The sequence below is a fragment of the Psychrobacter communis genome, assembly GCF_014836505.1.
Classification (GTDB): domain Bacteria; phylum Pseudomonadota; class Gammaproteobacteria; order Pseudomonadales; family Moraxellaceae; genus Psychrobacter; species Psychrobacter faecalis.
In genome coordinates, this window is record NZ_JACSQR010000018.1 from 1 (window position 1) to 55,037 (window position 55,037).

43 protein-coding genes and 1 tRNA gene are annotated in these 55,037 nt (G+C 43.9%); 25 read left to right on the forward strand and 19 right to left on the reverse strand.

The window, feature by feature from the left end; all coding sequences use genetic code 11:
- The 4 genes from H9653_RS07580 to rimI form a co-directional block, all read left to right on the forward strand.
- A partial coding sequence (locus H9653_RS07580; protein ID WP_450088453.1) for an EF-Tu C-terminal domain-related protein occupies positions 1 to 147 on the forward strand: 147 nt, incomplete at its 5' end.
- Between the two features lie 280 nt (positions 148 to 427).
- Complete coding sequence (locus H9653_RS07585; protein ID WP_068404024.1) at positions 428 to 955, forward strand: peroxiredoxin; 528 nt, start codon at positions 428 to 430, stop codon at positions 953 to 955.
- A 425-nt stretch (positions 956 to 1,380) separates the two neighbouring features.
- Positions 1,381 to 2,262 (forward strand): IS982 family transposase, encoded by an 882-nt coding sequence (locus H9653_RS07590; RefSeq protein ID WP_191691631.1) that lies wholly within the window; start codon positions 1,381 to 1,383, stop codon positions 2,260 to 2,262.
- Between the two features lie 189 nt (positions 2,263 to 2,451).
- On the forward strand, positions 2,452 to 2,940 hold the full coding sequence (rimI, locus tag H9653_RS07595; RefSeq protein WP_191691633.1) for a ribosomal protein S18-alanine N-acetyltransferase: 489 nt from the start codon (positions 2,452 to 2,454) through the stop codon (positions 2,938 to 2,940).
- A gap of 46 nt (positions 2,941 to 2,986) precedes the next feature.
- Here the strand turns inward: rimI and H9653_RS07600 are convergent, their stop codons facing one another.
- From H9653_RS07600 to trxB, 3 genes are all read right to left on the reverse strand, one after another.
- Complete coding sequence (locus H9653_RS07600) at positions 2,987 to 3,424, reverse strand: MerR family transcriptional regulator (RefSeq protein ID WP_191691635.1); 438 nt, start codon at positions 3,422 to 3,424, stop codon at positions 2,987 to 2,989.
- A 105-nt stretch (positions 3,425 to 3,529) separates the two neighbouring features.
- Positions 3,530 to 4,366: a leucyl/phenylalanyl-tRNA--protein transferase gene (gene aat, locus H9653_RS07605; protein WP_191691637.1), complete on the reverse strand. Its 837-nt coding sequence runs from the start codon at positions 4,364 to 4,366 to the stop codon at positions 3,530 to 3,532.
- Complete coding sequence (gene trxB, locus H9653_RS07610) at positions 4,367 to 5,389, reverse strand: thioredoxin-disulfide reductase (protein WP_191691639.1); 1,023 nt, start codon at positions 5,387 to 5,389, stop codon at positions 4,367 to 4,369.
- A gap of 571 nt (positions 5,390 to 5,960) precedes the next feature.
- On the opposite strand from trxB, the gene H9653_RS07615 reads away from it, so the two are divergent.
- Both H9653_RS07615 and H9653_RS07620 read left to right on the forward strand, forming a co-directional pair.
- Positions 5,961 to 9,269, forward strand: coding sequence for a DNA translocase FtsK (locus H9653_RS07615; RefSeq protein ID WP_191691641.1), 3,309 nt, complete (start codon positions 5,961 to 5,963; stop codon positions 9,267 to 9,269).
- Between the two features lie 211 nt (positions 9,270 to 9,480).
- Complete coding sequence (locus H9653_RS07620) at positions 9,481 to 10,974, forward strand: amidase (protein ID WP_144296398.1); 1,494 nt, start codon at positions 9,481 to 9,483, stop codon at positions 10,972 to 10,974.
- 92 nt (positions 10,975 to 11,066) lie between these two features.
- Here H9653_RS07620 and H9653_RS07625 read toward each other — a convergent pair whose 3' ends face one another.
- Positions 11,067 to 11,987 (reverse strand): DODA-type extradiol aromatic ring-opening family dioxygenase, encoded by a 921-nt coding sequence (locus tag H9653_RS07625; protein WP_191691643.1) that lies wholly within the window; start codon positions 11,985 to 11,987, stop codon positions 11,067 to 11,069.
- Positions 11,988 to 12,103: 116 nt separating this feature from the next.
- Positions 12,104 to 12,592 carry a 23S rRNA (pseudouridine(1915)-N(3))-methyltransferase RlmH gene (gene rlmH / locus H9653_RS07630; RefSeq protein ID WP_068406749.1) on the reverse strand — a complete coding sequence of 163 codons (489 nt, stop codon included), beginning with the start codon at positions 12,590 to 12,592 and terminating at the stop codon, positions 12,104 to 12,106.
- Positions 12,593 to 12,867: 275 nt separating this feature from the next.
- Between rlmH and H9653_RS07635 the strand changes: the two genes are divergently transcribed.
- Positions 12,868 to 13,314 carry a DUF2147 domain-containing protein gene (locus H9653_RS07635; protein WP_144296396.1) on the forward strand — a complete coding sequence of 149 codons (447 nt, stop codon included), beginning with the start codon at positions 12,868 to 12,870 and terminating at the stop codon, positions 13,312 to 13,314.
- 166 nt (positions 13,315 to 13,480) lie between these two features.
- On the opposite strand, the gene H9653_RS07640 is transcribed toward H9653_RS07635, so the two are convergent.
- The 6 genes from H9653_RS07640 to dapC all read right to left on the reverse strand — a co-directional run bounded on the left by H9653_RS07640 (position 13,481) and on the right by dapC (position 21,308).
- Positions 13,481 to 14,041 (reverse strand): DUF421 domain-containing protein, encoded by a 561-nt coding sequence (locus H9653_RS07640; protein WP_191691645.1) that lies wholly within the window; start codon positions 14,039 to 14,041, stop codon positions 13,481 to 13,483.
- A 181-nt stretch (positions 14,042 to 14,222) separates the two neighbouring features.
- A complete protein-coding gene (locus H9653_RS07645) occupies positions 14,223 to 14,747 on the reverse strand; it encodes an ABZJ_00895 family protein (protein WP_191691646.1) in 525 nt (174 codons plus the stop codon).
- 99 nt (positions 14,748 to 14,846) lie between these two features.
- The gene (locus H9653_RS07650) at positions 14,847 to 16,904 is read right to left on the reverse strand and encodes a D-alanyl-D-alanine carboxypeptidase/D-alanyl-D-alanine-endopeptidase (RefSeq protein ID WP_191691648.1); all 2,058 of its coding nucleotides are present in this window, start codon (positions 16,902 to 16,904) and stop codon (positions 14,847 to 14,849) included.
- A gap of 65 nt (positions 16,905 to 16,969) precedes the next feature.
- A complete protein-coding gene (locus H9653_RS07655) occupies positions 16,970 to 17,581 on the reverse strand; it encodes a 3'-5' exonuclease (RefSeq protein ID WP_191691650.1) in 612 nt (203 codons plus the stop codon).
- A gap of 59 nt (positions 17,582 to 17,640) precedes the next feature.
- Positions 17,641 to 19,737, reverse strand: a complete 2,097-nt coding sequence (locus H9653_RS07660) for a DUF294 nucleotidyltransferase-like domain-containing protein (RefSeq protein WP_191691652.1) — start codon at positions 19,735 to 19,737, stop codon at positions 17,641 to 17,643.
- A 296-nt stretch (positions 19,738 to 20,033) separates the two neighbouring features.
- Positions 20,034 to 21,308 (reverse strand): succinyldiaminopimelate transaminase, encoded by a 1,275-nt coding sequence (gene dapC / locus H9653_RS07665; protein WP_191691654.1) that lies wholly within the window; start codon positions 21,306 to 21,308, stop codon positions 20,034 to 20,036.
- 313 nt (positions 21,309 to 21,621) lie between these two features.
- On the opposite strand from dapC, the gene H9653_RS07670 reads away from it, so the two are divergent.
- Positions 21,622 to 22,290 carry a hypothetical protein gene (locus H9653_RS07670; protein WP_068406706.1) on the forward strand — a complete coding sequence of 223 codons (669 nt, stop codon included), beginning with the start codon at positions 21,622 to 21,624 and terminating at the stop codon, positions 22,288 to 22,290.
- Between the two features lie 165 nt (positions 22,291 to 22,455).
- On the opposite strand, the gene glnD is transcribed toward H9653_RS07670, so the two are convergent.
- Both glnD and map read right to left on the reverse strand, forming a co-directional pair.
- On the reverse strand, positions 22,456 to 25,212 hold the full coding sequence (glnD, locus tag H9653_RS07675) for a [protein-PII] uridylyltransferase (RefSeq protein ID WP_191691656.1): 2,757 nt from the start codon (positions 25,210 to 25,212) through the stop codon (positions 22,456 to 22,458).
- 146 nt (positions 25,213 to 25,358) lie between these two features.
- Positions 25,359 to 26,150: a type I methionyl aminopeptidase gene (gene map / locus H9653_RS07680; protein WP_369811258.1), complete on the reverse strand. Its 792-nt coding sequence runs from the start codon at positions 26,148 to 26,150 to the stop codon at positions 25,359 to 25,361.
- 372 nt (positions 26,151 to 26,522) lie between these two features.
- On the opposite strand from map, the gene H9653_RS07685 reads away from it, so the two are divergent.
- From H9653_RS07685 to H9653_RS07705, 5 genes are all read left to right on the forward strand, one after another.
- Complete coding sequence (locus H9653_RS07685) at positions 26,523 to 27,593, forward strand: lipase family alpha/beta hydrolase (RefSeq protein WP_068406697.1); 1,071 nt, start codon at positions 26,523 to 26,525, stop codon at positions 27,591 to 27,593.
- Positions 27,594 to 27,765: 172 nt separating this feature from the next.
- Positions 27,766 to 28,872 carry a lipase secretion chaperone gene (locus tag H9653_RS07690; RefSeq protein WP_068406695.1) on the forward strand — a complete coding sequence of 369 codons (1,107 nt, stop codon included), beginning with the start codon at positions 27,766 to 27,768 and terminating at the stop codon, positions 28,870 to 28,872.
- A gap of 346 nt (positions 28,873 to 29,218) precedes the next feature.
- Positions 29,219 to 29,710 carry an META domain-containing protein gene (locus H9653_RS07695; RefSeq protein WP_068408557.1) on the forward strand — a complete coding sequence of 164 codons (492 nt, stop codon included), beginning with the start codon at positions 29,219 to 29,221 and terminating at the stop codon, positions 29,708 to 29,710.
- Between the two features lie 223 nt (positions 29,711 to 29,933).
- Positions 29,934 to 30,944, forward strand: a complete 1,011-nt coding sequence (locus H9653_RS07700; protein WP_191691658.1) for a PD40 domain-containing protein — start codon at positions 29,934 to 29,936, stop codon at positions 30,942 to 30,944.
- 27 nt (positions 30,945 to 30,971) lie between these two features.
- Positions 30,972 to 31,121, forward strand: coding sequence for a DUF2256 domain-containing protein (locus tag H9653_RS07705; RefSeq protein ID WP_082894404.1), 150 nt, complete (start codon positions 30,972 to 30,974; stop codon positions 31,119 to 31,121).
- 71 nt (positions 31,122 to 31,192) lie between these two features.
- Here the strand turns inward: H9653_RS07705 and H9653_RS07710 are convergent, their stop codons facing one another.
- Positions 31,193 to 32,725: a hypothetical protein gene (locus tag H9653_RS07710; RefSeq protein ID WP_191691660.1), complete on the reverse strand. Its 1,533-nt coding sequence runs from the start codon at positions 32,723 to 32,725 to the stop codon at positions 31,193 to 31,195.
- 322 nt (positions 32,726 to 33,047) lie between these two features.
- Complete coding sequence (gene metH / locus H9653_RS07715; RefSeq protein WP_404814808.1) at positions 33,048 to 36,689, reverse strand: methionine synthase; 3,642 nt, start codon at positions 36,687 to 36,689, stop codon at positions 33,048 to 33,050.
- 952 nt (positions 36,690 to 37,641) lie between these two features.
- Here metH and H9653_RS07720 point away from each other — a divergent pair.
- Positions 37,642 to 38,196 (forward strand): fasciclin domain-containing protein, encoded by a 555-nt coding sequence (locus tag H9653_RS07720; RefSeq protein WP_191691662.1) that lies wholly within the window; start codon positions 37,642 to 37,644, stop codon positions 38,194 to 38,196.
- A 396-nt stretch (positions 38,197 to 38,592) separates the two neighbouring features.
- The gene (locus H9653_RS07725; RefSeq protein ID WP_191691664.1) at positions 38,593 to 39,213 is read left to right on the forward strand and encodes a fasciclin domain-containing protein; all 621 of its coding nucleotides are present in this window, start codon (positions 38,593 to 38,595) and stop codon (positions 39,211 to 39,213) included.
- A gap of 364 nt (positions 39,214 to 39,577) precedes the next feature.
- Here H9653_RS07725 and H9653_RS07730 read toward each other — a convergent pair whose 3' ends face one another.
- Positions 39,578 to 41,128 (reverse strand): alanine/glycine:cation symporter family protein, encoded by a 1,551-nt coding sequence (locus tag H9653_RS07730; RefSeq protein WP_191691665.1) that lies wholly within the window; start codon positions 41,126 to 41,128, stop codon positions 39,578 to 39,580.
- A 974-nt stretch (positions 41,129 to 42,102) separates the two neighbouring features.
- On the opposite strand from H9653_RS07730, the gene H9653_RS07735 reads away from it, so the two are divergent.
- The 4 genes from H9653_RS07735 (at position 42,103) to H9653_RS07750 (ending at position 45,860) form a co-directional block, all read left to right on the forward strand.
- A complete protein-coding gene (locus tag H9653_RS07735) occupies positions 42,103 to 42,735 on the forward strand; it encodes a LemA family protein (protein ID WP_144296370.1) in 633 nt (210 codons plus the stop codon).
- 209 nt (positions 42,736 to 42,944) lie between these two features.
- The gene (locus H9653_RS07740) at positions 42,945 to 44,123 is read left to right on the forward strand and encodes a TPM domain-containing protein (protein ID WP_191691666.1); all 1,179 of its coding nucleotides are present in this window, start codon (positions 42,945 to 42,947) and stop codon (positions 44,121 to 44,123) included.
- 86 nt (positions 44,124 to 44,209) lie between these two features.
- The gene (locus H9653_RS07745) at positions 44,210 to 44,734 is read left to right on the forward strand and encodes a TPM domain-containing protein (RefSeq protein WP_068408537.1); all 525 of its coding nucleotides are present in this window, start codon (positions 44,210 to 44,212) and stop codon (positions 44,732 to 44,734) included.
- Between the two features lie 127 nt (positions 44,735 to 44,861).
- Positions 44,862 to 45,860 (forward strand): adenosine deaminase, encoded by a 999-nt coding sequence (locus tag H9653_RS07750; protein ID WP_191691667.1) that lies wholly within the window; start codon positions 44,862 to 44,864, stop codon positions 45,858 to 45,860.
- Between the two features lie 94 nt (positions 45,861 to 45,954).
- Here the strand turns inward: H9653_RS07750 and H9653_RS07755 are convergent, their stop codons facing one another.
- Positions 45,955 to 46,755 carry an SIR2 family NAD-dependent protein deacylase gene (locus H9653_RS07755; protein ID WP_191691668.1) on the reverse strand — a complete coding sequence of 267 codons (801 nt, stop codon included), beginning with the start codon at positions 46,753 to 46,755 and terminating at the stop codon, positions 45,955 to 45,957.
- Between the two features lie 35 nt (positions 46,756 to 46,790).
- On the opposite strand from H9653_RS07755, the gene H9653_RS07760 reads away from it, so the two are divergent.
- Positions 46,791 to 47,156, forward strand: a complete 366-nt coding sequence (locus H9653_RS07760; protein ID WP_191691669.1) for a hypothetical protein — start codon at positions 46,791 to 46,793, stop codon at positions 47,154 to 47,156.
- A gap of 162 nt (positions 47,157 to 47,318) precedes the next feature.
- On the opposite strand, the gene H9653_RS07765 is transcribed toward H9653_RS07760, so the two are convergent.
- Positions 47,319 to 47,395: transfer RNA gene (locus tag H9653_RS07765), tRNA-Arg, on the reverse strand.
- Between the two features lie 386 nt (positions 47,396 to 47,781).
- On the opposite strand from H9653_RS07765, the gene H9653_RS07770 reads away from it, so the two are divergent.
- The 4 genes from H9653_RS07770 to queF all read left to right on the forward strand — a co-directional run bounded on the left by H9653_RS07770 (position 47,782) and on the right by queF (position 51,649).
- Positions 47,782 to 48,447, forward strand: a complete 666-nt coding sequence (locus tag H9653_RS07770) for a c-type cytochrome (RefSeq protein WP_225211659.1) — start codon at positions 47,782 to 47,784, stop codon at positions 48,445 to 48,447.
- Positions 48,448 to 48,834: 387 nt separating this feature from the next.
- Positions 48,835 to 49,782 (forward strand): ABC transporter ATP-binding protein, encoded by a 948-nt coding sequence (locus H9653_RS07775; protein ID WP_068408527.1) that lies wholly within the window; start codon positions 48,835 to 48,837, stop codon positions 49,780 to 49,782.
- A 136-nt stretch (positions 49,783 to 49,918) separates the two neighbouring features.
- Positions 49,919 to 50,692 (forward strand): ABC transporter permease, encoded by a 774-nt coding sequence (locus H9653_RS07780; protein ID WP_191691672.1) that lies wholly within the window; start codon positions 49,919 to 49,921, stop codon positions 50,690 to 50,692.
- Between the two features lie 69 nt (positions 50,693 to 50,761).
- Positions 50,762 to 51,649 (forward strand): NADPH-dependent 7-cyano-7-deazaguanine reductase QueF, encoded by an 888-nt coding sequence (queF, locus tag H9653_RS07785; protein WP_191691673.1) that lies wholly within the window; start codon positions 50,762 to 50,764, stop codon positions 51,647 to 51,649.
- Positions 51,650 to 51,750: 101 nt separating this feature from the next.
- Here queF and H9653_RS07790 read toward each other — a convergent pair whose 3' ends face one another.
- On the reverse strand, positions 51,751 to 53,469 hold the full coding sequence (locus tag H9653_RS07790; RefSeq protein ID WP_191691674.1) for a proline--tRNA ligase: 1,719 nt from the start codon (positions 53,467 to 53,469) through the stop codon (positions 51,751 to 51,753).
- A 661-nt stretch (positions 53,470 to 54,130) separates the two neighbouring features.
- On the opposite strand from H9653_RS07790, the gene H9653_RS07795 reads away from it, so the two are divergent.
- Complete coding sequence (locus tag H9653_RS07795; protein ID WP_191691676.1) at positions 54,131 to 54,871, forward strand: DUF4230 domain-containing protein; 741 nt, start codon at positions 54,131 to 54,133, stop codon at positions 54,869 to 54,871.
- Positions 54,872 to 55,037 lie beyond the last annotated feature (166 nt).

Here is a 55,037-nt window from a genome sequence, read left to right on the forward strand (position 1 = left end):
GGTACTGAAATGGTTATGCCTGGTGACAACGTTGAGATGGGCGTAGAGCTTATCCACCCAATCGCTATGGACAAAGGTCTTCGCTTCGCAATTCGTGAAGGCGGCCGTACCGTAGGTGCTGGTGTTGTTGCTAACGTCCTTAGCTAAGCATCAAAACCCTAACGCTATAGAGTTATCTAAGCGTTATGTAGTAAGAAAAAAGCCATCCTGATAAAGGGTGGCTTTTTTTGTGGGATATGAATGAGGATAAGGGGTTAAATACTAGGATTTTTCTCTAATTTGAAAAAAATAAATTCCAAAGCTATAAATTATAAAGACTGATTTATATATAGTAGATTAAAGATTTGCTTATAGATAACTATAACCTTTATTATATAGCGGTAGCATTTTAAAAATAAAAACACAATAACCTAAATTGGAGTAAATAATGATTACCCATGTACCTGATGTGACTTTCAAAACTCGTGTTCGTGATGAATCTATCGGCGGAGACAACCCATTTAAATGGTATGACCTAACCACAGATGAGTTATTTGCCAATAAAAAAGTGGTGGTTTTCTCTCTACCAGGTGCTTTTACGCCAACGTGTTCGACTAGCCATCTACCTCGTTATGAAGCGCTTTACGATGAATTTAAGGCGTTAGGCGTAGATGAAATCGTTTGCATTTCTGTTAATGATGCCTTTGTCATGTACCAATGGGGCCTAAAGCAAAACCGTGAAAACGTTTTCTTGCTTCCTGACGGCAATGGTGAGTTCACTCGTAAAATGGGCATGCTGGTTGATAAGAGCAATCTTGGCTTTGGTATGCGCTCATGGCGGTATTCGATGTATGTCGATAACAAAGAAATCAAAAAAGTGTTTAAAGAAGCGGGTTTTGATGACAATTGTCCAACAGATCCATTTGAAGTATCAGATGCAGATACCATGTTAGAATATTTGAAAAGTAATGCTTAATCACAATTCTTAAGTGCATTGACGTTTGACTGGTATCATCGGGCGTCGATAGATACTAGGGCGTGTCCTCATTTTAAAAATGGTGATAAAAATGAGATAAATTGCCGTCAAACGAGGAAAATAGCGCAAATAATATCGAGATATTAATCAGCTATTTGACGATGTTTGACAAAATTTAGCCATTTTTAGCCCATTTAGATACAAGCGCTTGAATTGAGGAGACGCCCTAGAATGCTGAAGCTCAAATACTGTCGAACTGCTTAATCCTTAAGTATAAGGGCTAAGCAGTTTTTTTATGTTTTCTACAAAATTTTGGTAATATTAACCCCAGTTCGGGATAAGCGCTCAAAAAAAAGATAAAAAAAGAAGTCCGAAGTTGCTAAAGTGAGTTTACCAAGACAAACTTCACAACAAGGACTTCTTACATGGACAACCTAACCGAACTATACTGCCATATTGACGACTTTTATCAGCAATTCAAACCTGAGTTTGACGCTCATTTAATCGCAACGGGACACCAAAGGTTAAGAGCATGCCAGATAAGTGTAGCAGAGATTATGACCATCTTGGTACTGTTTCATCAACTGCGGTATCGACAGTTTAAGGCGTTTTACTACCACCATATGCATGGCATGATGAAACGGGAGTTTCCAAACCTGCCGAGCTACTCGCGATTTATAGAGCTTATGCCGCGCAGTATCATGCCACTGTGTGCCTACTTGCAAAGCATGATGGGCGACTGTACGGGTATCAGCTATATTGATTCAACCAAGATAGCAGTTTGTCATAACAAACGTATCTACCGTCATAAAGTCTTTAAGGGACTTGCAACCCGAGGCAAAAGCAGCATGGGCTGGTTCTATGGCTTTAAGCTGCACGCCATTATCAATCATAAGGGCGAGCTTGTATCTGTTAAAGTCACTGCGGGTAATACGGATGATAGAGCGCCTGTTAAGGATATGGCAACACCTGTGTTTGGCAAGGTGTTTGGGGATAGAGGCTACATCAGTAAAGCCCTAAACGAGTGGCTCACAAAACACAGTGATACTAGGCTGATAACGAAACTTCGGCGTAATATGAAGCCGCAAGTACTCAAGCCGATGGATGAGGCACTACTCAATCATCGCTCTTTGGTTGAAACGGTATTTGGAGAGCTTAAAAACTTGTGCCAAATCGAACACTCACGCCATCGTAGTGTCACGGGGTTTATCACAAACTTGCTGTCAGGGTTGATTGCTTATTGCTGGTTTCCCTATAAACCCACCATCAAAAATATGCCTCAGCAGGGACAGGTAGCAACATTGTAAATAGTATCAATGAGTTACAATGTGGCTTATCCCGAACTGGGGTTAATATTAAAATAAACGTCTAAGATATCTTTGAGTATAGGCAGCTTAGGTATGTATTTATGACATATATAGAATGTCATTTATGAATAAGTTTAAAAATCCAGCTAACATAGCCGTTAAGGCATAAGAAAAATAAAAGGAAAAGCGGTGTTTATTATAAAGAAATTAGCAACCAATACCTCAGAGCGACAACAAGCGCTTCAAGCAGTCGCAAATATTGAAACGCTCGTACAGCCGCACGACGCATGGACTGAGCAGACATTGGCTGAGATGCTCGCGCAAGATAGTACGCATATAATGATAGTGTATAAACCAGAAGGTAAAGCCGATAATAATAAAGTCATTGGCTACTGCCTCTATCAAATAATTTTTGAGCAAGCAGAGATACTGCGTATTGGCACCCATCCTGACTATCAGCGTCAAGGTATTGCCTCGCAGCTTTTTGCTACATTAAATAATGAGTTAATAAATAATAAGGTAGAGAGCTTATTGTTAGAAGTGCGCGCAGATAATGCACCAGCGCTTGCTTTATATGAGCAGCAAGCGTTTGCTGTGATTCATACACGTAAAAATTATTATCAACTGCCACATCAACCTTCTGTCGATGCATTAATCCTGCAACGAGTTTGTGATTAGCAATTGGTTGTTTAGAAGAGTAAATAGTTATTAAAAAAGAGTGAAATCATGCTTGCGGCGGTATTTTCTTTTTGCAGATTTCGATATTAGAGAGATAGTTTTTATCGGTTTTCATGCGTTCAAGCACCTCGATGCGTTCAGCCAACATTTCTATCATCAGATTAATTGTCGTTTGCTGTTTTCTAACTTGCGCCAATTTCTGCTGCGTAAGGCTTAGCTGCAAATCAATATCAAGTTGACCATCGTAATAATCATTTAAGCTGTCTTTGATTTCAGTTAATGTAAAACCAATGGCTTGAGCACTTTTGATGAGCTCGATACGCTCGACGCATTCGGGATGAAACTCGGTATAAAGTCGGGAGCCCGCTTGGCGTTTGCGAGATTTCAGTAGCCCCAGTTGGTCGTAATGACGAATGGTATCTTTGGTGGTATTGGCCTGCGCCGCTAGTGTGCCAATCAATAAAAACGCTGTGTCGGGTGCCATGCTGACCTCGTAAGTAAAATACCTAAATTACTAATTGTGTAAAAAATGATAGCAAGCATTATTCGTTACTATGTTTAACTATAAATAGATTTATTTAAGTTTACTTTATACTTTCAATTGCCAAGGCTGAGGTTTATCGAGAAGTGAGACCGCTAAAGATTGATGAGAGTCCTTTTGCCATTTGACTGAACGGCTGCCAATTAAAGTATCTAGCTCTAGCAAAAATTTAGCGCGTGGCAAGATTTCAGCTCCCAAACTTAATAAATGGTCGTTTGGTAGCTGACAGTCTACCAATTCGACATGGCTTTGCTCACATAAACGCGTTAAGCCCCAAAAAGCGAGTTTTGAAGCATTTGAAGCAACATGAAACATCGATTCGCCAAAATAAATACCGCCTATTTTTAAGCCATATAAACCGCCAATTAGATGCTGTTTATCATCCCAAACCTCAATGCTATGCGCAAAGCCTTGCGCGTGTAGCTCAGTATAGGCGTCAATCATTTCACTATGAATCCAAGTATGTTCACCCTCGGGTAGCGCGGCATTGAAACCATCGCTACGCGGTAAGCTACAAGCATGGATAACATCATCGAACGCTTGATTGAGGGTCAACTGCCAACGTTCGCGACCCGCTTGTTTACGTAGTGATTTACTCGGCTTATAATCCGTTGGCACCATGACGCAGCGCGGCTCAGGGCACCACCAAGCGATAGGGTCATCTTCATTAAACCATGGAAATAATCCTTGCGCATAAGCTGAAATTAGCGTTTCCGGTGATAAATCTCCACCGACAGCAACGATACCGATGCCATCAGGGTCCACCATCGCAGGATCGGGAAAATTATAACGCCCAAGACTTTTTATGTATTGACGAAAGTTTTCAGGCGCTATAGCAGCCGCATTAATATCAATGCGGTCGTTATCTTTAGCAAAATCGCTCATTTATGCTTCTTTATCTTCAGTCAATGTGGAAGCATAAGTGTGGTCACGAGCGACTGTCTCACCCATAGCGTCCAAATATTTTTCGGCATCAAGCGCTGCCATACAGCCAGTACCCGCCGAAGTAATGGCTTGACGATAAACGTGGTCGGCGACGTCACCCGCGGCAAATACGCCCTCGATACTGGTTTGGGTGGCATTGCCATTTAGACCGCTATTAACGATTAAGTAGCCATCTTTCATTTCTAACTGGCCTTTGAACAAGTCTGTATTTGGCTTATGACCAATGGCGACAAACATGCCAAATACGTCTAATTGCTTGGTGCTGCCATCAAGCATCGATTCGATGACCAACCCATTGACACCCATATCATCGCCGACGACTTCGCGAACTTTATGGTTCCATTCGATTTTGATGTTACCGTTTTTAACCTTTTCAAACAGCTTATCTTGTAGGATTTTCTCAGAGCGCAAGCTGTCGCGGCGATGGACTAGCGTCACTTCAGAGGCGATGTTTGATAAGTATAAAGCCTCTTCAACGGCGGTATTACCACCACCAATAACTGCTACTTTTTGGTTTTTATAAAAGAAACCATCGCAGGTGGCACAAGCTGATACGCCAAGGCCACGGAATTTGTTTTCTGACTCTAAGCCTAAATACTGCGCAGAAGCACCCGTTGAGATAATCAAGGCATCACAAGTATAGCTACCGTTATTACCGATTAGCGTAAAAGGACGCTCATTCAAATTGACTTCATTGATATGGTCGTAGACCAGTTCGGTACCAAAGCGCTCGGCATGGGCTTTCATACGATCCATAAGCGCAGGACCGGTCAAATCATGGGCATCGCCTGGCCAGTTATCGACTTCAGTAGTCGTGGTTAGCTGCCCGCCAACCTCTAAGCCCGTGACCATAACAGGTTTTAGGTTGGCGCGTGCTGCATAAACGGCAGCGGCGTAACCGGCAGGGCCTGAGCCTAAAATAATGAGTTTTTCGTGGCGCGGAGCCGTGTTATCAGTTGCCATAAAATTTCCTTGCTTGCTATCTAAATAAGAAATATAAAAATTAAAATACGTGGTACAAATGATAAATGTTATAAAAAATAGTCGCTAAAATCGCGATGAATATGGTTTTTCTTATTGCTGTGTGATAATAACATAAGGGCTGAGGGCAAAAAGTGCAAGTTTGCTAAAATGAATATGGGTATCATTAGAATCAAAGCACGGAGCGCTTAAAAACTGCTCTTAAAATGAAAGCATACTTTTTCATTGCATACTGGTTTATTACTGAAAGGTGTGGCGAATGTTCGGTTAATGACTGCATTTTTTGCTCAACCGCTTAATAATTGATTTTCTTCTGCGCTTTCTTGATAACACTGTCGCCACTACGCCTATGTATTTGTTATTATAAGAAGTTATGCAAGCGTAGTGGTCAGTGAATAACGCATCAAATTATAATGGTATTTATATAGTGCCACTTAATAGTAGAAAATCACTTCAGCATGAAAAATTTCAATCATAAGCTAGCAACCATTTATATTAATAACCAGCACTAACGAGCATTAGCAACGAGTATTGACAACAAGGCAGATCTTACGTGATATCAGCACCACTTATTGAGTATTTAAAAAAGGGCATATTTACCCTGCTTGGGTTAATACTGGCTGTTTATTTGTTCGTCATTTTGATGACGTATACGGGTAACGATCCGAGCTGGTCGCATATCAGCAGTGACATGACGACCGTGAATAACATGGGCGGCGAGATGGGCGCTTGGCTGTCAGATTTGCTCTATAGCTTCTTTGGGTTTGGTGCTTGGTGGTTGCTGGCGTTTTTGGTTTATGAGTCGGTGCTGATTTGGTGGGATAATAAACCAACGTTTTGGTTATTACGTGTCGTGGCTTATGTATTTTTGCTGTTAAGTGCCAGCGCATTATTTGCGCAATTGGTGGCGCTGGTACAGCAAGTGGCAGACCCGATGACATCAGGCCTTAAAGGCGTTGCTGGCGGTATTATTGGGCTTGAGCTGCAAGCACGTTTGGCACAGCTGTTGTCGCAGTGGGGTAGTGTAATATTTTTGACGGTATTTGTGGTGATTACTGCCACTTTTGCTTTTAATATTCATTGGTTAGCGATTTATCAAAAAATCAAAACATGGTCATGGCGTGATACTGCGGTTCAAGACAATGCGGCTCAAGCGCGTGATAGTAAACGCGATAATATACAAGCCGCGCCAGCAGCATCTGAGCAACAGCAAAATGATGAAAGTGTGAGCGATGCAAAAGCGGCGCAGGGCTTTGAGCAGTTACCACTCGATTTGCCAGCTACTGACCATGCTAATCATGCTCAAACCGCCGATAAAAGTGGTCGCTTTAACAACGTATTGAAAGAGTTTTTAGCGACGTCAGGTCTTGGTGCTAGCGTTAAAGCGTCTATGTCAGCGGCAGCAGCAGTGGCACAAACGGCAACGAATAGCGCATCGCAAGATGAGCAATTACAAACAGCTTCAGCTAATGTAAGCAATTTTAGTCATGTTAACCAACAGCAACCCTCAGCGCCTGTCGCAAATCCTGTGATGGCGCCTGCACGCAAAGTTGAACCAAGTTTTGCTTGGAACGATGCCGATACGGTTGATGATTTGTTGGCGCGTGAAGCAATGGCTGAGCAAGAGACGTTTGGTTATGATACTGCTGCTACAAACACCTCAACCCTCGCTAAATCTGCTGCTACGTCTAATGCTTTTGATGATATTAATGATGAAGATGAAATAACAGAAAGCGTTGATTTAGCAGTTGATAGCTTAGAAGTTAATAACTTAGCAGATGCGTGGTTAGCAGAACATGCCGCAGTGCCAGTAGCGTCTAAGATAGAACAGAAACAAACCGTCATTGAAGCGCCAGTAATGCAGACCTCTTTCGCCAAGGAGCAAAAAGTAGCAGAGGATTTAATCGGTAATGACATTGATGATTCAATGGATGACTTCTCTGAAGCTTGGTCTATCGAAGGCTCTGAGTTTACCGATAACTCTGAGCCTTTAACTCAACATGAAGTGCTGTCAACTCAATACGAATTGACGAAAGACTGGCAAACAGATAACGCTGCGCTAAGTGATGAAATCGATAAAGTAGATGAAGTCAGCGAAATGACTGACATGACGCCGACCAATACCCCGCCTGCCAATCCAAAATTAGCACCAACGGTGGACACTGGTACTTCGGTGACCAATATTGCTCCGGCGGCCGCTAAATCGACCGTAAGCTTTGCAGTGCCAGAGGGTGATAGCAGCAATCATATTACCGACATGGTGCCAGAAGATGACAGCCGAGCTGACGACACTGATCTGCCAGTGATGCCGCATATCAGTGATGATGCCGCTTTTAGTCAAAAATCACGCTCGATGCAAACCGCCGCTTATCGTAGCAGCCTGACACCGATTCCAGAGCTGTCGATTTTAGATAAGCCAGACCCTGACCGTAAGCCAAGCTATACCATCGCTGAGCTCGAGCAATTGTCAGAGTTGTTAGAGATTAAGCTGCAAGAATTTAACGTCAAAGCAAACGTGGTCAACGCCATTCCAGGCCCTGTCGTAACGCGCTTTGAAGTAGAGCTTGCGCCTGGTGTTAAAGCCAGCAAGGTGACGGGTATTTCGCGCGATTTGGCACGTTCGCTATCGATGGCGTCTTTGCGGGTGGTCGAGGTCATTCCGGGTAAGCCGTATATCGGTATCGAGGTGCCCAATAAAAAGCGCGAAATGGTGCGTTTGATTGAGCTACTAAATACGGAAAAATTTAAAGACCCCAAGGCGCAAATCAGCATGGCGATGGGTAAAGATATTGGCGGTAATCCGATTATCACCGATCTTGCGCGCGCGCCGCATATGCTCGTTGCGGGTACCACAGGCTCTGGTAAATCGGTCTTGGTCAACTCGATGCTACTCTCTATGCTACTCAAATATACGCCAAATGAGCTGCGTATGATTTTGATTGATCCAAAGCAGCTCGAGCTTGCCAACTATAATGATATTCCGCATCTTCTCACACCTGTGGTCACTGATATGACCGAAGCGGCCAGCGCCTTGTCATGGTGCGTGGCAGAGATGGAGCGCCGTTATCAGCTGATGAGTTTATTAAAAGTGCGTAAACTTAACGAGTTTAATAAAAAAGTCATCGCCGCTGAAAAATCTGGGAATCCAATGCTTGATCCCTTATGGCGCCCCAATGACAGCGTCAGTATTAGCCAAGCGCCTAAGCTTAAAACCTTACCGATGATTGTTATTGTCGCCGATGAGTTTGCCGATATGATTATGCAGGTCGGTAAGCAAGCCGAAGAACTTATTACGCGATTGGCACAAAAATCACGCGCGGCTGGCATTCATTTAATGCTTGCCACTCAGCGTCCGTCAGTTGACGTTATCACGGGTTTGATTAAAGCCAATATCCCAGTGCGTGCTGCGCTCCGAGTAAACTCAAAAGTGGATTCGCGGACGATTTTGGATAGCGGGGGCGCAGAAGACATGCTTGGTAACGGCGATATGCTGTTCTTAGGCCCTGGGCAAATTGAGCCTGACCGTGTCCATGGGGCTTATGTCAGTGACGAAGAGGTCAACCGTGTCTGTGATGCATGGCGTGAACGCGGCGCACCCGATTATATTGATAATATGGCTGGTAACTTTGAGCTATCGAGTCCCAGTGGTGGCGCCAGTAATGCCAATGCGTCTGGCGAAGATGACGATTTGTATAATGACGCCGTGGCTTTTATTATGGAAACACGTAAAGTATCAGCATCTAGTATCCAGCGGAAATTTAGCATCGGCTATAACCGCGCGGCGCGTATCGTTGACTCGATGGAAGAGGCTGGCTTGGTCAGCTCTATGGGCAAAAGTGGTAAGCGCGAGCTGTTGATGTAAAAATTAATAGATTTCCCATAAAAAAAGACGAGTAACGAACGTGGCTCGTCTTTTTTTATGGGAGAGCGACAGCATTAGGAACTGAATGACCAATGAGTTTGTTTATCGATTATAAATCGTCATTTTTTATACTAAACTGGTGAGTGTTTATAAAAAAATAAGCATCAATTTAAAAAAGTATAAATCTGTCACTCTCCAAGGACGGTCAGTTATGTTTAAAGAATATACCCAGTACGATGCATTAGCGTTGGCAGCGCTGGTGAATGCAGGGGAAGTCAGTGCCAAAGAATTGTTAGATGCCGCCGTGAATCAAGCCAATGCGCTCAATCCTAAATTAAACGCCATTATCCACCGCTTTGATGAGCGTGCTTATGCTGCTGCAGAAAAAGGCTTGCCAACAGGCGTCTTTAACGGCGTCCCTTATCTGCTCAAAGACCTGTCGTTTCATTTTGCCGATGAGCCAATTACCATGGGCAGTCGCAGCGTCAATATCGTATCAGAAAGCGACAGCGAAATCGTTAAGCGTATGAGAGCCACTGGCGTCAATACCTTTGGCAAAACCAATACGCCAGAATTTGGTTTGATTATCACTACTGAGCCCAAAGCTCATGGCGTCACACACAATCCCTTTAAAAAAGGCTATAGCTCTGGTGGTTCATCGGGCGGTAGTGCCGCAGCGGTATCAAGTGGTATCGTGCCAATGGCAGGCGCAGGTGACGGCGGTGGTTCGATACGCTTTCCGGCGGCATGGTGCGGCGCGTTTGGCTTTAAACCTAGTCGAGGCCGTAACCCTATGGGCCCAAAAATTGGCGAGGGCTGGGAAGGGGCGGTCGCTGACCATGTAATTACGCGAAGTGTGCGTGATAGCGCGGCGATGCTTGATGCGACTAGCGGCGCAGAAATCGGCGCGCCTTACGTCATTGCACCGCCCGACGGCACGTTTTTGCAAGCCGCCATGCGCGCGCCAAGGCAATTAACCATTGCCCTGCATCAACAGCCATTGGTTGCCAATACTGAGGTCGATAAAGAAGTACTTGCTGTATTAGAAAAAACCGCGAAGCAACTAGAAGCCATGGGTCATCGTGTGGTCCCAGCTGAGCCAAATATTAATATTGAGCAATTTTGGCATGATTTTTTAGTGGTGGTCTGTGCCCATACCGCTTTTACCATTGATAATATCGAGCGTTGTTACGGCGCGCAGCATATCCAAAACCTTGAGCCGCAGACTTATAATATGGCGATGCTTGGGCGCTCATTATCCGCCGTTGATTTAGCCCACGCTAAGCATGGCTGGCACGATAGCCAATACCAAACAGGTTTGCTGCTTGAGACCTACGATATGATTTTATGCCCGACCGTTCCAACGCCTGCGGTCAAGCATGGCGTACTACCGCCAAGCCGTATGGATGAAACACTGATGCGCAGCGCAGGCCTGCTCAATAAAGGCATTAACATGGGCAGATTTGCTTTTAGCTCAGGTATGATTGAAAAGCTCAGCGCCCCAGTACTTGGTAAAATGGGCTTTACTATCTTGGGTAATGTCACCGGCTTACCAGCAATGTCGTTACCTGTTGGTATGAGTAAAAAAGGTCTGCCGATTGGGATGCAGCTGATCGGGCGCATGAATGATGAAACGACGCTATTTAGTATCGCAGGCGAGATGGAGCGTGCTGGCATGTTTACCAAACCAGCTTTTGAAACGTAGTTTTATATGATGAAAGAGTTTTGATAACTTCTATATTAAAAAGTAGAGATTAGCAAAAACGCTTTGATTAAAAGTTTAATGTAAACGAAGCACTAATCAAAGCGATAAATATCCATACCCAAACTGTGATGCGCCATGCTTTGATGCACCACAGAGACGCGTTGACCGGCACCTAAAGCAAAAAATAATGGCAACAGGTGCTCATCGCTTGGATGTACATTTTGATAATTAGGATATTGCTGCCAATCTAAAGCGCTTGGAATATCCGTTTTTAGTTGCTGCAGCAGCCAAACTTTAAAGTCTTTGGCGGTCTCATCGATACTCTCTGCTTGCCAACGTAATGCCTCTAAATTGTGGGTGATATTGCCCGAGCCAATCAAAAGGATTTGCTCGGCGCGCAGTTGCGCCAACTGCGCGCCTAACTGAAAGCAAGCGATGCTGTCATAATGGCGTGGCAAGGATATTTGCACGATGGGTATATCAGCCTCAGGATACAGGTGTAAAAGCGGCGCCCAAACCCCGTGGTCACTGACGCGTAAAGGGTTTACACGGCAGGTAATACCGCGCGCCGTTAGCTGCTGCGCCAATGTCTCCGCAAGCGCTGGCTGGCCGGCTGCTGGATACTGCAACTCATAGAGCTCGGGCGCAAAGCCAGAAAAATCATGCCACGTCTTTGGTCGCGGATTGCTGCTGATTTCAAGTTTAGCCGACTGCCAATGCGCCGACATAATGATGATGGCACGCGGTTTGGGCAAGTTTTGACCGATACGTGCCAGCGCACTGGTGGTTGCCGATTGTTCGATGGCGAGCGTCGGAGCGCCATGCGAGATAAATAGCGCGGGCAGTTTAGCCTGTTTTGAGGGCGTTATAGCACTTGCTAGCGCAGGCGTGTCTGTCCAAGCAGCCGCTGAGGTAATGGGTGCTGGCTTGGATGTTGTTGTATTTTGACGTTCGCTCTCAGGTTGCAAAGCAGCGGTCATGGCTTTAGGTGTCGCAGGTTTAGGATGTTTCATGGTGCATTTATTAGGGCGCGCGCCTATATTTCAATCCGTTTTACCATGACGCGTCGCCATTATTTTTGATAGGGCATGGTTGATTTTTATAGCAAATGACTGTTTTTATAAAGGTTTTAATTACCGCGATGATAAGGATGGTTGTGATTGATACTCATGGCGCGATACAGCTGTTCCATTAATACCACGCGCACTAAAGGATGCGGCAGCGTCAGTGCAGATAACGACCATTTCACATCTGCTTTTGCCAATACCTCTGGCGATACGCCGTCAGCGCCGCCAATGACCAACGCAATATCATCGCCTTGCTGCATGCCATCCGCCAATTTTTCAGCCAGCTGTTCGGTTGAGAGCATTTTACCTTTTACGTCGAGCACCCATAATTGCTCGCGTCCAGCCGCAGCATGAGCGGCCAATATCGCTTGACCTTCTTGCTCACGGTACTGCGCCAAATTGGCGTCTGAGGGGTTTTTGGCGCGTTTAGCGGCGGCAATTTCTACGATTTCAGTATTAAGCATGGGCTGGATACGCTTAAAATATTCATCAAAACCAGTTTGTACCCATTTGGGCATTTTATTTCCAACACTCAATATTCTTACTTTCATAATATAGACCACTTTTATAATGGGTTAAATGTAACAAAAAGATTCTGCGCTTAAGGTATTGTAACAAACAGACCTTTTACAAAGTATTTTTTTATGCTTTACTAGCATTTGACCAACAGTTGTTCTTTTCTACACTCATTGCTTTTATCGTTACATGGTCTTATCTTTACATAGTCTTATCGTTGAATGGTAAAGAAAGCGTCAGCAACCCTGTACCGTCTTTTTGATAGAGCATAAGATAGTTTGCAATATTATTTAAACGAAAGGAGTCGTTCATGAACCGTACTATATCAAGCCTATTAGCACTTAGCGCAGGTGCGCTACTCTCAACCTCTGTGTTTGCTGCTTCTTTAAACGGCACGCAGTGGCAAACCATTGATGATAAAACCGGCGAGAAAAAAGCCGTTATTCAATTGACCGAAAGCGGTGGTAAAGTTTCAGGAAAAATCATCAAAGTATTGAATAAAGAAAAGGCAGACGCGCTTTGTACCAAATGTCCTGGCAGCCTAAAAAACAAACCGGTTGAAGGCCTACAGATCCTGTCAGGTCTAAAAGCCGATGGTAATAACCAGTGGAGTGACGGTAAGCTGGTCGACCCTGAGTCGGGAAAAACTTACTCTGGTAAGCTAACCTTGAGTGATAATGGCCAAAGCTTAAAACTGCGCGGTTATGTCGGTACACCTGTCTTTGGTCGCTCGCAAACCTGGCAACGCATTAAGTAGTTTTTACCAGTGCTCTTATAAAAGCAAATTTATAAAGCAAGCTTATAAAACAAAAAGGATAGCAGATTGAGATGTGCTGTCCTTTTTTCATGTTTTAAATTTTAGATTTTAACTCAATGTTTTTATTTTAAAACGCTATCACCTTAAAGCGCTTAGAGCATCTTTCCTAGTCATCATTTGACATTAGCGGCTTGATGGTTTCTGATACGCCGTCATCACTCTGTTGCTCGTCGTTTTTACTATTCGAGGGCGTAGGTTTTGGAATAATCGTCAATGTCGCATCTGACTCAAAAACAATCGCTTCGATATCATCAAAACTATTAATACCTTCAGAACGCATCGCGCTTTCTAGCTCTTGACGCGTTAGGCGCTCATTACGCATGGCATCTGGTAAGAATTGCCCTTGATAAAAAACAATCCGCGGCTCCGATAAAATAAGATGACTAAAACTGACCGAGACAGAAGCATATTTAGTCACTAAAAACTGTAAACAATACAAGGTCACAATAGCGGCGCTGCCTTCGATAAACGGGATTTCTTCGAGTAAAATCGTACTGGCGCTCAAAGAGCCAATCATCACCGTCACAATCCAGTCGAAGTTATTAAGCTGCGAGGTTGAGCGTTTGCCAGATACTTTGGTAATTAACACAATTAACGCATAAACCATGACCGCTGTTAAGATAATGCGCCCAAGTTTTTCTATATTGTCAAAAAGCAGCATGTCCATTATCTGGGCTCCTATTAATCATAAAATACTGTCCGCTATTTTGTCGCTAGCAAATATGGTTTGGCTACAAACAGCGTAACGGAATTTCATCATTAATAGGGCAAAAAGTTTGTATGAGGTTGTATTTTTGAGCATTTAGTAGCGAGTTAAGGGCAGCGATGGTCGTTCAATAAATTTATGCTTAACGGCTTTGCTTAGGATTAAGGAGGCGGTTGATTAATAAGATACTAAGACGCGCGCTGACTAAGCTCAACACCAATATCATCACCAATGCCGAAAGCAGCGGTAGCGGTCGCTGTATAGCCATCTCGGTTAATACCTCACGGCTTACGGCATCAAATAAGAAAAACCAGATACCTAAGAAATAAACTATGGTAAGTAGCCAAACCACCGCAACGCCGCCAAACATCAAGCGATTGATTTCCTTTTTATCTAGCGCGCGCTGTTGATGCTTAATAAATTTATGCACCGCGATATAAGCGCCGACGATGATGGATACGACAGTGACCAGCTGTGAGTTTAGGGCAAATTTGGTTTGCACCATCATAAATATGGCGCTGGCCAAAACATAACCCACCGCAAAGAATCCGATATATGGCGCCATTTTAGGCGGCATTACGTTTAGGTTGCTAGAAGTATTGCCCGCTGTTTGACCATCTTTTGCTGGACTAAGACGCTTGCTAAGCTGCATTGGTTTGCGTGACATAAAAATAACCTTTATAAAGGGTAAAGCATAGAGTGTTAAAACATATTAAGCATGAACGCTGATTTTTATTAATGCTTTCTATCAGTGTGGTCGATATTGTCAATGCTGTGCTGTCCAATCTAACATGCTATCTAATACGGTACGGGCAGTATAGGTATTAAGCGCATGATCGGTATTAATCAGTCCGACTACCACATAGTCTTGCCCAGACAAACCTTTGACATAGCCTGCCATCGAGGTGACATTATTTAAGGTACCCGTTTTTATCCAAGCGCGACCGATGGCTTGCGACTTGGGTAAACGGTCACTATGGGCGCTGATGGTGCCACTGACGCCAGCAATGCCTAGCGAGCTCACATAAGCATCAAAGCTTGGTTGGTTGTATGCGTAGGTCAACAGCTCGCTTAAGTTGGCGGCACTGATGCTGCAATCGCGGCAGAGTCCTGAGCCATTGGTCAAATGCGGCGGAGTAGTAGTTAAGTTGGTTTGCCACCACTGATTGATTGATTGCAGCGCTTGCGGATAGTCGGTCGCTGTTGGCTGACCAAATTGATATAAGCTGATTGCTTGATTGTTAATTGTTTTATCGGTATCAGTGCCTTGCTTATTAACGCTTTCTTGATGCGTGTCGTTTTTATTCACATCTGTTTTATAAGCGCCGATAGAAAGCGCTACTTGTTCGGTCATCACGTTATTAGAGAAGTGATTGATATCATAAATCTGCTGCTTAAGGTTTAAAGAAGGATAGCTGACGACGGGCAAGGGTGACATGGCAATCGCTGCCAAACCATGTGGCGATTTTTTCTGTTTATTGGCAGTTTCATTGGCATGATAAGGCGTTTCTTGAGCGATGACTTTGCCACTTAAGGTATTGCCAAGTGTTTGCCATTTAGAGGCAATGACGCGGGCGGCGAAATCTTTGGCATCAGGGTAGGCGACATAAAAAGCATGTTCGCCGCAGCTGTCTGGCAAATTGCTATTAAGCGTTAATTGTGCCGCTTGCCACTGCGGCGCAATACTATAGCGCGCTTGCCCGCAAGCAGCCGAGCGCATATTTATCATGCTTGGCAATTGATAATTTGCCAATTGCGGTGTGTAGGTTAGCTGCGCGCGCGTATTGTCTAGCGGATAGCTCTGAATACCGACACTGCTAAAATTGACCAAAAAACCATCGGGGCTGGCGTTGTAAGGACGTAGTGGCGAGTTGTCAAAGGCTGCAGGGTCTTTGGTGACGTTTTTAAACACACTACTATCGACGATGATATCGCCGTTGATATGGCGGATGCCAGCCGTTTGCACTTTATAAAGCAGTTGCTGTAAGCGTTCGTGGGTCATTTTTGGATCGCCACTGCCTTGAATAATCAAGTCGCCATAGAGCGTATCGCCAATAATAATACCCGTATGATAAACGCGGGTATGCCAAACGAAGTCAGCACCCAATGTATCTAAGGCGATAAAACTTGGCACCAGTTTCATGGTGCTGGCAGGCGTGCGCGCAATATCGGCTTGATGGCTTAATAGCGGTGAAAACGAAATTTTGATAGCGGGATTATGAGCAGTCGATTTGTCGTTATTGTTTTTGCTGCTTTCATTCTTAGTAGGATTTTTGGTGAGTTTTAAAGCGTCATCTGGCAGTAGCGGTGGCACGCTTTCTATACTTTGATAGGTATAAGGGTCATCGGTATAAGCGTGCAGCTGTCTTGCATGTTGCTTAATCGTCTGTTTTTCAATCGTCACTAAGGCGCTTTGATGTACCGTTATTTCTTTAGCATTAATATTATTATTTTGAGTCGTTTGTTTTTGGATGCTTTCAGGTTCAGCAGTGTCATTGCCAGTAGTTAACGATTCTGGCAGATTAGCGGCTTTAGGGCTATCAATTACCTGAATGGGCGCAGGCAAGCGGCTCGCAGTTTTATCACCGACTGGGGTGATGATAATACTAATATCGGTCGCGCTTAAGTTTGCGCGCGTAAGCGCTGTCTGAATCGCTTCTGGCAAAGCCGCTTGCGCACATAGCGGCGTCAGTATAACACTCGCCAATAAGGTCAGTGATGCTAGGTAGTGAGCAGGCTTATGTAGCGTATATGGTTGCTTAGAAAAAGGCGCTAATTTAGCAAAAGCGGTAGGGCGGTTATGAGTCTTAGAAGTGGGTAGCATGAGCGGTCTATTATCAGGTGACAAAAACAGCCTATGGTAACATGAGTTGCTATTTTCACGTAGTATCAGCGTTGGCGTAGGTGCAAAAATGCCATGGCTGTCATGATAGCATCGTTATAAGCATCGTGCGTGCCAAGCTCTGGGATCTCATAATGCGCTAAAATATTGGTCAAGTGCTGTGATTGATTGGGAATACCCTGCGTACGATCGCCCATACGCCGACTGTATAATTGCCGTATATCAATGACCTGGTTCGGTAGCGTGGTGCCCATATAGCGCTTGACCAAAGGATTCAAAAACCCTGTATCTATCTGCGGGCAAAAACCAACTAGCGGTCGATTGTCTATAAAAGGCAGTACTAACGCCAGCATTTCATCGTAGCTCATACCATGCTCAACATCGGCAGTGCGCAGCCCATGAATCACAATGGTATCACGATCAGGCATTACTGGCGGCCGACAAACCAGATGCAGACCGTTACCTGTATCAATGCTATCGCCATTGATATGAATGGCAGCGATAGATAGCAGGTGATGCTTTTTTGGATTGAGTCCTGTCATCTCACAATCAATCGCGACCCATTTATCAGCTAAAGGTTTATTAAACATCGATGCCAGCTCAGGGCGCTGCAAATGGGTCTTTTGCCAATGAGACGATAACTGTTTTAGCCAACGCATCTTATTTTTGCTCCCCTTTATTTTTTCTCGCAGCGTTCTTATCAGCTGACGTATGTATTTTAATTAAACTCTAGCTGATAATGGCGACTTAATTGACCCTTAAAGCTTTTGACCACGGCCAAGCACTCATTTAATAAGTCTCGCTCGAGTGCCGATAAAGTGGTCGGATCAACTTGCCGCGCATGCTTATCATCTGTTGATAGCGCCACTGACAAACGCTGCGCCATAAAAAACTCTAATGCTTCAAGCAAAGTGTCAGCGCGCTGTTGGTTTAAGGCGCGCACTTGTACCAAGGCTTTAAGGCGTCCTTTACTACTCGGCGCATCAAAAATATCGTTTTCTAAGGCTAAAGTACGAATGCCATGCACCAGCGGAAAAATACCAGCTTTTTTAAGATCGATATCGTAGGCGCTTTTTTTACCGCCAAGGAGCGGCACAAACTTTTGCCACCATTGACCGACATCACCAAACTGTAAAGCGGCACGAGCGAACTGACGGACAAACATCAAATCTGACTGGCGATGGGCAATTTTTAAATGCTCGCGCACACTCGTCAGTAGCGATTCATCGCCGCAGACATATTCGCCATCAAATATGGCCGACAAATAAATACTGTGTATCGGGTCGGTATTTCTAAACCATAAGCTAATCTGCGCTTTGAACTGTTTGAGCGGCTGCCGCCACAGCGGATTGGTCATCATGATATTGCCATCGCAAAGCGGATAACCCAAGGTTGCTAAATGATGGTTAAAGGTTTCAGCGAACTGAGCTAAGTCAGAATGGCTATAACCATCACGAATAATCAGCGCATTGTCTTGGTCGGTACGCATGATTTGCTCGCCGCGACCCTCTGAGCCCATGACGATAACGCAAGTGTTTTTCATCACTTCATCAGGTACGATAAGTTGCCACAGTTTGGTAAAAACTTGCGCGTTAAGGGTTTGTACCATACGGCTGACATTACCAATTTTGATACCATTTTGGTGCTGCGCGCGAATATAGCGCCCAATGAGCTCAACCGCAGTAGCCAAGCTCGGCAAATCTTTTGCTTGCTCAATCTGCAGACTAATCAGCTGCGAATGATGACCAATATGAGCGAGCATATCACTTTGCCCAAGCACGCCTGCAACCTCGCCGTTGGCATCAATCACTGGCAGTCTATGGATACGGTAGCGCGTCATGGTCAATAGCGCATCGCCAATCTCGTCGTCCGCATCAATGGTGCGCAGATTGAAACTTGCATAGCGCTGGCAAGGCGTCGTCGCAGGGTTTTGCTGGTCGCTTACCGCGCGGCAGATATCGGTATCGGTTAAAATACCTAACGTACGACCAGAATAGTTATTGGAAGTTTGCGTATTGGCGCTATCAGTAACTAAGCTGCTATCTAGGTTGTTGTCTAAATTTCGGTCTAAGTTTCGGTCTAAATCTGTTTTTAAATCATTATCTAATGTTTGCTTTTCAGCAGGGTGTGATTGGTCGAGCGGCCGCACCAACACATGCTTAAGCCCAGCTTTGGTCATGATATGTGCCGCCTCATAGAGGCTGCTGGTGGCATCAATGATATGCACGGGTAATAAGCTGACATCAATTACAGGCTGCATCATGATTTGCTGCACTTCTTGCTGTTCATTATAGCCATGATAGCTAGCATCTAAGCTTTGCCCGCTGCGCCGCTGCTGTAATGCCTTTAATCGTTCAGGTAAATCTTCTGAGAGTAATTGGCGCACCAAATGATTCTGCGCACTGATTTTATCAACGGTTGCGCCATTGATTTGCAGCAGCAGGGTGTCTTCAATCGCACGAAACTCGTAGGGCGTTACAGTATTCTCGTTCGTAGGGACGCTACTTTTTATAGGTATGAAAGTGGCTGCTTCGTTATCCTCTTCTATAAACGTTTTTGGCAACCGCCGACTGTCAAACCAATCATTACTATTTAGATGGTCGGTATGATTGCTACCCAAATACGTCGCCACGAACTCGCCAGCAAGCAGCTGCTCGATTTGTCCTTTAATGACCACATAAAAATAGCTTAAATCAGCGGCAGATAAACGCTCATCTTTAGCAAGATAACGGATTTGGGTATTTTTTCTGACGCTTTGGCGTTCAGCCGCGCTTAATACGTCAAAAGGTGGCTGGGTAAAATCAAGATGGGGCATGGCATCATCCTTGATGGCATATTTAACAAAATTTTTGGAAGAGGGATTTTATGAGTGATAAGGATATATAAAAAAGTGTCGCGTTATTTCTACTATAGCATTGTTTAATCGGCAAGATAGCAAGAAACCACACATAACCATGATAATATTGTGGTTATGTGTGGTTCTCTGATACTATGTTGAATATTGAGGTGTTATTTATTGTTTAATACTTAGGTTTTCTGGCCAATGTTTGAGACAGGTTTTTAAACTAAGCATTTAAACTCAGTCTTTAAAAATGTTGTTTCAGCGGCAAGTTAAGCGCCAAGTAATTGACGGATACGATTGATGGCTTCACGGCTTTCCTCAACGCTGGCAACCAAGGCAATGCGCACATAACCTTGCCCAGGATTTTTACCATTGACCTCGCGTGACAGATAACGCCCAGCCAGCGCGTGAATATTTGCTTGCTCATATAAAGCTTTGACAAAGATTTCGTCGTCGCCATTAAATTGCTCAGGCACTTTTACCCAAAAGTAAAAACCCGCCTCTGGCATGCGTAAATCAAGCAATTCGCCAAGCTCGGACATCCATAAGGCGAATTTTTCTTGATAAAGCGCTCGATTACGCGCCACGTGCTTTTCATCTTCCCAAGCAGCGATGGAAGCCAGCTGATGCGGTATCGGCATTGCACAGCCCTGATAAGTGCGATATTGCAAATAAGGCTGCAAAATATTGGCGTCACCGGCCACAAAGCCTGAGCGCAGGCCGGGCAAGTTTGAACGCTTGGATAAAGAGTGAAATACCACGCAATTTTTAAAGTTATGACGACCGAGCGCCGCGCAAGCTTGCAGCAGGCCAATCGGCGCGCGATCAAAATACAGCTCGCTATAGCACTCGTCGCTGGCAATGATAAAGCCGTACTGGTCGGATAAACGCAGTAAGTGTTCCCAATCATCCATGGTCATGACGGAACCGGTTGGATTATTTGGGCTACAGACAAACAATAGCTGCGTGCGCGTCCAAACGTCCCTCGGTACCGCGCGATAGTCACCTTTAAATTCATTATCAATGCTGCAAGGCATAAAGTACGGCGTCGCTTGCGCGAGTATGGCAGCGCCCTCGTATATCTGATAAAACGGATTGGGCATCACAATGGTTGGTGCCTCATCTGCTTTTTGCAAGGGCTGCGCGCTTGGCTGATTATGAGCTGCCAGTTGATTGGTTTCGTCTTCGGACAACTCGGTTTGTGGATGGTCAATAACCGCTTGCACCAAGCTAAAAATCGCCTCGCGCGTACCCATAACCGGCAATACTTGCGTATGCGGGTCGAGATGATTGAGAAAGAAGCGCTTTTCTAACCAGTGAGCGATGGTTTGACGCAGCTCAAACAGCCCGTTGGTGGTTGGATATTGGCTTATTTTGTCCAAGTTTTCGCGTAGGACGTCCAACACAAATGCTGGCGGCTCGTGTTTTGGCTCTCCAATACCGAGCTTAATTTCACTATAGTTATAGGCTGGCGTACTGTCCGCGAGTAAAGTCGCCATCTTAGCGAACGGATAAGGGTGCAGAGTCGTCAAGTTGTGATTCATAGGTAGGCTAACTATAATAGACAATTAATAATAAAGTGATAAAGAAAAATTACATTTAAGCAGTGTAGCACTTCTCTTATTTTTTGTCTTTTTTCTTCTCAGACGGTTTATTGTTGAGTTAAAACCAGCACTTAAAGCAATTTATACGGTGAATAACCTTGCATAGCGCTTGTTTTTTAGACGGTAACCCGTATTGAGATTGGCCAATTTTAATAATGCGATTAAGTATAGATAAAATTAAAATAGCGTCATTTATTAACCAAGCAAAAAATAACTGTCCGTAAAAACGTCAGATTATTTAAGGAAACTTGATATGTCTAGTGTTTTAAAAACCGATGAGCGTGGCGCTAAAGATATCAATGTGCAACAATTTGAGGGTAGCCAGCGTGTTGAGCTATACGAGCAACTAAAACAGCGCGAGCACAATTGGTGGCATGCGCGGCAGCAGTTGACGCTGTTAAAAGAGCGGCAGATGTTTTGGTTTGGCGATAACAGCTTTATGATGTGGCTGCTCTGGCAATTGGTCAGCTATGTGGTGGTGGCGATGGTGCTTATGCTCCTGAGCAAACTGTCAAACATCTCATTGCCTTTATGGCAGTATATGGGTTTATTTGCGGTACAGACGCTGATTTTTATTGTCATGTTGGGCTTTAAGGGCCGTATGGCCACGCATTTACAAAATAAGATCAATCAAGTCGATGTCTTGCGTGAAGAAGCGCTTAACGAGATGACCATTTTGGCCGCTGACACGCTTTATAATGATGTGCATGCCAAAGCCCCGATTTCCTTACAGCAAATCTTTGAGTACTACGACGGCGAATTTCATTTAGCCAGTTTGCATCGTCTGCTACAAAAAGAGGTGGACACTGGGCGCTTGATGCTTGGGCAGCAGCAAGTAGAAGCAGAGATTTTGCCGTTGGAGCTTGCCGATGAGGAGCTTAAAGAGATGGCAAGCGAGATGGTCTATAAAAGCGTCTTATAAAGTATGCGTTTAATATAAGTAGCTTATAAATATTTGGTCAAAAGCTATCGTTGATATTTCGTCTTAAAAAAATGCTTTATCGTTGAAGGTTAACGATAAAGCGTTTTTCGTATTTATAATTTAGCTTCTAACGATTAACTTCTAACATAAGCAGCTATATAGCAATTAACCATCGTTACGAATGCTCAGGCTTGCTATCAATGCCGCCTTCAATGTCTCAAGTTTATCCGCCGACAATGCCTGATCGTTTTGATCGCTGATATAAAACATATCTTCTGCGCGCTCGCCTAACGTGGTAATACGGGCGGCATGCACTTCAATTTGTTGTTGTAAAAACACCTGACCAACGCGGGCCAGTAAGCCTGGTTGATCAAGCGTCTCTAAGCTCATGATATGCTGATTTGAGGCTTCATTAAACTCAAAGTGAATCGTCGTAGCAACATCGAAATGTCGCAACTGGCGCGGCATTTTTCTATTGGTAAGCTTGGGCACCGTCGGATTTTTAAAGGCGTCGATTAAGCGCTGTTTAAGCTCTTGTTGGCTGTCTGTATCGACCAATAACGTGCCGCTGCGGTCGAGCAGCACGTAGGAATCTAAGGCAAAATCACGCGTTGCGGTAATGATGCGGGCATCCAAAACATCGAGATTCATTTGGTCAAATACCGCCATGGTAACGGCAAATAAATTGACCTGATCTTGGGTATAAACAAACACTTGCACCGCATCAAGTGCCAGCTCGCGATGCTCACGTAACACGACCAAGGGCTGACTATTGGCATCGGAGGCGCGGCCGATGGGCGGATGGTTTAAGATGGCTTCAGTATGCCACAAGATATCTTCTGCGATCTCGCGCAAAAAATACTCATCGCCCAAGTCATCCCATAACCTTAAAACCTCTTCGCGATTCATGTGCTGATTATCGACATTATCAAGCATCGCCAGCGCCTGTTTGCGCGTGGCTTTAATCATATCTTGGCGGTTGGTTGGGGCGTCAATATCAGCGCGCAGGATACGCCGTGTTTGTGAATACAGCTGCTTCATCAAGGTTGCGCGCCAGCTGTTCCAAAGCTGGGGATTGGTGGCATTCATATCGGCGACCGTCAGCACATACAGATGGTTTAAATGGGTGACATTTCCGACTAAATCGGCAAATAGCGTCACCACTTCTGGGTCTGAGATGTCCTTTTTCTGCGCTGTCATCGACATCAGCAAATGATAGCGGGTCAACCAGCCGACCAAATGCGCGTCCGCAGTACTCATGCCATGAGCAAGACAAAACTCAATCGCTTCTGTTTCGCCAAGCTGGCTATGATTACCGCCGCGGCCTTTAGCGATATCATGAAACATCGCCGCCAGCACCAAAATCTCTTTGCGCTCGATACGCTGAAAGATAGAGCTGACCAGTGGAAAGTCCTCAAAAAAGCGCGGATCGGTAAAGCGGTGCAAAATACGAATCAAAAATAACGTATGCGCATCAACGGTATAACGATGAAATAAATCGTACTGCATCAGCCCCGTTACTTGCGCAAAAGCTGGGATATAGCTGCCCAAAACGCCGTAACGATTCATGGTACGCAGGCGATGAAATAAATAATTTTGCTCTTTTAAATTGGCTAAAAATAGCGCTTGATGCGACGGGTTGTCTCTATACGCTTGATCGATGCCGCGCGCCGCTATTTTTAACGCACGCAAGGTATGGGTACGGACGTTTTTGATACCGTATTGACCCATCAGCAAAAACATCTCTAAAATCGCCTCAGGGTGCTGAGCAAAGACGCGATGATGCGATATTGCAATCTGTTCGCCGACTCGGTTAAAGCGGGCGTTAATCGGATGTTTTTTTGGTCGTTCTTCATCCGGCAGTTGCGGCTCGATAATGGTCTCATAATAATGATTGGTCAGCATCTCAGATAGCGTCGATATCTGCATGGCACAGCGATAATAATCGCGCATAAAGCGCTCAACGGCAGCATTTGGTTGGTCGTCAGGCTGCGTCTCATAGCCCATCATTTGCGCAATTTCACGCTGATAATCAAATAGCAGCTTGTTTTCATTGCGCCCAGTCAGCTCATGCAAATAATGGCGGATTTGCCATAAATAACCTTCGGCAAAGTTAAGCTCATCAAACTCTTTTTCGGTCAAAAAGTTTTGCTGCACCAGGTCATAAAGCTTACTGACGCGAAAGTAGCGTTTGGTCACCCAACCAATAATATGAATGTCACGCAGACCACCGGGCGCCGTTTTAATGTTAGGCTCAAGATTGTACTCGGTGGCATTGTGCTGCAAATAACGCGCTTTTGCTTCAGCGATTTTCACCTCATAAAAATCACGTGGCGACCACTGGGTATTGACGATTCTATGGGGCACATCTTGCAATGCTTCATTGCCGACTAACAACCGCGCCTCTAGTAAAGTACTGGCAACGGTGTGGTCGAGCGCCGCCTCCAAGCATTCGCTGACGCTGCGCACCGATAGGGCAGGCTCAAGTCCAATATCCCACAATAGTGCCACTAAATTATCGATTTTCTCTTTATTATCAGCCGCAATCTCGTCTGGCGTTAGCAGCAAAATATCGACATCTGAATATAACGACAGCTCACCGCGGCCATAACCGCCAGTGGCAAATAATGCTAAGTCCGTTTTATCAAGCTCAAACCATTTGAACAACGCAATGAGTAACTCATCGATGACACAGGCACGAGCCGCTACCAATTGGCGGATATTGACGCCGCGTTCGAGCTCGCGGCTGATATCGTCATTGATTTGAATCAGCCATTCAGCAATACTCTGTTCGGAAATACTGTGCTTAGAAATATTTTGCTCGCGATTACTGAGCGACGTCGCGCTATCGGTTGTAGTGCTATGGTCTGATAATAGAGGCATAGGCGTCAAATCAATGGTCGCGACATCACAAGTAAACATGAAGGGTATCCGATTAAGAGGTTGTAAATAGAGGCGCTAAAAAAATGGGTGAATGCAAATATCACGCTGAAAAACAAAAAATAGCACCGCCAATATGCCTGAATTTTCAGGCAAAAAAAAGACCGCCTAGGCGATCTTTTTAAGTATTACTGGGTCAAAAAGCTTAAGTCTTCTTCGGGGCGCGTAGTAAAGACTTCACAGCCATTGTCCGTCACCACCATGGTATGTTCCCACTGTGCTGACAGCTTGCGGTCTTTAGTAATCGCCGTCCATTCGTCCGGTAAAATTTTGGTCTGCCACGTGCCTTGGTTAATCATCGGCTCAATGGTAAAAGTCATACCGGTTTTTAGCTCAAAGCCTGTGCCTTTTTTACCATAGTGCATGACTTGCGGCTCGTGATGGAATTCATTACTAATACCGTGACCACAGAACTCGCGCACGATACTAAAGCGCTCAGGCTCGACCACTTCTTGAATAGCCGCACCGACATCGCCTAAGCGCGCGCCATTTTTGACCACGCTCATACCGGCATAAAGGGCTTCTTGTGCCACTTTGCAAATACGCTGCGCCATGATAGAGCCATTGCCGACAATCCACATTTTCGAAGTATCGCCGTAATAGCCATCTTTGATAACCGTGACATCAATATTGATGATATCGCCATCTTTTAGTAGTTTATTGTCGGTTGGAATACCGTGACAAACCACATGGTTGACAGAGGTACAGATAGATTTTGGGAAGCCATTATAGTTAAGGGGCGCAGGAATCGCTTCTTGCACATTAACGATATAATCGTGAGCGATTTGGTTCAATGCTTCGGTACTGACGCCAACTTTGACGTGCTCATCGAGCATTACAAGCACATCGCTGGCAAGTTTACCGGCCACGCGCATTTTTTCTATGGCTTCAGGAGATTGGATAAGGGATTTTTTGGTCATCATAGTCGTACTTATAGTTATAGAATTTAGGTAGGCAATTATACCATAAATGCAAGCGTCGCTGTTCTGCTAACCCTTAGCAACTTTGTACGCATTTATCAAGCCTAGCGTTATAGTGATATTAACTGTCTCAGCTTATTTATATGTAGATACGTGACTATAAAGTCATGGAAATATGACACATATGTCAAAAAGCAGTTGAATGTTGTAGATGATAGAAGTATTGTAATTTTGTTTGCTAAATGAATTGGCAACGATTTTTAGCGCTTAGTGCAGGATGCAATAGCTAAACGTTAAAGAAGAATAAACGTTAAAGATAAGCCGCATAAAAATGGCTTCACACTTTTATTTTACAATAACAAGGAAGTTGTTATGACTCTAAAATCTCGCCTGCGCGCTGCCATAATGCCCAGCGCCTTTCTACCTTCACTTGGCGCTATTGCTGTCGGTGTGCTCCTCATGACCTTACAAACCACTTCTGCTCAAGCAGCGGGACAATTTTATAATTGCGCCAATGCCACCGGCTGTAAAATGGTCGATAGCAAATTTTTCACCTCAAAACATACTGATACCAAATATCCCATTGTCATGACTCATGGTCTGGTCGGCTTTACCAAGCTACTCGGTGTCGATTACTTTTATGGCATTCCGCAAACCCTGATGAGTGGCGGCTCAAAAGTCTACGCGACCAAGACCTCTTCTTTTAATGATAGCCGAGTGCGCGGCGAGCAGCTACTACAGCAAGTAAAAACCATTAGCGCGATATCTGGTAGCCCCAAGGTGAACTTAATCGGGCATAGTCATGGCGGGCATGATATTCGTTATGTTGCTGCTGTTGAGCCAAAGTATGTGGCGTCAGTGACGGCAGTTGCCAGCCCAGAGCAAGGGGCGGCATTAGCCGATTGGGTGGTTGAGCAGATTGATAATGACAGAGTCAATGGTGAGTATAATACTGCTACCAAAGCCGCGCTTACCTTGTTTGGTTTCTTAGGTAATTTTATGGATTTAAACGCTGGCATCCCTATCGATAAGCTGCAAGAGCAAGACGGGTTTGGTGCGGTTACCGCCTTATCAACTGACTATATGGCGGATTTTAACCGCGAGTTCCCAGCGGCCATGCCTTCAAGCTATTGTGGTCAACCAAAAGATACCAAGGTAAACGGTATCAACTACTATTCATTCAGTGGTGTCGGGCAAGTAACCAATGCGCTAGACCCGATGGATTATGTGTTATTAGCGACCTCACAAGTATTTAAAAATGACCCAAATGATGGGTTGGTTTCTGCTTGTTCAAGCCGTCTAGGTCATGTCATCCGCGATGATTACAAAATGAATCATATGGATTCGGTCAATCAACTATTAGGCTTGGTCGCATGGGGACAACCTAATCCTAAAACTGTTTATCGCGAACAGGTTAACCGTTTAAAAAATGCCAATTTATAAAACCAATTTCTAAATTTAGTAATTAAATTTAATTATTAAGGCTTAAATGTAAATTAGCAAATAAACCGCTTTTGCCTAAAAGGGTCACTATGTAACGGGCCCTTTTATTTTGCCCCATTTTATGAATAGTAAATTCCTTATAAACCGCTTGATTAAATAAGATAGTGTCGTTATGCCAACTAAGCGCCGTTCACCATTTTTGCTCATCATTATCGCCGTGATAATCATTTTAGTTGTGGCGATTATTTGGTGGTTTAAGCCCGATAATGCTCGCAAACCTTTTTCTCAAACAGAGTCTACGGCGCTGAATAGCCAAGCCAATGTCAGCATCATAGACGAGGCGAATGTTAATAATAATGTTGGCACGTTCGCTAAGCAAGACGCTTCTCAATTTACGACGGGTCTTGAGAATTTACCGCGCTCCTTGCAAGGAACGGAGGTCGATGGAGAGATTATCATTGATGAAAATAAACAGCTGGTCGTCACCGAAGGGCTACGGCGTTTATTTGATTATTTTCTGTCAGCGCTAGGCGAAGAGGACGAAGCGGTTGTTTATGCGCGGGTGGAGAGTTATATCCGCAGTCATACGCCAGAGCCTGCCGCCAGCCAAGCGATGAAGATATTTGACCAGTACATCGCCTATCTTAAAGCGATTCCTGCAATAGAAAGCCGTTATGGCAATCTGCAACTACAGGCGACCAAAAATGGCGAGCTGGATTTAAGTGTGGTGGCGCAGCAGCAGCAAGATGTTGCCAAATTACGCCAGCAGTATTTTGATAAAAATACTATCACCGCCTTTTTTGGCGCAGAAGATGAATATGATGATTATAGTATGGCGATGGTCAAAATTAACCAAGATAAGCAAATGTCTGACGCCCAAAAAAAAGCGGCAAAGCAAGATTATATTAGCCGGATGCCCAATAATGCGACCAAAGCCAACATCGCTCAGCAGGCGAATCTGGAGGAGTTACTTAGTCGTACAGAGCAGCTGCAAGCAATGGGTGCAACGGCTGAAGAGTTATATAATATGCGTCGTGAGTTGGTTGGCGCGCCAGCAGCAGCAAGGCTTGCGCAGGTCGATCAACAAGATGCTCATTTTGATCAGCGTTTTAAGCAGTATCAAGCTCAAAAACAGCAGCTACTAAGTCAAAGCGCTGATAAAACGCAAGCGCAAGCCCGAATCAGTCAAATGGAGCAGCAATTATTTAATGAGACTGAACGCAAACGTTTGGCAGGTTATGCCGCTTTGCAACAACAAAAGGCTGCAACTCCCAATTAAATCCGATGTTAATTTTTAGGTAAAAATAAAAAGTATTTAACGGTGAAATTGAATTATCAGCACTCTAAATAGTGTTATTAGCTAAAGTGCTAGCAGGGAATAGGTATTGTAACAAGGTATGTTAGCAAAAAAGCTATAAAGTAGAACAAATATAGCGGTAATTGGTACTCAATCTATCATGACAGGCTTATGAAAAATGGGCATAATAACCTCACTGTTTAGACTAACGATAAAAACACATTAAGCAGAGCACATTAACCTGAGAAAATGCTGCTTAATATGATAAAAACAATATTTTTTTACCTTTGCACTCTTATTTTTATATTTGAAACCTCTAGGAGTTTATATGAAAAACATGACTAAAATGATGATGGCTGCTACCCTTGCGGTTGGTACACTTGCTGCTGCTGGCTGCCAAACCACACCTAGCGTGACCGCGCCTGTGACCCAGCCAATTACTGTTGACGCCCTACAAGCGTATAACTGGCAGCTTGTCGATGCTAAGCGCACTAATGGCGACAAAGTTAGCCAATTATTCTTTGATCCAAGCAAACCATTGACGCTTAATTTTTTTAAAGATAACGGTAATGACCGCGTGAGCTTTATCAATACCTGCAATAATATGGGTGCCAACTATAGTGTGGTAAATGGCAATGTCGTACTCGGTAATGTTTTATCAACAATGATGGCGTGCCCTGAGCCACAAGCCAGCTTTGATACAGCGACACTTGCAACGGTACAAGGTAAATATAGCATTAATAAGAATGCCAATAACACACCTATCTTGACGATTACTAATAGCAATCAAGTGGCTCATTTTAAAGCCGTTTCTAAATAAGTTAATCGTTTAATATAAACGTTTTAAAATCTGACCATTTAAAAATGCCTCACTAAACAGTGGGGCATTTTTTTTATCTAAAATTCGTGACGCTTTCCGCTACACTGTCATAAGTCGCTAAGGTCAAATGTTTAAGCCATTAAGATATTTCTTATGCCATCAACTTTTTAACCTTATCAAAACTCTCATTTTGTATTTATCAGCATTTTATTGGATGTCATTTATGTTAGAAATATTTGGAGAAAAATCAACTGTCAACCTACGCACAATAACTGGCATCACGGCGATAACGGCTTTTGGTCTATTAACGGGCTGTCAAACGTTGCCAAGTACGATGGCTAAAGCGAATCATGCAACCAAAACACCTATTGATACAAGTGCGAGTAATCCTCTAACGGCGCGCATGCCAGCGATAGATCGGCAAGGGCGCATCGCTTATGTCGAAGAGCAGGGAGCAGGCGCAGCAAAGATATCAACGCTATATAGCATTCGTCCTGATGGTAGCGACCGCCAATTGATAGATCAGTTGAATGGTTATATTTATGCGCCAGCGTGGTCTGCGGATGGTCAAATGATCGTCTATAGCAAACAAGTCGCGCGCCAGTCTCCCAAGATTTATACTTATGATCGCAACAGCAACACCCAAAATTTAATCGTCAATACTGAGGGCAGTAACTTATCAGCATCATTTTCACCTAATGGGCAAAAACTGCTTTATAGCTCAACCGTCGGCGGCAATGCTGATATCTATGAGATGCGCTTAAGTGACGGGCATACCAAACAGCTCACAACCTTACCGAGCACAGAAGTGCAGCCAAGCTATGCAAACGATGGGCAAAGCTTTGTTTATACCAGCGATAAAGTCCGCGCTGGTCGTCCCAGTATTTATCGTTATCACTTTGCTACCGGTAAGGCGACATTGATACCGACCGCAGGCTATGCGGCCAGTCCGCAACTGAGCTTGGATGGACAGTATTTAGCCTATCTTAATGGTCGTAAGGCGGCGGTAATGACACTTGTGACAGGGCAAGTAATTAATCTAGCTGAGACAGGACTTGATGAGCCCGCGCGTCTGTCGCCTTCTGCACAGTACGCCGTTTATCCCACAAAGCTTTCGCAAGTGAGCGGTCAAAATGGTAGCAGTTTAGTGATTCATTCTTTAGCTGGCCATTCAAGCTACGCGATTAGCAGTAAGACGGGCGGCGTTGTGCGCTCACCGATTTGGGGTCGGTAAAAAATTTTTAATGTAAAGGTAAATATCATGGCGCACAAAAAAGTAAACCTACCGCAAAAAATCTGCCCTGTTTGCCAGCGACCGTTTACGTGGCGCAAAAAGTGGGAGAGGGATTGGGAGCAGGTGACTTATTGTTCTGAAAAGTGTCGGCGAGGGAAGGTAAATAATGAATATTAATGACTCAAAGAGTTTAGCCACTTATTAAAGTGGCTAAACTTTACTTTCAAAATTACAATTGGTTTTGATCATTACTGGCGCTGAAAATGGAAAAACTCATCATCGTCTATGATGCCATTCTTATTTTCATCAACTTCAAGCGTCAGTCGTTTATCATTTACTCTTACATACCGAGATAGAGCATCTGACAATCCAGTACTACCATTGTTATCTAGTATTTGATTAACTGTTAATGCTCCTGTTATGCCATTGATAGTATAGTTTCCCCACTCCATACCGGATATTTCTTTATCCATATTATCGAAAGGTGGTGCATTGTCGACTTCCATGTGAACATAGGTGCCATCATCGAAAAATGCTAATGCCAATAGCTCATTGTTAGTGTCTTTATTTCTCCAAAGTCCTACTATTTTTTCAGACTTGGCCTTTTCGAATTTAAAAGACTCATCATTATCTATTGCACCATTTCTATTTTCATCAACTTCCAGAGTCAGGGTGTCACCAGATATTCGAGCGTATCGGATAAGAATATCTGATAATCCAGTGTCGCCATTATTATCGAAAATCTGATTTACTTTTAATTCTCCTGTTTTATCATTTAAAGTAAATCTACCCCATTCCATACCAGACTTCTCATTATTAGGGTTGTCAAAAGGTGGCCTTTCGTCAACTTCCATATGAACATAGGTGCCGTCATCAAAGAATGCTAACGCTAATAAATCATTGCTAGTATCTTTATTTTCCCAAAGCCCTATAAGTTTTTTAGACGTTGGCATTACAATAGGTCTGTTTTTCGAAAAATCAAAGGATTCATTTTCATCTATAACGCCATTCTGATTCTCATCAACGTCAAGTGTAAGTTCGCCACTAGATGCTTTAAGGTAGCGTGTAAGAGGTTCTGAAAATCCTGAGATACCATTATCATCAAAGATTTGACTGGTTTCCAATCTATCCGTGTTAGCGTCAACGGTATAATTACCCCACTCCATACCGTTTTCTGGGTTATCTAATGATTTTTCTGCATCAACTTTAAGCTGAATATAAGTACCATCTTCAAAAAAAGCAACTGACTCTAACTCGTCCTCTGTTTCCTCGCCTCTCCAAATTCCTAAATATCCGTCATTTTTAGCTTTTGAGAAACTGAAAGACTCATTGCTATCTATAACGCCATTATTATTCTCATCAATCTGAATGGTAAGTATCCCTTCAGATACTGAAATATACTGAGTCAGGTTTTCTGATAGACCGTTTTCACCATTATCATCGAAAATTTGATTAACCTTCAATGCTCCTGTTTTATTGTCTATAGTATATTTCCCCCACTCCATGCCATCATTTGCAACGTTTCCTGACTGGATTGTAAAAGCTTGTCTTAATAGAGGTTCAGGCTTGTTTTCTACCTCTACATGAATATAAGAACCATCTTCGAAGAAAGCTAGAGCCAAAAGATCACTTTCGGTATCATTGCTAGTCCAAAGTCCTGTCATTTCAGATTTAATATCAGGTGGCTGTGAAGGTGGCTGATAGGAATCGGAATCATCATTACATCCTTGTAAGAGCAGAGAAGTAGTGATGGCTAATAATGCTAATTTAAATGATTTCATTTTTTATCTCTCCTTGAATGAAAAATGTAAAATCTTGGCGGCTATACAAACGACGTCCTTGTCCCTTCTTTTTTAAAGTATTTAATTTTTATTATATATAAATGTTTTTTTATGAATATAACAAATATTTTTAGTGAATCCAACCAAAAAAAGTATTTATGCGTTTTAATAGCTTAAAAAGGTCGGTAAGTAACGTTAGTATTGAATGTCAGCAGATAGAAAGTGGACATAAAAAAATACCGCCACATCTCCTATAGCATCTTTATTAAATGAGATAGGAGGTATGACGGTATGATTAAACGTTATATTTAAATGAGTTTTTTTACAAATTCGGATTTAACCATTTCTCAGCCGTTTTCATATCCCAGCCTTTACGCTCAGCATAGCTTTCTAACTGATCGGTACTGATTTTACCGACGTTAAAGTACTCGCTATTAGGATGCGAGTAGTAGAAACCACTGACCGATGACGCAGGCCACATCGCATAGCTTTCGGTGAGCTTAGTACCGATAGCATCGCCCGTACCAATCCACTCAAATAACTTGCCTTTTTCGGTATGCTCAGGGCAAGCAGGGTAGCCAGGCGCAGGACGGATACCGACGTATTTTTCTTTGATCATCTCGTCATTGGTTAGATTCTCGTCAGCCTGATAACCCCAGTACTCTTTACGTATGAGCTCATGTAAATGTTCGGCAAAGGCTTCCGCTAAGCGGTCAGATAAGGCTTGGGTCATGATGGCATTATAGTCGTCGCCAGCTGCTTTGTACTGCTCAGCAAGCGCCTCTGTGCCAACGATAGAGACGGTAAAACCGCCAAGATAATCGGTATGCGCAACTGATGGCGAGATAAAGTCTGCCAAGCTAAAGTTTGGCTTGCCGCTGGCTTTATCTGACTGTTGACGCAAATGCTCAAATTGATATTCTGCTGTGCCGCCATCAGTTGGTGCTTTATCATAGACAGTAACGGTATCCGCGCCAGTGCGCTTAGCTGGCATGAGTTTAAACACGCCTTTAGCGACGATTAACTTTTCATCAATCATCTTTTGCATCAAGTCATTGGCATTATCAAACAAATCACGCGCGGCTTCACCAACCACATCATCTTGCAAGATTTTTGGGTATTTACCCGCCAAGCCCCAAGAGATAAAGAACGGCGTCCAGTCGATATAAGGCAATATATTGGTAATCGGGTAATCATCAAGAATGACTTGACCTAGCTTATTTGGCACTGGCGGTACATAGTTGTCCCAATCGTACTGAAAACCAAGCTCAATCGACTCAACATAAGAGATTTTCGCCGCTTTTGGTTGGCGTTTAGCGAGACGTTCACGTACTTTGATGTACTCTTCACGCGTCTCATTGATGAGGCCTTGACGGTGCTCTTTGGATAGTAGCTTAGTGACGACGCCAACTGAGCGTGAAGCGTCTGATACATAAATAACCGCATCGTTTTGGTATTGAGGTTCGACTTTTACTGCCGTATGCGCTTTAGAGGTTGTTGCCCCTCCAATCATCAAGGGTAGGGTCATGCCGCGTTCTTGCATTTGCTTGGCGACATAGACCATCTCATCGAGACTTGGGGTGATCAGACCTGATAAACCGATGATATCAACTTCTTCTGCAAGCGCGGTATCGAGGATTTTTTCACACGGTACCATCACGCCAAGATCGAGGATTTCATAGCCGTTACAGCCAAGGACCACGCCGACGATGTTTTTGCCGATATCATGGACGTCACCTTTGACCGTCGCCATAAGGATTTTACCTTTCTTTTCGCCCTCAACTTTTTCCGCTTCGATATAAGGGTTGAGCCAAGCGACTGATTGTTTCATGACGCGGGCAGATTTTACCACTTGTGGTAAGAACATTTTACCCGCGCCAAATAAGTCGCCGACGATATTCATGCCGTCCATTAATGGCCCTTCGATGACTTCTAGTGGCTTAGGATATTTCTCCCACGCCTCTTTGGTATCGGCATCTATAAAGGTGGTGATACCTTTTACCAATGCATGGGCAATGCGCTCTTCGACCGTGCCTTCGCGCCATGACATATCGATGGTGCTGTCTTTTTTCTTACCGCCGTCTTGATAGCTTTCAGCGATGGTCATCAAACGTTCGGTCGCCTCTTGACCACTTTCGCCTTGGTTGCGGTTGAGCATCACATCTTCGATGGCGTCGCGAGCTTCCTCGGGAATGTCATCATAAACCTCCAGCATAGCTGGATTGACGATACCCATGGTTAAGCCGTTTTGAATTGCATGGTATAGAAAGACTGAATTGATGGCTTCACGAATCGGGTTGCCACGGAAACTAAACGACACGTTCGATACACCGCCCGATACCATGGCGTTTGGCAGGTTATCGGTTATCCATTTGGTGGCATTGATAAAGTCAGCGCCGTAATTATTATGCTCGGTAATACCGGTTGCAACCGCAAAGATATTTGGGTCAAAGATGATATCCTCGCTAGGGAAGCCGACTTCATTGACCAAGACATCATAACTGCGCTGACAAATCTCGATTTTGCGCTCATAGGTATCGGCCTGACCGTCCTCATCAAAAGCCATGACGATGACCGCTGCGCCATAGCGCATACAAAGCTTGGCGCGTTCGACGAACTCAGCATGGCCTTCTTTTAACGAGATAGAGTTGACGACGGATTTACCTTGAATGCGTTTAAGTCCTTCTTCGATAATGTCCCATTTAGAGGAGTCAATCATCAAGGGCACGCGGCTGATATCCGGCTCACCAGAGACCAAATTGACGAAATGAATCATCGCCTGTTTGGAGTCGAGCATACCCTCGTCCATATTGATATCGACGATTTGTGCGCCGCCCTCGACTTGGTCACGCGCGACATCGAGTGCTTCGGTATAAGCTTCGGTTTTAATCAAGCGTAGGAATTTCTTTGAGCCCGTCACGTTGGTACGCTCACCGACGTTAACGAATAAGCTTTCAGGGGTAATGGTAAATGGCTCAAGTCCCGATAAGCGGCAAGCAGGAGAGATTTCAGGTATCACGCGTGGCGGGTAATTGGCGACCATCTCCGCAATTAGGCGAATATGCTCAGGCGTGGTACCGCAGCAGCCGCCGACGATATTTAGAATGCCAGCTTTGGCAAAACCTTCGAGCAGGGCCGCCGTTTGCTCAGGTGTTTCATCGTACTCACCAAACTCATTGGGTAAACCTGCGTTTGGATGGGCGGAGACATAAGTATTGGCAATATTTGACAGCGTTTGAATATGCGGACGCAGTGCATCAGCACCAAGCGCACAGTTAAAACCAACCGATAAGGGCTTAGCATGGCGAATCGAGTTATAAAACGCCTCAGCCGTTTGACCTGAAAGCGTCCGACCTGAGGCATCGGTAATCGTTCCCGAAATCATAATCGGCAATTCAAAACCAATATCATCAAACACGCCCGTGACCGCAAAGATTGCAGCCTTTGCATTTAGCGTATCAAAAATGGTCTCGATTAACAGGATATCGACGCCGCCTTCTATCAAGGCCAGCGTCGCCTCACGGTAATTAAGCACCAACTCATCAAAGGTGATATTCCGAAAGGCGGGGTCATTGACGTCAGGGGATAATGAACAGGTGCGCGACGTCGGCCCAATAACGCCTGCCACAAAGCGCGGCTTTTCTGGGGTCTTAGCGGTGTATTCATCAGCAGCTTCGCGGGCAATTCTCGCAGCGGTTTTATTGAGCTCAGGCACGAGGTGCTGCATGTCGTAGTCGGCCATCGATAGGCGCGTACCGTTAAAGCTATTGGTTTCAATGATATCGGCACCTGCTTTTAGGTGCGCGCTATGAATCTCTTTAATCATCTGCGGCTGCGTGAGCACCAACAAATCGTTATTACCGCGTACATCTTGCTCAATATCGGCAAAACGCTCGCCGCGATAATCGGCTTCCTCTAACTTAAAGGTCTGAATATGGGTGCCCATCGCGCCATCTAACATCATAATCCGCGCCGCCAGCTGCTCAGTAATACGAGCGCGCGCGGTTAACTGCTGCGCTTTATAAGGAAATACAGCAGGCGGCGTCAAAATAAAGTCACTAGCCGTGCTTGATACATTGGTGGCATTGGCTGTATTGGTATTGATGACACCAGTATGATTATGAGAACAGGTCGGTGGGGTGGTGGTTTGAGTCATAGGAGCGCTGCTTATTAGAGTTAAGATAAGAAAAGGAAGAAGATAAAGTGTTCAAAGTTTTTAGGGCGAGCTTACTAAGTTAGCTACTTATAAAATAGGGTGTACAAAACAATAGTATTGATAAAAATTTGGCTTAAAAATCGATAAGCAAATCTGGATTATTCTAGCACGAAACGGCTATTACTCGCGGAATTGTGCTTATTCCGCTTATTCCATTTCGGCACTATCACTGACGGCATCGTATTTGAAAATAACAAAAATGGATTACTATGACCAACTATCGGTGCACGAAATGAGCATGGTATTAAAAGCTAGCACACTATTAAAAGTACCAAATTAAAAATACAGTTATAACAAATTCTATTGCATAACGCCGCTTGGAACAAATGAATATCATTTCAGTAGACGATTACCTAAAGCTTTGATTTGTATTTATAAAGCAGCTATTTATACGAGGTTTTATTAAACTGCTTTGGTTTACACGTAAGCTACAAAAATTAGCCTAAACGCAAGTTTATAATGCTTTGTGATATGTTAATTTAATTTCAGAAGGATTGACGTTTCATAAGCAATGCTTATTAGTAACTGTTAATGGTTTTTATTTGAGAGTGGTTAGCAATTAAGAATTAAAAACGGAATAGGCAAGGATTTTAAGGAAAGACAATCTGACCGTAAGACCGTAATAAAAATCAATAAATTGTAATCAGTAAACTATTCATTTATTAAACTATGCAGTCATTCAATCATTAAGGACAATGTTATGAAACTGATCAAAATCGCCACTCTTGGCACCTTAGCCCTTTCAATTGCAGGCCTTAGCGCTTGTAATAATATGATGCCAACCAAAAGCCCTGCCACAACAGCGCCCATGCACAGCCAACCAACTGCCAATATGAACGTGGTACAGATTGCTCAAAGTAATCCTGATTTCTCACTACTAGTAGAAGCCTTGCAAGCAGCAGGTTTGGCAGGCGCGCTGACCGATACCAGTGCTAGCTACACGATACTGGCTCCGACCAATGCCGCTTTTGTGCAAGCGTTACAAGAAACCGGCATGACCAAAGCTGAGCTGTTTTCCAACAAGCCGTTGTTGACTAAAATCTTGACCTATCATGTGCTTAAAGGTAATACGCCTGTTTATCAAAAACACGTCAGACCGGGTAATTACACTATGCTTAGTAATGACACGCTGGTGATTACACCACAAGGCCGATTAATGGATGAAAATGGTCGTACTACCAAGATTTTAAAAACAGATATCGCGGCGAGTAATGGTGTGATACATGTGATTGATAGAGTGTTGCTGCCTAAATAACCTACCGCCTAAATAATCTTATTGCTTAAATAAATTATTACCTAAATAAGCAGTAAAAAAGCGACAAATTATTTCCTTAGGTAGTAGGCAGATTCAAATGCTATATCACCATTGCTAGGTTATAAATTAATATTCTTTTTTAGCCTAGCAATGGGGTGCTATACGCGATCGATACAGTGTTGCTACCTAAGTCAGCAGTAAGCAAAAAATAATCAGCTAAGATAGTAGGCATCGAGTGATATTACTTAAATCCTTGCTCATTTACTAAAACTTTTATTTAGAAGCTTTTATTTATCAGTATTTATATCCGTATCTAAATTTAAGAGCTCTAAAACCAAAACAGTTCTAAAATTAAAAAACACCATCTATAAACCCGTTATTTCAAAGGAATGACCTATGTTAAAAAAGAATTTATTATCTATCGCTGTCGTTACCGCTGCCATGTCATTGGCGGCCTGTAACGATAAAGAAGCCGTTACTGAGCCAGTTGAGCCAGCCGCAACTACTGACGTAGCCGTTGAGCCAGAAACTACTACAGATATGCCAGCTGAAGCAGTGGCTGAGTCTAATGATGCGATGCCTGTAGATGCGGCAGCGACGCAAAGTATCGGTGAGATGGCTGCTGGTAATGAGAATCTAACCATCCTAACCGAAGCGCTGCAAGCGGCTGAGCTTGATGACATGATGATGGCAGAAGGTCAGTACACGGTATTCGCCCCAACCGATGATGCTTTTGCTGCTTTGTTGACCAAACTGAACGTCACTAAAGAGGAATTGCTCGGTAATAAAGAGTTGCTAACTAGCGTATTGACGTATCATGTCGTACCGATGGTGGTTAAAGCTGCTGACATCCCTTATGGTACCGCTATCGACACGGCAAACGGTCAAACCATCTCTATCAGTGATGCTAACGTGATTACCGATGCCAGTGGTAACACCGCTAATATCGTTGGCACCGATATGATGGCAACCAACGGTGTGGTCCATGTAATTGATACAGTTTTATTGCCTAAATAAGGATCAGCGATTCACACCAGTCTTACTTTAAAATGCAAAAAGCCTAGCTATAAAGCTGGGCTTTTTTATGTCTGCTTACTGATGAAAGATTTATCTCAGTCGCCCTGTATAGTCAAGATATTCTAAAAACGCTACGGTATTGCTGATATCAATTTTTTGTAGCCTCTGTCTGCGCAGGCCCAGCAAGCAAGAAAAATTGATATCAGCAGTGCGTGATGTATCGATATTACTTTTCACTCATTCTGTAACGATTTTGAAATAAATCGACCAATAAAAAAGCCTGAGACCATTGCCTCAGGCTTTTTGTTTTATCGATGCTTGTAGTGTCATCAATACTGCTTAGATAACATTATAGCTCAGTAAGCTATAGACGTTCTTTATGTAGTGGGTCTTGAGCTGCCATTCTTTGTTGCTGCTTTAGATGACGCTCTTCCCAATACGGCGCATTTTTGATACCGAATTTTGCTGGATCAAAGGTATAGTGCTTCACGCCTGCTTTACGCTGTGCTTCATAATCTCTAAGCATAGTCAGCGTTGGACGCGCGACAATAAAGATAACCAAAATACCAACGATATTTAACCACGCCATTAGGCCTACGCCAATATCACCGATATCCCAAATGTAGCCTGCAGAGTTAAGTCCACCGTAGGCAACCATCACCATGATTAAGATTTTAACTAAGAATAGACCAGTTCTATTAGCGCCGCGACTGATAAAGCGTGTCAAGTAAGCGACGTTTACTTCAGCGATATAGTAGTACGCCAAGATGGTGGTAAAGGCAAAGAAGAAGACCGCAACGGCAATAAAGATATTACCAAATTGACCGTACATGGTTTCCATTGCCATCTGCGTAAAGGCAGGCGAGTTGATCTCAACACCAGCTGCGACGTTTTGTACGATGAATTGACCGTCTGGTAGTGTACCTTGGATATTATAAGTACCCATGGTAATGATCATAAACGCAGTCGCAGAACAGACTAATAAGGTATCAACATACACTGAGAACGCTTGTACCAAACCTTGCTGTGATGGATGCTCAACTTCCGCAGCAGCCGCAGCGTGAGGACCTGTACCTTGACCCGCTTCGTTAGAGTAAATACCACGTTTGACACCCCAACCGATAGCGGCACCAAAGCCTGCTTGTGCGGTAAACGCATCACTGATAATCAAGCCGAAAACTTCTGGAATCATCTGATAATTGGTAAACATAATGACGAGTGCAAGGCCAATATAACCGAGTGCCATAAAAGGAACAGCATACTCGGTAAAGGTTGCGATACGTTTGATACCACCAAAGATAATAGTACCTAAGATGACCAAAATGATAGCAAGACCGACCAAGCGCATAGAGCCAACTTCTAAGCCCATGATATTCATCGGCGTGCCTTCACCCATGACTTGGGCAAACGCGCTGATAACGCCGTTTGCTTGTACGCCCGGTAAGAACATACCGCAAGCTAAGATAGACGCGACGGCAAAAAGAATGCCATACCAGCGTTGACCAAGGGCGCGCTCAAAATAGTAAGCTGGACCGCCGCGGTATTCGCCAGTGATGACGTCTTTTTCTTTATAAATCTGTGCAAGGGTTGCTTCGACATAAGAAGTAGATGCGCCTAAGAAAGCCACAACCCACATCCAAAATACTGCACCAGGACCACCGAAACCAATAGCGGCAGCGACCCCAGCGATGTTACCCATACCCACACGCCCCGCTAGGGATACGGCGAGTGCCTGAAATGATGAAATACCCTGTGCACTTGATTTACCGGTAAAAAGTAAGGTAATCATTTCCCCGAATAAACGTACTTGTACGAAGCGCGTCATGATGGAATAAAATAAACCTGCGCCCAAGCAGAGATAAACCAATGCTGGGCTCCAGATAATTCCGTTTACTAAATCGACTAAACCTTCCATATGTATATTCCTAGTACTGTCTCAAAGTGGCTATATATGATGATGCTAAGAGTAGACCAGCTTTAATATCCTTATTAAAACCAACCACTCAAATAATCTGCATGCACTTAACTGCGGTAGAAATTCTCCTTACAGATTAAGTTTCATACGCGCTTAGCCACTAAGGATGGACTGTAGTTGTCTGCTGTTATCCGTCTGGTTTATGAACAATAATGAGCGTATGCAACCGCTTATCAGCGTTGATGGTTTATTAAGGCTGCTTTTATGTAAAGCGCTTAAAATAAACCAGTGGATAAAACAGGCGGTTATAATATAAATAACCATCATCTCAGTAAGCAAGAAGATGGTACTTAACTTTTTATGAGTCGTATCAGCTGGCTACACTTACATGGTAGAGTAAGGTAATAGAGCAGTCTTTAGTCGTTTATCAATCCTTTTTGATGCGACATTGACACGCAGCTAGTACCAAAATTCTTATAAGTCCACTACCAAATGTATTCAAACCGTACGGCTACGTAACTGCAATTTGCCATATTTTTTAGGCAATTACTAGAATTTTCTTTATAAGGGTGTTCATTTATAAATGGTTTTCTTTGCTCGATTGCTTATACAAGGTCAAAAAATCTTCTATTTATCTTGTATTGGCCAATACTTTTTAATTAACCGTTAATGGGGGCTTAAAAGACAGTCGCGTTAACAGCAGTGCTAAATGCCGAAAAATGCGCCACAGCCCTACGATAAACGCTGCTTTGCGGTTGTGTTTTGGTAACGATGAATTGTAAAAGTGACGGTATAGCGCCATTATTAGCACAATATATTGCTGCTGCGATATTCACGCCATGAAACGGTTAGCTGCGAAACTGTCGGTTATAAAATCCAGTAGGCGATAAACTATAAGTGCATATAAGTGGTTAACATTAAAAAAAGCGATTAAAAAACGTTTTGTTTGTTATTTATCATTAGGAGAGTCAACGATGACGCGTAAATCTTTTTTAAAACCTATGTTGCTATCAGCAGTATTAGCGACCTCTACTGTTGGTTTGAGCGGTTGTGGCTATAACAATTTGCAGGCGCAAGATGAGCAGGTCACCGCGGCTTGGTCAGAAGTGGTCAACCAATATCAGCGTCGTTCTGACTTAGTACCAAACCTGGTCAAAGTCGTGCAGCAATATGCTAAGCAAGAGCAAGAGGTGTTTACCCAAGTCGCGGCAGCGCGCTCACAAGCGGGCGGTATTACAGTCACGCCAGAGCTGCTCAATGACCCTGAAGCAATGGAGCGCTATGCGGCTGCCCAAGATCAGATGACTGGCGCGCTATCGCGTTTGATGGCGGTTTCTGAGCGCTATCCTGAGCTAAAATCTGATGCTTTGTTCCAAGATTTGCAGGCGCAGCTGGAAGGTACAGAAAACCGTATTACGGTGGCGCGTAACCGTTATATCCAAGAAGTTCAAGGTTATAACACTACCGTGCGTCAGTTCCCAACCAATATTACGGCCAAAGTATTTGGCATGGACGCCAAACCAAACTTTAGCGTTGCCAATGAAAAAGAAATATCGACTGCACCAAGTGTCAACTTCGGCGACGATAATGCGCAGACGGCGCAGTAAAGCAAAGTTTTCAGTTTAGGCGTTCTATCTACCATGATGGCGTATAAATGCTACTGTTTATATGACAGTGCGTTTATTTAACAGTCCGTTTATTGGCTCAAAAATGATAGAACGCCTTAATCATCAGTCGTTTTTTTTGTTGTCGTTTATAGCAGTTGGTTTTGTCGTCATTTATTAGTACAGATGTCATTTGAGGTGGTATAGATTAGATGAAGCATTCAACAGCACTATTATCCGCATTATTATTTACTCTAAGTATTGGGAGTGGCTCGCTGCTGCATGCAGCACCCGATGCTAATAATAATACGGCGGTTGCTAGCGATAGCACTTCAGATATGCAAAACCGTAGTGTCGAGGAATTGGTAGCGATTGCAAAAGCTGCCGAAACTAATGAAGCCATCAACGATGCCGTCTTAGGTAACGAAGCAATTAACGAAGCTGTTCTTGGCAATGATGCTATCAATCCTAATGCTGCTAATTCCGATAGTAATACGACCACCTCAACAACTTCTAATCGTTCGCCTGTACAATCAAGCGCTCAGGGTGTCGATGCCGATAAGCTCATCTTAAACTCGCCAGTTATCGACCAAGCCAATATCTTAAACCCGCAAGAAAAGCAGCGTTTAGAGGCGCAGCTAAGAGGCATTTATCAGCAAGGTTTGGCGCAAGCTGCGGTGGTCATTGTACCGACCACCAATGGCATGCCAATCTTTGATTATGCGCTACAAGTTGCCGAAAAATGGCAGCTGGGTAATAAAGACATTGACGATGGCCTGCTAATGGTCGTTGCCGTTAATGACCGCAATATCTATATTTTAACGGGTTACGGACTAGAAGGGGTGTTGCCAGATTCGGCGGTCAACCGTATTATTCGCGAAGATATCACACCGCTATTTAAGCAAAATGACTATGGCGCTGGGATATTAGCGGGCGTTGGCGCGCTGCAAACGCGCCTGACCGCTGATCCTGAAGTATTGGCGCGTGCCGATGCGCAAGCGGCCGAACGCAGTCAAAATCAAAATGACATTGGTGATAACCCATCGCCAGTGTTTTTATTTGTCATGGCAATGATATTTGGTAGCTTTATTACCAGTATCTTTGGGCGCATCTTTGGTTCTATCCTGACCGCTGGCGGTTTCTTTGTAGGCTCGCTGGCCTTGGGCGGCGGTTTCTTTATGACGTTAATTATGGCGATATTTATATGGCTGTTTTTAATTTCGCGTGGCTCAGGCGGTGGTCGTGGAGGACGCGGCGGTGGCGGCGGTATAGTATTCCTGCCCGGTATGGGCGGTGGTAGTGGAGGTTTCGGCGGCGGAGGTTTTGGTGGTGGCGGCTTCGGTGGCGGTGGCGGCGGCTTTGGCGGCGGCGGGGCAGGCGGCTCTTGGTAGAGGCGATTTCTATAAGAGTAAGAAGGGTAAATTAGGCTCAGACATTAGAAAATTGCCAGCAATGGCGTACTTGAGGATATAATATAATGGTAAAAAGCAATTCGTCGCAGGCAAGTTTTGCGCGTTGGTGGCGTCAAGTACTGTTTGTCCCTATGTTGCATAGCAAGTGGCTCACGCCCGCGGCCAAAGCTCGGCTGACAGAGCAGGTGACGCTGGCTGAGCGCGGACATCGCGGCGAGGTGTTTTTAATTATCGAAAATCACTTACCTATCCAAGATGCTTATCATCTTGACTGCCGCGATCGAGCAATTGATTTATTTAGCGAATATCGCGTGTGGGATACCGAAGAAAATACCGGCGTTTTGATTTATGTCAATATTTGCGAGCACAAGCTAGAAATCGTCGCTGACCGCGGTATCAGCACACATGTCAGTCCAACCGTTTGGAGCGCCATGTGCGAAAAAGCGGTCTCAGGTATCGCCAATCAAAAAACTGAAGAAAGTCTGATGGAGTTATTGGATGAGGTAGGTCAGTTATTGCGTCAGTATTATCATCTTGAACATGACCCTGCCGGTAATGAGCTGTCCGATACTGTGGTGTTTTTAAAATAGCAATTTTTTAAAATAATAGTTTTCAAAATAGCAGTTTCTTTAATAATAGTTTTCAAACTAACAGCATTTTTAAAATAACGCTTAAAGAAATAACAAGTAAGTTTAGATACAGGACCATGCCAATACCATGATTGAGCTGATAAAAAAATTGCCGAAAGCAGAGCTGCATTTACATATCGAAGGCTCATTAGAACCGGAGCTGATGTTTAGACTGGCGAAAAAGAATAATATCGCTATCCCTTATAACGATATCGAAGACGTCCGCCGTGCCTATAATTTTACCAATCTACAAACTTTCTTAGATATCTATTATGCGGGCGCCAACGTTCTGATTACCAAAGACGATTTTTATGATTTAACGTGGGAATATATTCTAAAGTGTGTCGAAGATAATGTCGTCCATACGGAGATATTTTTTGATCCGCAAACTCATACTGCAAGAGGGGTTGAGTTTGCGACAGTCATTACTGGTATTAAAGAAGCACTTGCCGATGCCAAAGAAAAATACGGCATCACCTCTTGTATTATCATGTGCTTTTTACGCCACTTATCCCAAGAAGAGGCGTTTGAGACTTTAGAGCAAGCAATGGCGTTTAAAGACGATATTATCGGCGTCGGTCTGGATTCTTCAGAATTGGGCAACCCTCCCGCCAAGTTTAAAGAAGTGTTTAAAAAGGCCAAAGAAGCAGGCTTTAAGCTGGTCGCTCATGCTGGCGAGGAAGCAGATTTTTCTTATATTTATGAAGCGTTAGATTTATTGCAAATCAATCGCATTGATCATGGCGTACAATCGATAAAAAGTGCAGCGTTGATGCAACGCCTAAAAGATGAGCAAATGCCGCTGACAGTTTGCCCCAATTCTAATATTGAGCTCAAGGTATTTGAGAGTTACAAACAGCACAATATTAAAGAGCTGCTAGACTATGGCTTAAATGTCAGCGTCAACTCTGATGATCCGGCTTATTTTAAAGGGTATATGAATCAAAACTTTATCAATATATGCAACCATCTACCGCTGACAGAAAATGATATCGTTACTTTGGTAAAAAACTCTTTTAGATCTTCATTTATAGATAATGAATTAAAAGAGAAATACCTAGCGCAAGTGGATCTTGCTCTCCGGTAGAAGTGATTAAAGATATTTTCAATGATTAAGGCTTAACGGTTATATAAATCGTTAAGCCTTTTCTTTTTCGCTAGGCACTTTTCAACGTAATTGATTACATAGCCGTAATTTTTTGGACTAATAGCGGCAAGACCATTCCAGCCTTTTCTGCTAGAGTAATATCAACGATGGTATTTGGTGTTGGATGTGGGTTTATCTCGATGATTTGGGCACCATTATCTTTTGCCAATTGTGCGAGACCTGCCGCAGGATAAACGAGACTTGAGGTGCCAATACTCATAAACACTTCACAATTGGCCGCCGCGTCCTCCGCTGTCTGCCAGGCTTGTACAGGCAAGGCTTCGCCAAACCACACGATATCAGGGCGTATATAGCCATCACAGTGCGGGCAAGTAATCAAAGTGTCACTATAATCTAGGGTATTGGCACTGCTATATGAGCCTCTAGATTGCTCTTGGTAGGGCGCATCGCATTGACTGCAGCGATTTTGCCAAAGATTGCCATGTAAATGGGTGACATTACTACCAGCCTGCTCATGCAAATCGTCGACATTTTGGGTAATAAGCGTCAATTGCTGCTCGGTAGATTGGCTATGATATTGCCACTGCGCTAAAGCTTCATGGGCAGGATTTGGTTTTTTCTCAGCGACCAACTGCCGGCGCCACTGATACCATGACCACACCAGTTTTGGGTCGCGAGCAAAAGCCTCAGGCGTTGCCAAGTCCTCAGCCACATAGTTTTCCCAAAGGCCTGTTTGCTTATCTCGAAACGTTGGAATGCCACTTTCTGCTGAAATTCCAGCGCCCGTTAAAATACAGATGCGCTGTTTTGAGCCCAGCAATTTGGCAGCGCGCTCGACTTCGGCTATTAACGCAGGTGATAATTCTGTTAACATGAGCCATCCCTTTTTAAGATTGGATATAGATTTCTATGATAGATGGTATTTGGTGGCTTGTCATATTGCTCGCAGTTGTCATGGGACTATGGTTATTGGCAAAATCGCGCGCGCCTAAAGCCGCCGATAAGCACAACCTAAAGTCGGGACGCGCAAAAACACCACTCAATGATGGGCTACAAAGAACTGCAGAGTTGGTTAAGCAGCATTTTCCTGATTACCGTGTCAACCGTAAAGCCAATCATTTACTGGTTAGGAAGCAAGATAAAAAAGTGGCAATGATTACCATTGATAAAAAGCTTGCCGCCGGTCAGCGCCGCTTGGGTGACGTACCTGTGATTAATTATCACCGTGTACCTAGCCGCGCTCAGCTAATGGCAAATTTGCAAGATGCGGAATAGGTTTTTACAAATTAAATAGATTTAACAACTTTATATACAATATTTTATCGTTGTTAGCGCACAGTAATAGGCAGCAGTTAACAGCGTAAAGCGTTGCCGTTAAAGTGTTATGAGATAATAGGTAAGACTAGAAAAGGGTAAAACACGACTGATTATGATGATTGGTGCGCTCGGCGGGAATCGAACCCACGACCCTCGGCTTCGGAAACCGATACTCTATCCAACTGAGCTACGAGCGCATAATTGATCGACTAAAATCCAATAAACCGATGACGTGTATAAATAAGTGCAATTGGCTGTCGTTAGAACGAAAAGGCGTCTAAAAATTAAGACCGCTTAGTCTAACAAATAAAAGTCATAAAGCCAATGAATGAAGGCCGCTATTGGCGTTTTTTAAGAAAAAACACCATAGTCGGCAAACAGGCATGGCAATCCACCTGTCTTTTCCCTTATAATGTCAGGGAGAATTCATATTTATAATCACCGATTACAAGCGCGCCCGTATGCGGGATGGCTGTTTGCTATTGATAACTGCTTGGTTATCAAAGGAGGACAAACAGAATGTCCAAGTCGTGTCGGCCCTTGTATACGCAATAAGAGAACGTGACGAATGAGAAAAGTAGTTATGTTATCGGCAGCTGCCATTCTAGGAATCGCTAGTATCGCTGTGAGCCAAGCCGAAAGTGTTGTAGACACGCCTGTAACCGTATCTGATGTCGCAGAAGGGCAAGAGGTTGTCGATAACTTGCCTGAAAAATTGGGTGACGATACCAAAGCTGCTGCTGATACTACCGATGGCGCTGCAGCTACCGATGAAGCTGCACAAGCAGACGCGACCGATGCAGATGCACCTGCTGAAGAAGCAACAGCCGCTGCCGCACCTGCCGCTGAAGAAGAGCCTATTCCGCAAGATACGCCACAAGTACAAAAGCTCATCGCTTTGTATCCTAACTTGATTGCTCGTATTCAGCCGGTTGCTAAAGTCTGCTTTGAGGACGACGAAGTATGCGACGTCACTGCACGTTCTGCAGGGCCAGCAGCAGGTGATGGTCCTCGTGATGGTAAAGCCGTTTATAACGCTACCTGCCAAACGTGTCACGCCTCAGGCTTACTTGGCTCGCCTATGCTAGGTGATGCTGGCGCTTGGGGTCCTCGTATCGCCAAAGGTAAAGATACCTTGTATACCCATGCTATCAACGGCTTTAACGCTATGCCTGCTAAAGGTGGCGCTGATATCCCTGATGAAGAAGTACAAAGCGCAGTGGATTATATGGTTGATGAAGCAAGCTAATTGCCTGTGCCATATGTAAAAAAGCAATAGAAAAAAGTAGGAGACGGTAAAGTAGCTATCGTCTCCTACTTTGCTTTTTTATCATTATTCTCCTTTAACATATAAATATATTGAGAGCACTTTACAGTATTGCGGATATCAGTAATCATATATAGAAGCTTATAAAGCGCCTATTTCATTTAATGAGGTAGGCGTTTTTTTGTGGGCGTCGATTGATATTATTAATATCGTGGTTATATCATCCTAACGTTGAAATCTGCGACCGCGAGCCTCACATCTAGACACTAGACTCGTCGTAAGAGACGAGAGCAAATATGAGAGAAACTAACTTTTCCCGAATCGTCTTCTATATTCCTTTATAGATACATCATTATTAAAGAGGTATTCATGTCTGAGGTGCCAGCGCTATCTATTCAGAACCTATCTAAAACCTATGGCAACGGGTTTTCGGCATTAAAAGATGTCAGCTTGACAGTGCCACAAGGTGGATTTTTTGCGCTCCTTGGGCCAAATGGTGCGGGCAAATCAACGATGATTGGTATCATTAGCTCCCTGTTTAAGCCAACGGCGGGTAGTGTGCATATCTTTGGTACTGACTTATTGGCTGAACCTTCAAAAGCCAAACAGTTTTTGGGCGTGGTACCGCAAGAATTTAACTTTAATCAGTTTGAAAAAGTTGAAGATATTTTGATTACTCAAGCCGGCTATTTTGGTATTGCAGCAAAAGAATCCAAACCGCGAGCAGAAAAACTGCTCAAAGCATTGGGCTTATGGGATAAGCGCGATAATAAAGCGCGCGAGCTATCGGGCGGTATGAAGCGCCGATTGATGATTGCGCGCGCCTTGATTCATAAACCAAAGCTATTGATACTCGACGAACCAACGGCTGGGGTCGATATCGAGCTGCGCCGCTCGATGTGGGAATTTATGCAGCAGATTAACGTTGAAGAAAATACCACGATTATTTTGACCACCCATTATTTGGAAGAAGCAGAGCAGCTTTGTAAGCGTATCGCTATTTTGGATCACGGTGAGATTCGTATTAATACAGAAATGAAAGATTTATTAGCGCAGTTATCGGTCGAAACTTTTGTCTTTGATTTGGCGACGCCATTGACCAAGCAAATTGCTTTAACAGGGGTTACTGACACGCTACAGCCTGATGATTTAACGCTTGAAGTGACCCTGACAGAAGGGGAGTCGCTAAACGGTGTCTTTGAGCAGTTGTCTAAGCAAGGCGTTTTGGTCGCCAGTATGCGTAATAAAGCCAACCGTTTAGAAGAGTTGTTTATGCGCTTGGTCGATAAAAGCTTGCATGAACCTTTAAGCTCGTAGGCTGTTTTATTCATAATTTCTCGATTTACCCACCCACATAAATAGACCACTATAAATATAGCAACCATATAGGCAACACTGCGGGCCGTGATAGCGTTTTGATATTAGCCTGTAGACTGCTTAGGAGAGATAACGCATGAACTTCGCACAACGCTGGATTGCTTTTCGCACCCTGCTGATTAAAGAGATTCGCCGCATATTACGCATCTGGCCGCAAACATTATTGCCGCCAGTCATTACGATGAGCCTGTATTTTGTCATCTTTGGTAAAATGATCGGTTCGCGCGTGGGCGAGATGGGCGGTGTGCCATACATGCAGTTTATCGTGCCCGGTTTGATTATGATGGCGATTATCACCAACAGTTACTCAAACGTGGTCTCGAGCTTTTTTAGTGCTAAGTTTCACTCGAGCATTGAGGAGCTGCTGGTATCGCCAATCTCTAAGCACGCTATTTTGACCGGTTATATCAGTGGCGGTATTTTCCGCGGACTGGCGGTTGGGGTCATCGTCTTTATTGTGGCGTTATTTTTTACCAAGCTGGGTATTGAGCACTTATTTATTACCTTATTTACGGTGATTGGCACCTCGGTTTTATTCTCGCTTGGTGGCTTTATCAACGCCGTATTTGCGCGCTCATTTGATGATATTTCTATTATTCCAAGCTTTGTGTTGACGCCGCTGACCTATCTTGGCGGGGTGTTTTATTCGATGGAAAATTTATCACCATTTTGGCAAAATATTTCACTGTTAAACCCAATTGTCTATATGGTGAATTCTTTCCGCTACGGTATCCTTGGCTATTCTGATGTCAATGTGTGGTATTCGATGGCGGCTATCTTTGTTTTTTGCGTCATTTTTTATATCATCTCTTATCGACTATTAAGTGATGGTTCGCGTATTCGTTTATAAGTTGCTGTGAGTTCTATATATAATCTCTAGCATTTTAACTATCATTAGTTTTACTATTAGGAATTAGCCATGAGTATTCACGGTATTTTAGGCGAACAAACCACTGATTATCCAACTGAGTATAGTCCTGAGACCCTCTATCCAATAGCGCGCAATCTAGGGCGCGATGTGATTGGCTGGCAAGATGATAAGCTAGCAGTGGGCGTCGATTGGTGGCACGCCTTTGAGCTGTCTTGGTTAAATGCACAAGGTATCTCGCAAGTGGCTATTGCGCGTTTTGGTATCCCGGCAAGCTCGCCGTTTATCGTCGAATCAAAGTCATTAAAACTATATTTAAATAGTATTAACTTTACTGAGTTTGGTAGTTGGGATGAGGTGCAAGCGTTGATTGCTAAAGACTTATCGTCATGCGTTCAAGCAGAAGTAACCGTTGAAATATTTAGCCTAAATGATGACTTGGATGATAAAGCAACAGGCTTGTTAATTGCTCAACCTGAAGGCGTTTGTATTGATGAGGCACTTGCCAATAGCAGCGAGAAAGTCGCGCTAACGGAACAGCCTGACGCGTCATTGCTAGAGAGCAAGGCAGATGATAATAATTTAGCAAGCAACAATACGGCGGAAGTTGCGCAGCCTTATACTTTTTATTCTAACTTGCTGCGGAGTAATTGTCCGGTGACCAATCAGCCCGATTGGGGGACGTTAGCGGTTTCAATTACCAGTGATAAAGCATTTGATGAAGCAAGTATGTTACGTTATATTTTAAGTTTCCGTCAGCATAATGGCTTTCATGAGCAGTGTGTCGAGCAAATATTTGCTGATTTAAGCAAACATTATGAGCCAAGCGAGCTGATGGTGCGCGCGTGGTATACACGTCGCGGCGGTATCGATATCAATCCTTGCCGCGTCAGTGATATAAAGTTATTACCGCAGCCAAGTCGCTTGATTCGCCAGTAAGGTAATGGTCTTATCTAAATTGATTTTGCAGCGTTTGGTTTAAAAAAAGCGCCTATCTGATTCAGATAGGCGCTTTTTTATTGAGCAAGTTTTATTAAAAACTATTTGCCGCTTACTTTTGCCATCACTTCTTCGCGGCTCAGCATTTGCTTTTCTGTTTCGCGGCGATTGACGTATTCGTATTTGCCTTCAGCCAAGTTACGGTCTGAAACCACGATACGATGCGGAATACCAATCAATTCAAGGTCGGCAAACTTCACGCCCGGGCGCTCATTACGGTCATCAAGTAGGACGTTAACCCCTTGAGCTTTTAGCTCTTCATACAGCGCGGTCGCCGTCTGCATGACGGTGTCTTCTTTTGACTTCATCGGTATGATAGCGACTTCAAACGGCGCAATTGAATCTTCAATGCTTGGCGTTTGTGGCCACATAATGCCGTTTTCATCGTTGTTCTGCTCGATAGCAGCTGCGATGATACGACTAACGCCAATACCATAACAACCCATCATCATGGTCACAGGCTTGCCATCTTCGCCAGAGACAGTCGCATTCATCGCTTGCGAGTATTTATCACCCAACTGGAAGATATGACCGACTTCGATACCGCGTTTGATTTTTAGGCTGCCTTTACCGTCAGGAGAAGGATCGCCTTCTTGTACATTGCGCACATCAACGACGCGGGTAATACTGGCGTCACGCGCCCAGTTCATACCGATGGTATGTTTATTAACTTCATTGGCGCCCGAGACAAAATCTGACAAAGACGCTGCCGAGCGATCGACAAATACGGGCATATCCAAATCAACGCCGATATAACCTTTATGCAAACCAGCGGCTTTAAGCTCTTCATCGGAGGCCATCGTTAGCGGTACATTGGCTTCTTCAATTTTCTCCGCTTTAATGGTATTTAGCTGATGGTCACCGCGTAAGACAATCGCGATTAATTGCGGCTCATCATCTTCGGTATGACCATGGACAATTAAGGTTTTTACCGTGGTTTCTAATGGTACGCCTAGATGCTCAGCAACCATTTTACAGCTGGTCATGTCTTCCGTTAAAACGTCTTCTCGCGCCATTTTTGGTGGCTGACGCTCAGCGGTGCTGACCGATTCGGCAAGCTCAACGTTGGCTGCATAATCAGAAACGTCAGAGAAAGCGATATCATCTTCACCGCTGTCTGCCAACACATGAAACTCATGCGACGCAAAACCGCCGATAGAACCGGTATCCGCTTGCACGGCACGGAAATCTAAACCCAAACGGGTAAAGATGCGCGTATAAGCGTCGTACATCTCATGGTAAGTCTTTGCTAAAGATGCTTGGTCAGCGTGGAACGAGTAAGCGTCTTTCATGGTAAATTCACGCGCACGCATCACACCGAAACGCGGACGAATCTCGTCACGGAACTTGCCTTGGATTTGGAAAAAGGTAATCGGCAACTGCTTATAACTGCGTAGCTCACCTTGAGCAAGGTTGGTGATGACTTCTTCGTGCGTCGGCCCCAAGACAAAATCGCGGTCATGACGGTCTTTAAAGCGTAACAGCTCAGGACCATAGTCATTAAAACGCCCGGTCGTTTGCCAAAGCTCGGCAGGCTGGGTCATTGGCATCAGCACTTCTTGAGCGCCGACGTTTTGCATCTCTTCGCGAACGATGCGTTCGACTTTTTGCAACACGCGCAAACCCATCGGCAGCCAGATATACAATCCAGAAGCGATTTTACGAATAAGACCTGCTCTTACCATGAGTTGGCTTGAGGCGATATCAGCGTCGCTGGGCGTTTCTTTTAGCGTGGCAAACAAAAATTGACTGGCTTTCATAAATAAAGCGGAACCTTATCAACGATAAAATAAATAAGAAATAGGAGGATATTTAGCGTGTGCTTTGATGGCCGACGCAAGCTTACCTTTTATCACTTGGTAATAGTCTAGGACCTGCCTAGCTAAAAAGTACTGCAACAAGCAGCACGTTATTAGAAAGTGCGTTTATAAAACGCCTTACAAAAAGGGTGAAACTTTTATTTTTGTATGAATACATCCATATCGACAGCGTCATATTTTTGGTAAAAAAGCCAGAAAAATGGGTGCATGCCAACATTTTGCTTATACAATCTGACTATGTTAGGTAAAGTTCGCCTAAGACGCAATGACTTTTTGTTGATTCAGCTTAAACAGTGGCTAAACTCAATAATAATGCTAAAAATAAGCTGATTTTTTAACTCAAAATTTGCCAGTTTTTGAGACTCAAAGATAAAATTTTAGTTAGCTGATAAAGCAGCACGGTTTATAGATTTTGGACATAAAAGAATAAAGGGATAAATAGTGAAGCAAAAGCTATTTTTTAAAGTGGCATCGAACTCATCAATTATGTAGGAGAATGGTAGTAACTGCTTGAAATGCTTATAAACAAATAGCATTAAAGGCTTAGTATTTAGCAATTTTATGCTGATAAGAATTAATATAAAACCTTGAGGTAGTTTACATGGTCAACCCTGATAACCACTCTTCAGTAGATAAGAATAATGCCAAGCGCCCGCAAGCGAAAAAACCCATCTCGATGCTATCGTGGCTGGTATTGCTTATCGGTCTTGCCGCGCTCGCTTTTGCGATTTATAGCCTGCAAAACCTCACTAAGGAAGAACCGATAGAAACCATTACCCGTGAAGGGGTGGTGATGCAAATTCAAAAATTAAATCGTTTAGAGACGGTGGCATTCAGTGTCGATACCGTTATTACTAGCCAAAAGCCAGGCAGTTGGATGAAGCTGTGGCAAGATGAGCAAAAGGGTTTGTTTATTGCACGCGGGCGCGTAGAAGCAGGGATTGATTTGAGTGCATTAACGCCAGAGATGGTACAGGTGGTGCAGCCAGAGATTGATGTTGAACAGGTGCAGGAAGCTGATGCTAATACACCTGTTTCAATGTTGCCGCAAATCAATATTACCTTGCCGCCGTCAGAGATATTTTCTGTTTATTTAGACGATATCGAAATCTATGATTGGCAAACGGGCGCTTTTGGTATGATGCAGGTCGATCCAAAAATCTTGCAACAAGCGCAAAGTATGGCGAAAAAAGAAGTCCTTGAGCGTGCTTGCCGCGGTGATGTGATGAATCTGGCATTAGAAAATGCGCAAACCCAATTGCAGCAGTTATTTTCATTGACGGGTGCTGTCGTAACGGTCTCCACGCAGGGAGCAGGCGCGTGTCAAATGCCAACGGCTTAATACTTAAAATGGTTTAACGAAACGCCACACCACTTAACAGATGTTGCTTGAATTTATTGGCAATAGGGTTGCAAACAGTTAAATAAAATATATACAAACCTACCTATTTATTACTATAATAGATAGATTATATCTATAATATAGAGAGCAAGTTATGGGGAAACTG

Bases quoted from the DNA above. Each gene is read 5' to 3' on its own strand.
- H9653_RS07585 (WP_068404024.1), top strand. From the start codon at position 428: ATGATTACCCATGTACCTGATGTGACTTTCAAAACTCGTGTTCGTGAT.
- H9653_RS07590 (WP_191691631.1), top strand. From the start codon at position 1,381: ATGGACAACCTAACCGAACTATACTGCCATATTGACGACTTTTATCAG.
- H9653_RS07600 (WP_191691635.1), bottom strand. From the start codon at position 3,424: ATGGCACCCGACACAGCGTTTTTATTGATTGGCACACTAGCGGCGCAG.
- aat (WP_191691637.1), bottom strand. From the start codon at position 4,366: ATGAGCGATTTTGCTAAAGATAACGACCGCATTGATATTAATGCGGCT.
- trxB (WP_191691639.1), bottom strand. From the start codon at position 5,389: ATGGCAACTGATAACACGGCTCCGCGCCACGAAAAACTCATTATTTTA.
- H9653_RS07620 (WP_144296398.1), top strand. From the start codon at position 9,481: ATGTTTAAAGAATATACCCAGTACGATGCATTAGCGTTGGCAGCGCTG.
- H9653_RS07625 (WP_191691643.1), bottom strand. From the start codon at position 11,987: ATGAAACATCCTAAACCTGCGACACCTAAAGCCATGACCGCTGCTTTG.
- rlmH (WP_068406749.1), bottom strand. From the start codon at position 12,592: ATGAAAGTAAGAATATTGAGTGTTGGAAATAAAATGCCCAAATGGGTA.
- H9653_RS07635 (WP_144296396.1), top strand. From the start codon at position 12,868: ATGAACCGTACTATATCAAGCCTATTAGCACTTAGCGCAGGTGCGCTA.
- H9653_RS07640 (WP_191691645.1), bottom strand. From the start codon at position 14,041: ATGGACATGCTGCTTTTTGACAATATAGAAAAACTTGGGCGCATTATC.
- H9653_RS07645 (WP_191691646.1), bottom strand. From the start codon at position 14,747: ATGTCACGCAAACCAATGCAGCTTAGCAAGCGTCTTAGTCCAGCAAAA.
- H9653_RS07650 (WP_191691648.1), bottom strand. From the start codon at position 16,904: ATGCTACCCACTTCTAAGACTCATAACCGCCCTACCGCTTTTGCTAAA.
- H9653_RS07655 (WP_191691650.1), bottom strand. From the start codon at position 17,581: ATGCGTTGGCTAAAACAGTTATCGTCTCATTGGCAAAAGACCCATTTG.
- H9653_RS07660 (WP_191691652.1), bottom strand. From the start codon at position 19,737: ATGCCCCATCTTGATTTTACCCAGCCACCTTTTGACGTATTAAGCGCG.
- dapC (WP_191691654.1), bottom strand. From the start codon at position 21,308: ATGAATCACAACTTGACGACTCTGCACCCTTATCCGTTCGCTAAGATG.
- H9653_RS07670 (WP_068406706.1), top strand. From the start codon at position 21,622: ATGTCTAGTGTTTTAAAAACCGATGAGCGTGGCGCTAAAGATATCAAT.
- glnD (WP_191691656.1), bottom strand. From the start codon at position 25,212: ATGTTTACTTGTGATGTCGCGACCATTGATTTGACGCCTATGCCTCTA.
- map (WP_369811258.1), bottom strand. From the start codon at position 26,150: ATGACCAAAAAATCCCTTATCCAATCTCCTGAAGCCATAGAAAAAATG.
- H9653_RS07685 (WP_068406697.1), top strand. From the start codon at position 26,523: ATGACTCTAAAATCTCGCCTGCGCGCTGCCATAATGCCCAGCGCCTTT.
- H9653_RS07690 (WP_068406695.1), top strand. From the start codon at position 27,766: ATGCCAACTAAGCGCCGTTCACCATTTTTGCTCATCATTATCGCCGTG.
- H9653_RS07695 (WP_068408557.1), top strand. From the start codon at position 29,219: ATGAAAAACATGACTAAAATGATGATGGCTGCTACCCTTGCGGTTGGT.
- H9653_RS07700 (WP_191691658.1), top strand. From the start codon at position 29,934: ATGTTAGAAATATTTGGAGAAAAATCAACTGTCAACCTACGCACAATA.
- H9653_RS07705 (WP_082894404.1), top strand. From the start codon at position 30,972: ATGGCGCACAAAAAAGTAAACCTACCGCAAAAAATCTGCCCTGTTTGC.
- H9653_RS07710 (WP_191691660.1), bottom strand. From the start codon at position 32,725: ATGAAATCATTTAAATTAGCATTATTAGCCATCACTACTTCTCTGCTC.
- metH (WP_404814808.1), bottom strand. From the start codon at position 36,689: ATGATGTTAGATGGCGCGATGGGCACCCATATTCAGACCTTTAAGTTA.
- H9653_RS07720 (WP_191691662.1), top strand. From the start codon at position 37,642: ATGAAACTGATCAAAATCGCCACTCTTGGCACCTTAGCCCTTTCAATT.
- H9653_RS07725 (WP_191691664.1), top strand. From the start codon at position 38,593: ATGTTAAAAAAGAATTTATTATCTATCGCTGTCGTTACCGCTGCCATG.
- H9653_RS07730 (WP_191691665.1), bottom strand. From the start codon at position 41,128: ATGGAAGGTTTAGTCGATTTAGTAAACGGAATTATCTGGAGCCCAGCA.
- H9653_RS07735 (WP_144296370.1), top strand. From the start codon at position 42,103: ATGACGCGTAAATCTTTTTTAAAACCTATGTTGCTATCAGCAGTATTA.
- H9653_RS07740 (WP_191691666.1), top strand. From the start codon at position 42,945: ATGAAGCATTCAACAGCACTATTATCCGCATTATTATTTACTCTAAGT.
- H9653_RS07745 (WP_068408537.1), top strand. From the start codon at position 44,210: ATGGTAAAAAGCAATTCGTCGCAGGCAAGTTTTGCGCGTTGGTGGCGT.
- H9653_RS07750 (WP_191691667.1), top strand. From the start codon at position 44,862: ATGATTGAGCTGATAAAAAAATTGCCGAAAGCAGAGCTGCATTTACAT.
- H9653_RS07755 (WP_191691668.1), bottom strand. From the start codon at position 46,755: ATGTTAACAGAATTATCACCTGCGTTAATAGCCGAAGTCGAGCGCGCT.
- H9653_RS07760 (WP_191691669.1), top strand. From the start codon at position 46,791: ATGATAGATGGTATTTGGTGGCTTGTCATATTGCTCGCAGTTGTCATG.
- H9653_RS07770 (WP_225211659.1), top strand. From the start codon at position 47,782: ATGTTATCGGCAGCTGCCATTCTAGGAATCGCTAGTATCGCTGTGAGC.
- H9653_RS07775 (WP_068408527.1), top strand. From the start codon at position 48,835: ATGTCTGAGGTGCCAGCGCTATCTATTCAGAACCTATCTAAAACCTAT.
- H9653_RS07780 (WP_191691672.1), top strand. From the start codon at position 49,919: ATGAACTTCGCACAACGCTGGATTGCTTTTCGCACCCTGCTGATTAAA.
- queF (WP_191691673.1), top strand. From the start codon at position 50,762: ATGAGTATTCACGGTATTTTAGGCGAACAAACCACTGATTATCCAACT.
- H9653_RS07790 (WP_191691674.1), bottom strand. From the start codon at position 53,469: ATGAAAGCCAGTCAATTTTTGTTTGCCACGCTAAAAGAAACGCCCAGC.
- H9653_RS07795 (WP_191691676.1), top strand. From the start codon at position 54,131: ATGGTCAACCCTGATAACCACTCTTCAGTAGATAAGAATAATGCCAAG.